Origin of the sequence: Caldifermentibacillus hisashii (genome assembly GCF_039654145.1) — a bacterium.
Classification (GTDB): Bacteria; Bacillota; Bacilli; order Bacillales; family Caldibacillaceae; genus Caldifermentibacillus; species Caldifermentibacillus hisashii.
In genome coordinates, this window is record NZ_CP155467.1 from 1,378,357 (window position 1) to 1,436,027 (window position 57,671).

Annotated in this window: 56 protein-coding genes, 3 pseudogenes and 1 riboswitch (2 of these 60 only partly in view); of the genes and pseudogenes, 48 read left to right on the plus strand and 11 right to left on the minus strand. The window is 36.1% G+C overall.

Annotated elements, in window-relative coordinates; translation table 11 throughout:
- Nucleotides 1-307: the 3' portion of a nitrate reductase molybdenum cofactor assembly chaperone gene (gene narJ, locus NSQ14_RS06500; protein WP_034769269.1), read on the plus strand. Its footprint begins 296 nt before the window's first position; only the last 307 of its 603 coding nucleotides appear in the window; its start codon lies off the left edge, out of view; the stop codon is at nt 305-307.
- Between the two features lie 39 nt (nt 308-346).
- Nucleotides 347-1,042 carry a respiratory nitrate reductase subunit gamma gene (narI, locus tag NSQ14_RS06505; RefSeq protein WP_034769271.1) on the plus strand — a complete coding sequence of 232 codons (696 nt, stop codon included), beginning with the start codon at nt 347-349 and terminating at the stop codon, nt 1,040-1,042.
- 351 nt (nt 1,043-1,393) lie between these two features.
- Here the strand turns inward: narI and NSQ14_RS06510 are convergent.
- Nucleotides 1,394-2,558 (minus strand): annotated as a pseudogene (locus NSQ14_RS06510) (nitrate/nitrite transporter).
- A gap of 374 nt (nt 2,559-2,932) precedes the next feature.
- Between NSQ14_RS06510 and NSQ14_RS06520 the strand changes: the two are divergent.
- Nucleotides 2,933-3,169, plus strand: a complete 237-nt coding sequence (locus tag NSQ14_RS06520; protein ID WP_034769274.1) for a DUF2249 domain-containing protein — start codon at nt 2,933-2,935, stop codon at nt 3,167-3,169.
- 588 nt (nt 3,170-3,757) lie between these two features.
- Here the strand turns inward: NSQ14_RS06520 and NSQ14_RS06525 are convergent.
- The gene (locus NSQ14_RS06525; RefSeq protein ID WP_320061362.1) at nt 3,758-4,246 is read right to left on the minus strand and encodes a flavin reductase family protein; all 489 of its coding nucleotides are present in this window, start codon (nt 4,244-4,246) and stop codon (nt 3,758-3,760) included.
- Nucleotides 4,247-4,550: 304 nt separating this feature from the next.
- On the opposite strand from NSQ14_RS06525, the gene NSQ14_RS06530 reads away from it, so the two are divergent.
- Entirely contained in the window at nt 4,551-4,928 is a 378-nt protein-coding gene (locus NSQ14_RS06530) for a RidA family protein (RefSeq protein WP_034769276.1), read from the plus strand.
- Nucleotides 4,929-5,134: 206 nt separating this feature from the next.
- On the opposite strand, the gene NSQ14_RS06535 is transcribed toward NSQ14_RS06530, so the two are convergent.
- Both NSQ14_RS06535 and NSQ14_RS06540 read right to left on the minus strand, forming a co-directional pair.
- On the minus strand, nt 5,135-5,527 hold the full coding sequence (locus tag NSQ14_RS06535) for a TetR-like C-terminal domain-containing protein (protein ID WP_309240460.1): 393 nt from the start codon (nt 5,525-5,527) through the stop codon (nt 5,135-5,137).
- A 12-nt stretch (nt 5,528-5,539) separates the two neighbouring features.
- Nucleotides 5,540-5,707, minus strand: coding sequence for a TetR/AcrR family transcriptional regulator (locus tag NSQ14_RS06540; protein ID WP_227139952.1), 168 nt, complete (start codon nt 5,705-5,707; stop codon nt 5,540-5,542).
- Between the two features lie 233 nt (nt 5,708-5,940).
- On the opposite strand from NSQ14_RS06540, the gene NSQ14_RS06545 reads away from it, so the two are divergent.
- From NSQ14_RS06545 to NSQ14_RS06595, 11 genes and pseudogenes are all read left to right on the plus strand, one after another.
- Nucleotides 5,941-6,702 carry an SDR family oxidoreductase gene (locus tag NSQ14_RS06545; RefSeq protein ID WP_034769278.1) on the plus strand — a complete coding sequence of 254 codons (762 nt, stop codon included), beginning with the start codon at nt 5,941-5,943 and terminating at the stop codon, nt 6,700-6,702.
- Nucleotides 6,703-7,275: 573 nt separating this feature from the next.
- Nucleotides 7,276-7,485, plus strand: a complete 210-nt coding sequence (locus NSQ14_RS06550; protein ID WP_034769292.1) for a hypothetical protein — start codon at nt 7,276-7,278, stop codon at nt 7,483-7,485.
- 2 nt (nt 7,486-7,487) lie between these two features.
- Nucleotides 7,488-8,594 carry a glutamate 5-kinase gene (proB, locus tag NSQ14_RS06555; RefSeq protein ID WP_034769293.1) on the plus strand — a complete coding sequence of 369 codons (1,107 nt, stop codon included), beginning with the start codon at nt 7,488-7,490 and terminating at the stop codon, nt 8,592-8,594.
- Nucleotides 8,595-8,629: 35 nt separating this feature from the next.
- Nucleotides 8,630-9,895 (plus strand): glutamate-5-semialdehyde dehydrogenase, encoded by a 1,266-nt coding sequence (locus NSQ14_RS06560; RefSeq protein WP_034769294.1) that lies wholly within the window; start codon nt 8,630-8,632, stop codon nt 9,893-9,895.
- A 197-nt stretch (nt 9,896-10,092) separates the two neighbouring features.
- Nucleotides 10,093-10,836, plus strand: coding sequence for an SDR family NAD(P)-dependent oxidoreductase (locus tag NSQ14_RS06565; RefSeq protein ID WP_034769295.1), 744 nt, complete (start codon nt 10,093-10,095; stop codon nt 10,834-10,836).
- A gap of 69 nt (nt 10,837-10,905) precedes the next feature.
- Nucleotides 10,906-11,460: pseudogene (locus NSQ14_RS06570) on the plus strand (DUF4349 domain-containing protein); the annotation flags it as partial.
- Between the two features lie 99 nt (nt 11,461-11,559).
- The gene (locus NSQ14_RS06575) at nt 11,560-12,654 is read left to right on the plus strand and encodes a glycerol dehydrogenase (protein WP_034769297.1); all 1,095 of its coding nucleotides are present in this window, start codon (nt 11,560-11,562) and stop codon (nt 12,652-12,654) included.
- Nucleotides 12,655-13,023: 369 nt separating this feature from the next.
- On the plus strand, nt 13,024-13,416 hold the full coding sequence (locus NSQ14_RS06580; protein ID WP_041902128.1) for a GntR family transcriptional regulator: 393 nt from the start codon (nt 13,024-13,026) through the stop codon (nt 13,414-13,416).
- Nucleotides 13,409-14,098: an ABC transporter ATP-binding protein gene (locus tag NSQ14_RS06585; protein WP_041846534.1), complete on the plus strand. Its 690-nt coding sequence runs from the start codon at nt 13,409-13,411 to the stop codon at nt 14,096-14,098. The genes NSQ14_RS06580 and NSQ14_RS06585 overlap by 8 nt, the downstream gene beginning before the upstream one ends.
- Complete coding sequence (locus tag NSQ14_RS06590) at nt 14,095-14,925, plus strand: hypothetical protein (RefSeq protein WP_227092417.1); 831 nt, start codon at nt 14,095-14,097, stop codon at nt 14,923-14,925. The genes NSQ14_RS06585 and NSQ14_RS06590 overlap by 4 nt, the downstream gene beginning before the upstream one ends.
- Nucleotides 14,926-14,940: 15 nt before the next feature.
- A complete protein-coding gene (locus tag NSQ14_RS06595; protein WP_034769301.1) occupies nt 14,941-16,161 on the plus strand; it encodes a hypothetical protein in 1,221 nt (406 codons plus the stop codon).
- A gap of 98 nt (nt 16,162-16,259) precedes the next feature.
- On the opposite strand, the gene NSQ14_RS06600 is transcribed toward NSQ14_RS06595, so the two are convergent.
- Nucleotides 16,260-17,849 (minus strand): long-chain-fatty-acid--CoA ligase, encoded by a 1,590-nt coding sequence (locus NSQ14_RS06600; RefSeq protein ID WP_346217010.1) that lies wholly within the window; start codon nt 17,847-17,849, stop codon nt 16,260-16,262.
- Between the two features lie 279 nt (nt 17,850-18,128).
- Between NSQ14_RS06600 and NSQ14_RS06605 the strand changes: the two genes are divergently transcribed.
- Together NSQ14_RS06605 and guaC are read left to right on the plus strand one after the other, a co-directional pair.
- A complete protein-coding gene (locus tag NSQ14_RS06605) occupies nt 18,129-18,428 on the plus strand; it encodes a HesB/YadR/YfhF family protein (RefSeq protein WP_034769313.1) in 300 nt (99 codons plus the stop codon).
- A gap of 336 nt (nt 18,429-18,764) precedes the next feature.
- On the plus strand, nt 18,765-19,748 hold the full coding sequence (gene guaC / locus NSQ14_RS06610) for a GMP reductase (RefSeq protein ID WP_041847446.1): 984 nt from the start codon (nt 18,765-18,767) through the stop codon (nt 19,746-19,748).
- 185 nt (nt 19,749-19,933) lie between these two features.
- Here guaC and ald read toward each other — a convergent pair whose 3' ends face one another.
- Complete coding sequence (gene ald, locus NSQ14_RS06615) at nt 19,934-21,061, minus strand: alanine dehydrogenase (RefSeq protein WP_034769321.1); 1,128 nt, start codon at nt 21,059-21,061, stop codon at nt 19,934-19,936.
- A 177-nt stretch (nt 21,062-21,238) separates the two neighbouring features.
- A riboswitch (cyclic di-AMP (ydaO/yuaA leader) is annotated at nt 21,239-21,380 on the plus strand.
- 265 nt (nt 21,381-21,645) lie between these two features.
- On the opposite strand from ald, the gene NSQ14_RS06620 reads away from it, so the two are divergent.
- The 9 genes and pseudogenes from NSQ14_RS06620 (at nt 21,646) to NSQ14_RS06655 (ending at nt 30,773) form a co-directional block, all read left to right on the plus strand.
- On the plus strand, nt 21,646-23,472 hold the full coding sequence (locus tag NSQ14_RS06620) for an APC family permease (RefSeq protein WP_034769323.1): 1,827 nt from the start codon (nt 21,646-21,648) through the stop codon (nt 23,470-23,472).
- A gap of 260 nt (nt 23,473-23,732) precedes the next feature.
- Entirely contained in the window at nt 23,733-23,987 is a 255-nt protein-coding gene (locus NSQ14_RS06625) for a hypothetical protein (RefSeq protein WP_034769325.1), read from the plus strand.
- Between the two features lie 255 nt (nt 23,988-24,242).
- Nucleotides 24,243-24,686, plus strand: coding sequence for a GNAT family N-acetyltransferase (locus tag NSQ14_RS06630; RefSeq protein ID WP_034769327.1), 444 nt, complete (start codon nt 24,243-24,245; stop codon nt 24,684-24,686).
- Between the two features lie 36 nt (nt 24,687-24,722).
- Nucleotides 24,723-25,502: a DUF2268 domain-containing protein gene (locus NSQ14_RS06635; RefSeq protein ID WP_034769328.1), complete on the plus strand. Its 780-nt coding sequence runs from the start codon at nt 24,723-24,725 to the stop codon at nt 25,500-25,502.
- Nucleotides 25,503-26,041: 539 nt separating this feature from the next.
- Nucleotides 26,042-26,254: pseudogene (locus tag NSQ14_RS18885) on the plus strand (alpha-amylase family glycosyl hydrolase); the annotation flags it as partial.
- 75 nt (nt 26,255-26,329) lie between these two features.
- Nucleotides 26,330-26,545, plus strand: a complete 216-nt coding sequence (locus tag NSQ14_RS18890) for an alpha-glucosidase C-terminal domain-containing protein (RefSeq protein WP_419468899.1) — start codon at nt 26,330-26,332, stop codon at nt 26,543-26,545.
- Between the two features lie 291 nt (nt 26,546-26,836).
- Nucleotides 26,837-27,586 carry a Cof-type HAD-IIB family hydrolase gene (locus NSQ14_RS06645; protein WP_034769336.1) on the plus strand — a complete coding sequence of 250 codons (750 nt, stop codon included), beginning with the start codon at nt 26,837-26,839 and terminating at the stop codon, nt 27,584-27,586.
- 276 nt (nt 27,587-27,862) lie between these two features.
- Nucleotides 27,863-28,114, plus strand: coding sequence for a hypothetical protein (locus NSQ14_RS06650; protein WP_041846524.1), 252 nt, complete (start codon nt 27,863-27,865; stop codon nt 28,112-28,114).
- Nucleotides 28,115-28,433: 319 nt separating this feature from the next.
- Nucleotides 28,434-30,773 (plus strand): UvrD-helicase domain-containing protein, encoded by a 2,340-nt coding sequence (locus NSQ14_RS06655; RefSeq protein WP_346217011.1) that lies wholly within the window; start codon nt 28,434-28,436, stop codon nt 30,771-30,773.
- A gap of 160 nt (nt 30,774-30,933) precedes the next feature.
- Here the strand turns inward: NSQ14_RS06655 and NSQ14_RS06660 are convergent, their stop codons facing one another.
- A complete protein-coding gene (locus NSQ14_RS06660) occupies nt 30,934-31,956 on the minus strand; it encodes a diguanylate cyclase (protein WP_346217012.1) in 1,023 nt (340 codons plus the stop codon).
- A gap of 313 nt (nt 31,957-32,269) precedes the next feature.
- On the opposite strand from NSQ14_RS06660, the gene NSQ14_RS06665 reads away from it, so the two are divergent.
- The gene (locus NSQ14_RS06665; protein ID WP_176458924.1) at nt 32,270-32,845 is read left to right on the plus strand and encodes a TetR/AcrR family transcriptional regulator; all 576 of its coding nucleotides are present in this window, start codon (nt 32,270-32,272) and stop codon (nt 32,843-32,845) included.
- Nucleotides 32,846-32,964: 119 nt separating this feature from the next.
- Nucleotides 32,965-35,292, plus strand: coding sequence for a YhgE/Pip domain-containing protein (locus NSQ14_RS06670; protein ID WP_346217013.1), 2,328 nt, complete (start codon nt 32,965-32,967; stop codon nt 35,290-35,292).
- 325 nt (nt 35,293-35,617) lie between these two features.
- Here the strand turns inward: NSQ14_RS06670 and NSQ14_RS06675 are convergent, their stop codons facing one another.
- Nucleotides 35,618-36,421, minus strand: coding sequence for an ABC transporter ATP-binding protein (locus NSQ14_RS06675; RefSeq protein WP_346217014.1), 804 nt, complete (start codon nt 36,419-36,421; stop codon nt 35,618-35,620).
- A gap of 374 nt (nt 36,422-36,795) precedes the next feature.
- Between NSQ14_RS06675 and NSQ14_RS06680 the strand changes: the two genes are divergently transcribed.
- From NSQ14_RS06680 to NSQ14_RS06735, 12 genes are all read left to right on the plus strand, one after another.
- Nucleotides 36,796-37,866 carry a nitronate monooxygenase gene (locus tag NSQ14_RS06680; RefSeq protein ID WP_346217015.1) on the plus strand — a complete coding sequence of 357 codons (1,071 nt, stop codon included), beginning with the start codon at nt 36,796-36,798 and terminating at the stop codon, nt 37,864-37,866.
- A gap of 164 nt (nt 37,867-38,030) precedes the next feature.
- On the plus strand, nt 38,031-38,477 hold the full coding sequence (locus NSQ14_RS06685; RefSeq protein WP_041846522.1) for a GNAT family N-acetyltransferase: 447 nt from the start codon (nt 38,031-38,033) through the stop codon (nt 38,475-38,477).
- A gap of 349 nt (nt 38,478-38,826) precedes the next feature.
- A complete protein-coding gene (locus NSQ14_RS06690) occupies nt 38,827-40,050 on the plus strand; it encodes an MFS transporter (protein ID WP_269919893.1) in 1,224 nt (407 codons plus the stop codon).
- A 234-nt stretch (nt 40,051-40,284) separates the two neighbouring features.
- A complete protein-coding gene (locus NSQ14_RS06695; RefSeq protein ID WP_340496945.1) occupies nt 40,285-40,521 on the plus strand; it encodes a hypothetical protein in 237 nt (78 codons plus the stop codon).
- 376 nt (nt 40,522-40,897) lie between these two features.
- Nucleotides 40,898-41,548 (plus strand): HAD family hydrolase, encoded by a 651-nt coding sequence (locus tag NSQ14_RS06700; RefSeq protein ID WP_269919894.1) that lies wholly within the window; start codon nt 40,898-40,900, stop codon nt 41,546-41,548.
- 187 nt (nt 41,549-41,735) lie between these two features.
- The gene (locus NSQ14_RS06705) at nt 41,736-43,823 is read left to right on the plus strand and encodes a BglG family transcription antiterminator (protein WP_346217016.1); all 2,088 of its coding nucleotides are present in this window, start codon (nt 41,736-41,738) and stop codon (nt 43,821-43,823) included.
- Nucleotides 43,824-43,938: 115 nt separating this feature from the next.
- The gene (locus NSQ14_RS06710; protein WP_346217017.1) at nt 43,939-44,562 is read left to right on the plus strand and encodes a bifunctional 4-hydroxy-2-oxoglutarate aldolase/2-dehydro-3-deoxy-phosphogluconate aldolase; all 624 of its coding nucleotides are present in this window, start codon (nt 43,939-43,941) and stop codon (nt 44,560-44,562) included.
- 28 nt (nt 44,563-44,590) lie between these two features.
- Nucleotides 44,591-45,058, plus strand: coding sequence for a PTS sugar transporter subunit IIA (locus NSQ14_RS06715; RefSeq protein ID WP_340496954.1), 468 nt, complete (start codon nt 44,591-44,593; stop codon nt 45,056-45,058).
- 35 nt (nt 45,059-45,093) lie between these two features.
- A complete protein-coding gene (locus NSQ14_RS06720; protein ID WP_095141968.1) occupies nt 45,094-45,372 on the plus strand; it encodes a PTS sugar transporter subunit IIB in 279 nt (92 codons plus the stop codon).
- Between the two features lie 159 nt (nt 45,373-45,531).
- Nucleotides 45,532-46,893: a PTS galactitol transporter subunit IIC gene (locus NSQ14_RS06725; protein ID WP_095141967.1), complete on the plus strand. Its 1,362-nt coding sequence runs from the start codon at nt 45,532-45,534 to the stop codon at nt 46,891-46,893.
- 254 nt (nt 46,894-47,147) lie between these two features.
- Nucleotides 47,148-48,293: a galactonate dehydratase gene (gene dgoD / locus NSQ14_RS06730; RefSeq protein ID WP_251245585.1), complete on the plus strand. Its 1,146-nt coding sequence runs from the start codon at nt 47,148-47,150 to the stop codon at nt 48,291-48,293.
- Nucleotides 48,294-48,550: 257 nt separating this feature from the next.
- Nucleotides 48,551-48,730 (plus strand): hypothetical protein, encoded by a 180-nt coding sequence (locus NSQ14_RS06735; protein WP_034769352.1) that lies wholly within the window; start codon nt 48,551-48,553, stop codon nt 48,728-48,730.
- Nucleotides 48,731-48,821: 91 nt separating this feature from the next.
- Here the strand turns inward: NSQ14_RS06735 and NSQ14_RS06740 are convergent, their stop codons facing one another.
- Nucleotides 48,822-49,469 (minus strand): SDR family oxidoreductase, encoded by a 648-nt coding sequence (locus NSQ14_RS06740; protein ID WP_034769354.1) that lies wholly within the window; start codon nt 49,467-49,469, stop codon nt 48,822-48,824.
- A gap of 415 nt (nt 49,470-49,884) precedes the next feature.
- Nucleotides 49,885-50,193, minus strand: a complete 309-nt coding sequence (locus tag NSQ14_RS06745) for a hypothetical protein (RefSeq protein ID WP_034769355.1) — start codon at nt 50,191-50,193, stop codon at nt 49,885-49,887.
- A gap of 483 nt (nt 50,194-50,676) precedes the next feature.
- Here NSQ14_RS06745 and NSQ14_RS06750 point away from each other — a divergent pair, with 483 nt between their 5' ends.
- From NSQ14_RS06750 to NSQ14_RS06770, 5 genes are all read left to right on the plus strand, one after another.
- Nucleotides 50,677-50,820: a hypothetical protein gene (locus NSQ14_RS06750; RefSeq protein ID WP_251241896.1), complete on the plus strand. Its 144-nt coding sequence runs from the start codon at nt 50,677-50,679 to the stop codon at nt 50,818-50,820.
- A 53-nt stretch (nt 50,821-50,873) separates the two neighbouring features.
- Nucleotides 50,874-51,665: a hypothetical protein gene (locus NSQ14_RS06755; protein WP_328185934.1), complete on the plus strand. Its 792-nt coding sequence runs from the start codon at nt 50,874-50,876 to the stop codon at nt 51,663-51,665.
- A 402-nt stretch (nt 51,666-52,067) separates the two neighbouring features.
- Nucleotides 52,068-52,388, plus strand: coding sequence for an HAAS domain-containing protein (locus NSQ14_RS06760; RefSeq protein ID WP_346217018.1), 321 nt, complete (start codon nt 52,068-52,070; stop codon nt 52,386-52,388).
- 67 nt (nt 52,389-52,455) lie between these two features.
- On the plus strand, nt 52,456-53,076 hold the full coding sequence (locus tag NSQ14_RS06765) for an alpha/beta hydrolase (protein WP_346217019.1): 621 nt from the start codon (nt 52,456-52,458) through the stop codon (nt 53,074-53,076).
- Between the two features lie 159 nt (nt 53,077-53,235).
- Nucleotides 53,236-53,787, plus strand: a complete 552-nt coding sequence (locus NSQ14_RS06770) for a delta-aminolevulinic acid dehydratase (RefSeq protein WP_227092433.1) — start codon at nt 53,236-53,238, stop codon at nt 53,785-53,787.
- Nucleotides 53,788-54,006: 219 nt separating this feature from the next.
- Here the strand turns inward: NSQ14_RS06770 and NSQ14_RS06775 are convergent, their stop codons facing one another.
- Entirely contained in the window at nt 54,007-55,026 is a 1,020-nt protein-coding gene (locus NSQ14_RS06775; protein WP_346217020.1) for a hypothetical protein, read from the minus strand.
- 235 nt (nt 55,027-55,261) lie between these two features.
- Between NSQ14_RS06775 and NSQ14_RS06780 the strand changes: the two genes are divergently transcribed.
- The 3 genes in view from NSQ14_RS06780 to NSQ14_RS06790 are tightly spaced (at most 4 nt apart) and all read left to right on the plus strand, a layout consistent with a single transcriptional unit that may run on beyond the window.
- Nucleotides 55,262-56,722: a class I SAM-dependent DNA methyltransferase gene (locus tag NSQ14_RS06780; protein ID WP_346207187.1), complete on the plus strand. Its 1,461-nt coding sequence runs from the start codon at nt 55,262-55,264 to the stop codon at nt 56,720-56,722.
- Nucleotides 56,723-56,726: 4 nt separating this feature from the next.
- Nucleotides 56,727-57,119, plus strand: a complete 393-nt coding sequence (locus NSQ14_RS06785; protein WP_346217021.1) for a restriction endonuclease subunit S — start codon at nt 56,727-56,729, stop codon at nt 57,117-57,119.
- Nucleotides 57,113-57,671 carry the 5' portion of a restriction endonuclease subunit S gene (locus NSQ14_RS06790; protein WP_346217022.1) on the plus strand. It continues 233 nt past the right edge of the window, so only the first 559 of its 792 coding nucleotides appear in the window; the start codon lies at nt 57,113-57,115; the stop codon falls past the right edge of the window. Before NSQ14_RS06785 ends, NSQ14_RS06790 begins: the two co-directional genes overlap by 7 nt.

Below are 57,671 nucleotides of genomic sequence, written 5' to 3' on the forward strand. Positions count from 1 at the left end.
AAAAATAATCAACCAGTCCGGATTTGAACGGACCGGTGAGGAATTAGCAGACTATATCCCAATGTTGCTGGAGTTTTTGGCAGTCGCTCCCGAAAATCATGAGACAAATCGTTTACAGAAAAGACTTGGTGTTGTCATCAACTATATGTTGGAAAATGTAAATCAACAAAACCCGTATGGCGGAATCTTTAAAGTGTTAATGAAACATGTCTTCCCAACTCCAACAAAAGAAGAAATAGAGCAACTAGAGTTGGGAAGGGAAGAAGCAGATTTAGAAGAACTGCCATACCCGATCATGTATCAATGATCGGGTATGGTATCACTTGACAGTCAAGGAGGAACAAATATGGTCGATATTTTTTTATGGGTCGTATTCCCATATATCTGCTTAACCATTATGATTTTCGGTCTCCTTTATCGTTTTGCATTCAGACAATTAACTTGGGCGGCCCCTTCAACGAATTTTTTTGAGAAAAAATGGCTAAAAATTGGTTCACCTCTATTTCATTATGGGATTATTTTCGCATTTTTTGGACATGTAATGGGGATTTTGATTCCTTGGGAGTTTTATCAGACACTCGGCATTTCTGATCATATGTATCATTTTGGGGCGATTTACGGTGGGGGTTTGGCAGGTTTAATGGTCGTTTGTGGACTTGTGATTCTGTTAATTCGAAAAATGATCATTGACCCGGTCCGTATTAAAGCAACATTTGCAGATTATTTTTCTGTCCTCGCTGTATTATTTGTTGCTGCGACAGGAACGTATATGACAATCATTTACAATTTGACTGTGGTGGCTTATGAGTACCGTGCGACTATAGGTCCTTGGTTTCGCAGTTTATTTATTTTTCAGCCGAGATTTGATTTGATGACTGATATTCCGTATATATTTAAAATCCATGTTATTACCGCATTTGCACTTTTTGCATCGATTCCGTTTACCAGGCTCGTCCATATCTTTAGTTTTCCAATCCGCTATCCGGCTCGTCCGCCACAACAGTATCGGTCCCGTTCAGGATATCGTAGGCAGAAGGTTTAAAAAACATTTATCTGAGTTCTAACCATATCTCCCAAAAAGTTTGAAAAAGTGGTCTTGAGCCGAGTTCTCAAGAACAAAACTTATGAAAAATATGGAAAAGTGCCTTAATGCCGTTTCCCAAGATCAAAACGGAAGCAAATATTTGAAAAGATGGTCTTGAAACCAAGTTTTCAATTCGAAAATGCACGCAAATGTTTTAAAAAGTGGTTTTGACACCAACCCATTATTTTTCATTTTAAGACTGGAATCGGTCGATACGATCAATTTTGGTGATGTTTTTCACACGATATCTATAATATAAAAAAAGCAACCTGATTCATCCGGGTTGCTCTATTATTTTTATCATTTTTATCATTTCTTCACAGGTGCAAATTTTTCTTGATAGTACAAAAATACAACAATAACAAAGCTGACTAAGGCGAATTCAGACATAAGCATGAAGGCAATCGCATATTGTCCCGTCATGTTATTAACCGCTGTCAATAGCAGTGGCGGGAAAAATCCTCCAAGCCCCCCCATTGCCGAAACAACCCCATTGACTACTCCGGCTTGATTCGAAAAATAGAAGGGGACCAGTTTAAATATCGTCCCATTCCCAATACCTGCAGAAACAGCGACAGATAATGCCCCGACCGTATACCAAGTAATATCCGGCGAAAAGGCTAATAATATCCCTGATAAAGAAACGAAGATGAACACGATCATTAAGATTACAAAGGGATTGAATCGGTCTGCCAAAAATCCACCAATCGGTCGCATAGCAGTTGCCAAAACAATAAAAATTCCTGTTCTGATTCCGGCGTCAACAGGATCCAAACCAAAGAACGTTACTAAAAAATTTGGCAAAAATACAGTAAAGGCAACAAAAGCGCCGAAAGTGATAAAGTAAAACAAACTAAGAAACCAAAGCGTGGCATTTTTATAAACACCTTGGATTTGTTCCACCATTGATTTCTTTACTCTAACTTCTTTCCGATCTCCAAAAATAAACAATAAAACAATGAATGCCAACAATAGAATTAAGTATAGGCGAACGGTATCTTGCCAACCAATTGATTTCGCTAGAATTGGTGCGCCAAATGTCGTGATCGCTGTTCCGGCATTACCGACACCATAGATTCCGTTAATAAAACCTTGCCTCTCTTTCGAATAATATTTAGGTAGAGAGGTCACACCGATGGAAAATGTTGCACCTCCCACACCTAGAAAAAGGACCGCCGATAACAAGATCAATAAAAGTGTTGGCTGTACTGATATAAAATATAGGGAACAAAAGGATAAGAAAACTAATTATGAAGATAATTCTTGCACCGAACCTGTCCGTATAAAATCCGAGGGGTATTCGCAACACGGAACCTAAAATAACCGGGACTGCAGTAACAATCGATACCTGTACGGGTGTGAGCAAAATATCTTCCTTAATAAAGGTCATCAAAGAAGATAATAATACCCAAACCATGAATCCAACAATAAGACTTGTTGTTTGCAGAGATAATTGAATACCGGGTTTCCTCATTTTGAGTTTCCTTTCTATTTTTCATATATTATTTGTAACAAGTATCAAGTTTAAACAGCGTTTTTTATACGTAAGAAAAGATAAATTTTCAGTTAGGAAGTATTCGATTTTTCGCTAAATGAACACAAAAATGGTTCATCTTTTGCCAAGCTTTTAAATAATGGGAAACGCCGTAGTAATTCATTTATTGATGTAGGATTCAAACTGATTTGATTCGAACATACGTTATCATGAGCAAATTCTAATTCTCTTATAGATGTAGGATTCAACCGCCCTGATATAAGTCACATATTCACAGTGAAGTAAATCACACCGCTTTGCTGAAAACTATTTTAAAATAAAGACATATTTCATCAGTAAATGGAGGTTTCTTTATGAATATAGAATTTACTACAAAAATCTTTGCACCGGATATTGAACCAAAATATCGTCACGCAAAAATATTTGAAACGTTTGATGGATTACAATCTGGCCAATACATGGAATTAACCAACGACCATGATCCGAAACCGCTATATTATCAGTTTTTGATTGAACGGGAAGGATGTTTCACATGGGATTACATTGAAGAAGGACCGGAACAATGGCGTGTTGCTATCGGTAAAAAATAAATAACTTAAGTTTCGCATCCCAAAGGCGGGTGGGTGTTTCGTCGTCAAAAAATAGCATTTTTCGCATCAATATGGCGACGAGAATAAGTTTCGTCGTCAAAAAATAGCATTTTTCGCATCAATATGGCGGCGAGAAGAGGCCTCGTCGTCAAAAAATAGCATTTCTCGCCTCAAAATGACGACGAGAAAAGGTCTCGTCGTCAAAAAATAGCATTTCTCGCCTCAAAATGGCGACGAGAATAAGTTTCGTCGCCAAAAAGGAGCAATTTCCGGTTCAAAATGGTGACGAGAAAAGGTCTCGTCGTCAAAAAATAGCATTTCTCGCCTCAAAATGACGACGAGAATATGTTTCGTTGACTAATTGGTTTTTAAGGTGCAAAACTCAAGTAAATAAACATACAATTCCGGTTGTCCCGGATAAACAAAGGAACAATATAGGAAGTTTCAAACAGTGGGGAATCGATATCCCTCACTGTTTGTTGTTAATCAAATCGGATGCATGCGGGCTTTTCTTCTACCACCTATTGTATCGACTCAAATCTTCAAACGGGATTCTTTGACTTTCCGTTAGGAGTGGGATAAAACGTTTTACGCTTGTCCCGGTTTTTCTTTTAATGTCCGATAACCTCCTTCTAAAAAGATAAGTGGCTCTCCTTCAAATATCTGTAAATTAGTGACTTTCCCAACGATTAAAACATGATCTCCTTCTTCGTATTCAGACGAAACCGTACAGATGATTTGTGCCAAAGTATTAGGAATTACAGGCATTCCGTCGAGAAAATCAAATTCGATTTCTTTAGTTGATTTCTTTTTTGAAGCAAAGTGATTTGAAATATTTATTTGATCTTTATTTAAAACATTCACAGTAAATAACCCACGCTGCTTTATTTTATTTAGTGTCTGTGAAGTTTTGTTTAAGGAAATTAATATAAGCATAGGATTTAAAGATACGGACATAAATGCATTTACTGTTGCAGCGAATATTTCCCCATTTAGCTCTGTGACGACAACGGTAACCCCTGTCGCAAATTTTCCCATTGCATCACGAAACAAACGTTCATCCATCGATTCATACACACCCTCTCCAATATTTAAAACGAAATGAAACCAATCACTATTCGACAATTTTATGATGTTTTTTAGTACAAACAACAAGTTGATTGTTCATTTGTATCAAAAAAGTTTTCTCTATTATAACAAACTTGTGACGAATATGTGGCAATAATGCTTCATACTGTTAGTAAAGGGTAAAAAGCAGAATATCAAACTACTGGAATTATAGAACTGTGGAATTAAACACATTTAAAAATGATTTTTATTAAGCAAAATATTTTATTATAATAGGGTTACTATTATTTTTTTTATTTTAGGAGGATGAATTATGTTAAGAAAAATACATACAGAACATGCACCGCAGGCAATTGGTCCGTATTCACAAGGGATAGAAGCGGGAAATTTTATTTTTTTGTCAGGTCAAATTCCAGTTGATCCAGAAACAAATGAAATTATCGAGGGTGATATTGTTGCTCAGACTAACCAGGTGATGCGAAATATTCAGGCGATTTTGGCAAGCATTGGATTAACGCTCAATCATATTGTTAAAACGACTATTTTCTTAAAAAATATGGATGAGTTTACATTAGTTAATGAGGCTTATGCCAAGCATTTCGGCGAACACCGCCCGGCTAGATCAACGGTTGAGGTCAGTCGTCTCCCTAAAAATGTCAGCATTGAAATTGAGGTGATTGCAGCAAAATAAAATGTGATTAGTACAGACTGCAGCCTTGATGTCGATTATGGAGATATCTCCTTCAACCTATTTTACCGGCTCGAAACTTGAGAGGGGATTCCTTCATCAGGTTGCAACATTAGAATCGATAAAGAGTTTATTGTTGATGAATGTTTCAGGTTCAATAAGAAATAAAAGTCAGGCAGGGACAGATTTTCAAAGAATTAATCTGTCCCTCAAGTTATGAAGGTTGTATACGATAAAATTCCGATTAATTGTTCTGACATATATGCCGGAGTATAAGAAAAGTTTCCATTTACCCATTCAACAATCAATCCGAAAATTGCATAGGCAATATAGGAGGAAAAGATTTCTGGATTAATATTTTTTAGTAAACCACTTTTTGTCGTCAAATCCTGAAGAACTAAATTTTTTAAAACTTGACAAATTTTATTTTGAAACCCGGGTAGAACATTTGAATGAATAGTAATTTTATAAAATTTCGCATATAGAAATACATGTTCAAAAATTTTGATTGAGGATGATGAAAGGTCACTAATCCCAAGTATGTCTTTTTGTAAATAAGGCTCCCGGTATGAACGAATGAGATCCTCTAATACTTCTTCAATTAGATCCCCAAGTCATTCTTCTTTTGTTTGGTAGTGTTTGTAAAATGTTCCTCGATTTAAATTAGAAATGTTGACAATGTCTGTAATTGTAATTTTGTTAAAGTCTTTATTCTCCATTAATATTAATAATGCTTCTTTTAAAGCAGTTTTGGACTTATTAATTCGTCGATCAACAGTCATCAACAAAACACCACCTGATTGTCTATTATTTTTCTATATTTATACAAACATTTCAAGCGATGCTCATTATTGAACAAAGCATGGACAATTTGTATATTGATATGTTCATTATAGAACAGTACAATGAAAATGTGTAGGCGACTATGTGAAAAATGTAGAGACTGCTATTAGAAATATTGAAAACGCTTTATTTTCAAGTCGTACTAATATATGAAAAAGGTGGTATGTTTAATATGAAACTCGAAGGAAAAGTTGCAGTGGTGACAGGAGCAGCCTCAGGAATGGGGAAAGCGATTGCCCAAGTTTTTGCAAAAGAAGGTGCAAAGGTAATTGTTGCTGACCTAAATATAGCAGGTGCAGAACAGGTTGTAGAGGAAATTGTCAAAAATGGTGGTACGGCTAAAGCAATCGAAGTGAATGTGGCAAAATTAGCTGATATTGAAAACATGATTGATACGGCAGTCAACGAATTTGGCACATTGGATATACTGGTAAATAATGCAGGAATTATGGATGGTTTTGAACCGGTCGGAGATATTTCAGAAGAAAAATGGGATTTAATATTTGATGTAAATACAAAAGCTGTTATGCGTTCAATGCGTAAAGCAGTTCCAATTTTTCTGGAAAAAGGGAAGGGTATCATCATTAATATTGCTTCAACCGGCGGATTGAACGGAGCACACGCCGGAGCTGCTTATGGTGCTTCGAAACATGCTGTTGTCGGATTAACAAAAAATACCGGCTTTATGTATGCAAAAGAAGGAATCCGCTGTAATGCAATTGCCCCGGGTGCGGTAAATACAAATATTTCTGCTTCAATGACCAATGTGAATCAATTTGGGTTAAGTCGTGCCGGAGTGGCTCATGCTGTTTCTCCGCGTACTGGTGAACCGGAAGAAATTGCCCAAGCTGCATTATTCTTGGCGTCGGATGAATCCAGCTTTGTCAATGGTACTGTATTAGTTGTTGACGGTGGCTGGACAGCAGCATTTTAATTGAACAGGAATCTTTAAGGAATGGATCGGTAGAGTAAAAAATTAGTATATTTTCAAAAGAAAAATAGTTTCCTACCAAACCATTTATTTTTAGAAAAGAACATATGTATTTCAACACATCCATAGTGAGAACATTATGGATGTGTTTTTTACCCTGCTATGCCAGAAGTCCTTATCATTGTCCCAATTTCAAATAATGTCATAAGTCGGACAGATATCCATACTCCGTTTGTAACCATATTACCATAATACATTCACACTATTTCAACCATTAATACAAGAAAACCTATTTGACTTCCAGCATACCTTTAATGAAATCTCTAAGGTATCTTACCAAGTTGCAGAAATGGCAGAGCAGCTAAACTTTCTAAATCATGAACTTTCGAATAAGTTAGAAAAGTAGTTTTTCATTAAAGTTATTTTTCAATCTTTTAAAAAGTAAGGAATAGAAAAAATTTTTCCATACGCATGTATTGACATCCGAAAAGAATCTCTCCATAATAAATATAAAAGTATATGGATCGGTAACGAAGGACTAGTATGCAGAACTTGATATGTTAGAGAGCGGGATTCGTGGCTGCAAAATTCCGTCATATTCAAACTGCAGAACCTGCCTTCCGAGTCTCATGGCAAAACCATGGGCGCAAATTCGCGTTAGAGAAAGAAGCGGAGTACAATATTTTTGTGCTCAATCAAGGTGGTACCGCGGAAGATAAGCTCTTTCGTCCTGAAATTTTCAGGATGATTGGGCTTTTTATTTTAAAAATTTTTAAGAGGGAATGAAAATGTCAAAAGAACGCATTGTTGTAAAAATTGGAAGCAGTTCATTAACCAATCACAAAGGTGAAATTGACCAGGATAAATTGACTGATCATGTTGATGCGATTGCAACTTTGGTGGGAGCCAATCATGAAGTCATTTTAGTGTCATCAGGTGCTGTTGCTGCAGGCTTCAAAAAATTAGGATATCCGAGTCGACCGGTTACGTTGAAAGGGAAACAAGCGGCTGCAAGTGTCGGTCAGAGTCTATTGATTCAAACATATATGGAAAAATTTAGTGAATATAATATTACTGCTGCTCAAATTTTATTAACAAGGTCAGATTTCTCCAATCGTGACCGTTATCGAAATGCCTATGCAACGATTACTGAGCTTTTAGAAAGAGGGATTGTTCCGATCATTAATGAAAACGACACGGTTTCTGTTGATGAATTAACATTCGGTGATAATGATATGTTGTCAAGTTTAGTAAGTGGATTCATTCATGCAGACAGACTGATTATTTTAACGGATATTGACGGAATTTATGATGGGAATCCGCGTACCAATCCGAATGCGAAGAAATTTTACTTTTTAGAAGGTATTCCCGAAGACATGTTGGAGAGAGCTGATTCCACAGGTTCAAAAGTGGGAACCGGCGGAATGAAGTCAAAACTCTTAGCTGCACAAACGGCTCTTTCTCTTGGTGTTTCCGTATTTATCGGTATGGGCAACGGAAAAAATAAGCTGTTGGAAATTATCGACGGAAAAGGAAATGGAACATATATCTTTAATCGCGAACATCATGCCTTGAATACAAAAAAGCAGTGGATTGCTCTTCATTCTGAGTCTTCCGGGAAAATCTATGTTGACCAAGGTGCTGTCGAAGCGATCCTTTATAATGGAAAAAGTCTTCTTGCGCCTGGTGTATTTAAAGTCACTGGTACTTTTGAGAAAGGGGATGTTGTTGAAGTCATCGGGGCGAAAGGTTTTATTGGCAAAGGTGAAGTAAGTTGTTCCTCAGCTGAACTAAAAAATTATCTTGAAGAAAAATATCGACAAGGAAAAGATAATGAGTCCTCATTGGAGGTTATTCATCGCAATAACTGGGTAAAAGCAAAAAAAGTCATATAAGAGGTTTGATAAATTTGATGAATGGGGGAAAAGAAATGGGACAGATTGCACAAAACAATGAAGTACTGTTAAAAGGGAAATTGGCAAAAACAGCCAGCTATAAAATGACCGGGATCACAAGCGAGCAAAAAAACGAAGCGCTGAAAAAAATTGCAGAACAAATATTGGTAGATCAAAATGTCATCTTATCAGCAAATAAAAGAGATTTACAATTAGGAAAAGAGAAAGGGATGTCAGATGCAATTCTTGACCGGATCATGTTAAATGAAGAACGGATAAATGGAATCGTAGAGGGAATCCAACAAGTCGTTGATTTAGCTGATCCGATTGGTGAAGTACTGGAAACGATCAAGAAAGAAAATGGTTTGTTTATTCAAAGAAAAAGGGTTCCTATCGGTGTGATTGGCATGATTTATGAGGCAAGACCAAATGTAACGATTGATGCGGCAACCCTTGCCCTAAAAACGGGAAATGCAATCATCTTGAGGGGGAGTTCCTCGGCGAAGTTTTCTAATCTTGCTTTAGTTGATTCGATTCATCGAGCCCTGGATAAGACCGCAATTCCGAAAGATGCTGTCCAATTTATTGAAGATACTTCCAGAGAAACGGCTAAAGCTTTGTTTCAATTAAATGATTATTTGGATGTGCTAATTCCAAGAGGTGGTAAAGACTTAATACAAACAGTTATAAGAGAGGCAACGGTTCCTGTCATTGAAACCGGTGCCGGAAATTGCCATATCTTTATCGAGAGAACGGCAAACTTTGAGATGGCAAAGGAAATCGTGTTAAATGCGAAATTGCAACGACCTTCCGTTTGTAATGCAGCGGAATCTTTACTGATTGATCAACATTGGTTTGACAAATATGGCGTCGAGCTTTTACAAGTGTTACACGCTCATCAAGTGGAAATTTACGGGGATGAAAAAATATGTCAGGCCTTCCCACCTGCCCGCCCGGCTACGGAGGAAGATTGGTATCAAGAATATTTAGCGTTAAAAATGAGTGCGAAATTAGTGAATAGTCTAGAAGAAGCAGTTGCCCATATTCATAAATACGGCACAAAACATTCTGAAGCGATCATTACAGAAGATGAGGACCAAGCGGCCATATTTTTACAAAATGTTGATGCCGCAGCCGTTTACCATAATGCTTCCACTCGCTTCACCGATGGATTTGAGTTTGGTTACGGAGCAGAAATCGGGATTAGTACGCAAAAGCTTCATGCCCGCGGTCCAATGGGATTAAAAGCATTAACATCCAGCAAATTTATTATCAAGGGCAAGGGACAAGTAAGAGAATAGGACAATATACAGGGGCAAGAGCAGATTGAAAAGGCAAGTCAAGGGCTCCCACCTCAAAATTCGAATGAATAAGGAAGTAGGTGGGAGAGAGACTTTCCTGATCTGGCCGATTTGGTGGACAAGGTATCATTTGTGAATGCGCTAACAATTAGGTATAATAAATTTGTAATAATCATATATTACAAGGAGGTATTTTCATGTTTGATTTAAAGGGCAAAATTGCAATTGTTACAGGTGGTGCTTCCGGAATTGGACTGGCTACTGTAAGAGCATTTTTGGAAAAAGGGGCTAAAGTTGTTTTTGCAGACTATAATGAAGAAGCAGGTCGTAAAGTTGAAAAGGATTTGAAAGATACATATGCTGATGTTGTATTTGAAAATGTGGATGTATCTGATGAAAAATCGGTAGAAAAATTAGTTTCTGGAACCGTTGAGCGCTTTGGACGATTAGATATAATGGTCAATAACGCCGGTGTTGGTATTTTAAAAGCCTCCCACGAATTATCGGATGAAGAGTATAAACGTGTGATTAGTATTAACCAAGATGGAGTATTCTACGGTTGTAAATATGCCATTCAAGAAATGTTAAAAACAGGTGGCGGAGCAATTGTGAATACGGCTTCGATTCTTGGTTCTGTCGGTGAACCGGGTGCTATGGCCTATAATGCCAGTAAAGGTGCAGTTAACTTAATGACCAAATCTCTGGCTGTTGAGTATGGAGACCGTGGTATTCGAGTGAATGCTGTTGCACCGGCCTATGTGGAAACAGGTATGGTAAATAAAGAAGCATTAGGCGATTTTTATGATAGTTTGGTAGCAAGACATCCGATCGGTCGCTTAGGCAGACCTGAAGAAATAGCTCATGCAATTGTTTTCTTGTGTGAAAATGAATTTGTTACAGGTACAACTGTACTTGTGGATGGAGGATATACAGCAAAATAATTTTGCAAAATTCAGAACCGCTCTTGAGAAGAAATTCTTAAGGGCAGTTCTTTTTAAGAGAAGTTTCGTGACTTTATTTCACTAGTTGAAAAAGGCAGCAGGAAAGTTGTGGACAGTTCCATTACCGGTCAAGATGTTACTGAAGAATATATTGACTTAGAATCACGTTTGAAATCGAAACAAGCGGTAGAAAGCAGATTACTTTCATTCATGGAACAAGCGGAAAAAACAGAAGACTTATTAGCTATTTCCAAAGACTTGGCTAAAGTTCAGGAAGAAATAGAAACCATCAAAGGTCGAATGAACTATTTGGAAAATAAAGCTGATTTAGCAACGGTCACGATTTCAATTGAGGAAAATAAAGTTGAAGTGAAAAATTTAGGTGATAGTCAATTAAAAACATGGGAAAAAACAAAGGAGCAATTTAAGAAAAGCATCAATTTTTTAATTAGTGCGTTTTCGAGTCTATTTATTTTTCTTATTGGGTATTTACCACTCTTCTTCTTACTTGGTATTATTGCTTTCATTATAATTATCATCATACGAAAGCGGAAAAAAATGAGAAGGATAACTGCTCCATTTAATCCCCGTCTTAAACGCGGGGATAAAATTTTTTCAAATTGAACAGTTTATAAAAAGAGATTTATTTATGATAATTTGTGATATAATTAATAATGTAAAAAGTTATTTCCCTTTATAGGAAATATAAAAGGAGTGGAAAAAATGGCAAATATTGTTTTTATTTCACCGAGTAAATATGTGCAAGGAAAAGGTGCTTTAAAAAGTATAGGTACATATGCAAAAGATTTTGGTAAAAAACCTTTAATTCTCGCTGATAAAATTGTATGGGGTATAACGAAAGAAACAATCATTGGAAGCTTCAATGAAAGTGGTTTAGATTATCACTATATTGAATTTAACGGTGAAGCGTCAACAAATGAAGTGAAAAGAGTTGCAGGAATGGGTGAAGACAATGGGGTTGATGTTGTCATTGGTGTTGGCGGAGGAAAAACACTTGATACTGCAAAAGCGGTAGCGGATGAGCTGAACCAAAATATAATCATTGTACCGACAACAGCCTCAACTGATGCTCCGACCAGCAGTCTTTCCGTCATTTATTCGGATGAGGGAAGGTTCGAATCTTATCGTTTTTATAAGAAAAATCCGGATCTTGTTCTTGTCGATACTGCAGTTGTGGTTAAAGCGCCTGCTCGTTTGTTCGCTTCCGGAATAGCCGATGCGATGGCCACTTGGATTGAAGCAAGAGCAACGATAAAAAGTAATGGAGAGGCAATGTCCGGCGGCAAACCTAGCATCGCAGCCCGGGCCATTGCTGAAGCTTGTGAAAAAACATTATTTACATATGGTGAGGCTGCATACCAAGCAGTTAAAAAAGGAATCGTTACGAGTCAAGTAGAGGCGGTGGTGGAAGCAAACACATTACTTTCCGGAATTGGTTTTGAAAGCGGCGGATTGGCAGCTGCCCACGCCATTCATAACGGGTTTACCGCATTAAAAGGTGATATTCACCATCTGACTCATGGGGAAAAAGTGGCTTACGGAACATTGACTCAATTAGTATTAGAAAACCAGTCAACTGAAGAGATTTTGAAATATATGAGATTTTATCAAAAACTTGATCTCCCTGTGACGTTAAAAGAATTACATTTGGAAAACGCGACTTATGAAGATTTATTAAAAGTGGGTGCAGGAGCTACTGCTGAAGGGGAAACAATGGGAAATCTTTCTGGTGAAATTACTCCGGAAGATGTGGCGAACGCCATCATAGCCGTAGACCAAATCAGCAAATTATTGTAGAAATCAATCATTTAAATCACTTACCAAAAGAACCGGATAAACAACCGGTTCTTTTATGTTTATTTTTCATCTGAAAAATTAAGAAAATGAGAATTGACATTGTTGTGTATTAGCCATATAATACACATGAAGATGTATTATGGGGTTAGTACAGTATAAAATTTAGATTTACATACATCGTCCATGAAAATTTACGGTGTTATAATAAATTAGGTGTATGAAATAGTTAATACATTAACAAGAACGAGTTGTATTGAAATATTGCAAAATGGTGTGCCTTTCCTGTATTAAGTGATTAATACAGATCTATATTTTACGAAAAGTGGTGCAGATGATTACACACTATGTTTATAGGAGATGGGACTGTCTATGAATGTCAAATTTAATAATCGGGATCCTGTTTACGTTCAAGTGGTTCGCTATTTTAAGGAACAAATTGCAAAAGGCTTTTTTGAACCGGGGCAGGAAATCCCGTCGAGACGTGAACTGGCTCACCGATTAAAAATTAATCCCAATACGGCACAAAGAGCGTATAAGGAAATGGAGGAACAAGGGTTGATTTTTACAGAGGGGAATTTACCAAGTCGGATTACAAAAGATGAAGGGGTTTTGAAAAAAGTGCGTAAAGAGTTGATTATGGAAGCGGTTGAAACATTTGTCCATTCCGTGCGTACAATTAATGTACCACTTGAGGAAGTTCTTTATATAGTCAAGGAATATTATGAAAAGGCTGATTATGTAAGGGGGAATACCCATGATTGAAGTAAAAAATGTAACAAAAAAATTTGGTCGGAAAGAAGTATTAAAGGGAGTTTCATTTACGGCTGAAAAGGGGCAAATTACATGTTTAATCGGGATTAATGGTGTAGGAAAAACAACGATTATGCAAGCAATTATGTCGTTAATCCCAATTAATAGCGGGGAAATTTTCATTGATGGAAGTAAACTTACAAAAGACAGTTATGAAAAAATCACCTTTATTCCAGATACAATAACGATGCCTCCGCAGATGCGAATAGGGGATGCTTTTGCCTTCATGGCCGATTTTTATCAAAGCTGGAATCAAAAACGGGCAGAAGAGCTGCTTGAATTTTTTAAATTAGAAGAAACAGAGCGGATTAGTGAATTATCAAAAGGAAACACTGCTAAAGTGAATATACTGCTTGGTTTGGCTTTAGATGTTGACTATTTATTAATGGATGAACCGTTTTCCGGGATAGATATTTTTAGTCGTGAAGAAATTGCAAATGTGTTTACCAGTCACCTAATTGAAGATAGAGGGGTTATTATTACCACCCATGAAATTAATGATATTGAGCATCTGATTGATAAAGTCGTTCTGATAGACAATGGTGTAGTGTTGAAAGAGTTTCATGTTGAAGAAGTCCGAGAAAAAGAGGGTAAATCAGTCATTGATGTGATGCGGGAGGTGTATGAATCATGAATCGGTATTTGAAACTTGTCAATTTTGAGTTCAATCGTTTTTTCAAATTATACATTGTTCTCGTTATCGTAACGATTATAATGCAAATTTTCGCAGTTATTGTGGAGTCAAGAGGATATATGCGGGAGGCCAAGAATGTTATTTATGGTGATATGATGTCTAAAGCCGATTTTATTAAAAATTACGAAGCGTTTACAATGCAAAGAGTCGTTCAATCCAATTGGTTTTATTGGTCGATTGCATTATGTGTCGTTGTTCTTCTAATCTATGTATTTTTTATTTGGTATCGTGATTGGCTCGGTAAAAATTCGTTTATCTATCGATTGCTAATGCTTCCAACTGCAAGATTGAACCTGTACTTTGCGAAAGCGACGGCAATCCTAATATTTGTTTTTGGATTAGTTGCCCTTCAACTTCTCTTGTTCTTGATTGAAATGCAAATAATGAAATGGATTGTTCCTGCCGAATTTCGGGTGGATCTGCCTATAAAGGAATATACCGATTTTAATTATTTGTCGGTCATTCTTCCAGGTTCCTTAATAGATTTTTTACTATTTTATGGGATGGGGATTGTTGCGGTTTGCGTTACGTTTACGGCAATTTTATTTGAACGCTGCTATCGTCTGAAAGGGATTATTTTTGGTATTTCTTATGGACTCGTTTCTGTCGGATTTTTCTTGATGCCCCTTTTGATTGATACTTTTGTACTTAATTATTATTTTTTCCCGGTGGAGCTGTTTGTTATGGAAGTTATTGCCGGTATCATTGTATTAATTGGAGCAGTATGGATTGGAAATTACCTATTAAAATACAAAATCAGAGTTTGATGGGGGGCTTCTCGGATGAAGAAATATTGGAAAATCATTGTTGTTTTGATCATTACCGTCATTACGGTCGGAACTTACTATATTCGTAGCAGTTTTGCATCACGGACCGTTCCTGAATTTGAGGTAAAAAAAATAAGCGGTGATGAAAAGGAATTGCAAGATTTAGTCATTCATGGTGATTACAATGTAAATGACATTCTCTATTCATTTAAGATTTTGAACGGAAAAACGATGAATATAAACTATGATAGTATTATTAGTGAAATAGTGGAACTACCATCACAGTTTGAAAAAATAATGAAGGAACATAAGAACTTTTTGCGGCAAAAAGTGTTAAATCCGGGAAATTTTTATGAAGATAAAGCTTGGCTGGCCTATGCTGAATATGAAATAGAGAACACGTTTAGCGGTATGACAAATAAAAATGAATTTCTTATAGAAGTATTGGATAAAAAAACAAATGAAACAGTAGCCTTTGAAGTGGCCATACCGGATGGTGAAAATTATTATACGATTAACATAAATGATGTACAGTTGTTGAATGGTAAGGTAAAAGTATTGACAAATAACTTTAGCGAGGACAGTAGTGAGGAGGCACATCTTTATGTTTTTGATTTAAAAGAAAAAAAGCTCATCCGTGACGATGTCATTTTAAAAAATAGTGAAGGAGTAGAAAATGGAAACTGGACGTCATTTTCTATAAATAATGATAGCCTTTCTTTAAAGCCAAGTGAATATGCCTTATTTTTATTGCAAAGGGTTCAAGAAGAGATGAACGAAAATACAAAAGAAGTTGAAGAGAAAATATTAGCAAGTGAGTGTTATGTTTATAATTTTGAAAAGGAAGTCTTGGAAAAAATAAATCATGAGGAATTAGGAATGGTTGAAGCGGCATCATTACATAATTCGACCGTATTTTTGCAAAATCAGATCGATAATCGCCTGGAAGTGGTTCCATATGATATTGAGACTGGGACTTGGCGTGAAAAGATTTTATTTAATGTTCCTCAGACTTCCGAAAATACTGACAATGATGATTTACACGCAGAACCGTTTATTACTGTTTTGAATGGCAAAATTTATATTATTAATGCGATTGATGATGGATATTCTTTATTTATCGGTGATTTATCTACCGGACAATCTTTATATGAAGGCAAAATCGTGGCAAAGCATAAAAAGATTAATCAATATAATGATAAAACATATTTTAAATTAATAGAGCCAAAATCATAAAGTGGTGACAGGAAGGGAGGCGATTTCTAAAAACCGGGCTACATGCCCGGTTTTTATGACTCCTTAAGTGGGATTTTCCCATCTGTATCAATAAACGCTTAGTTAACATTTTTTGAACTTTGCCAATACATTTGTCGCAACCGGTATTTTTGTAATTTACCTGTTGCTGTCTTTGGCAAAGATTCAACAAAATCAACGGATTTCGGTGCTTTGAAATGGGCCATATTGTCGCGACAATAATCAATGATTTCTTGTTCGGTAACGGTTGCTCCGGGTTGAAGAACGATGATAGCTTTCGGAACTTCTCCCCATTTTTCATCGGGCACCGCAATAACAGCAACTTCCAAAACAGCAGGATGCCTGTATAATACACCTTCAACCTCTGTTGATGAAATATTTTCGCCACCGGAGATGATGATATCTTTCGCCCGGTCGCGAATTTCAATATAACCGTCTGGATGGGTTACGGCTAAATCACCGGTATGGAACCAACCATCAACAATTGCCTCCCGTGTTTTATCCGGATCTTTATAATAACCTTCCATTACGACATTCCCGCGGGCAACAATCTCACCGAGTTCGTGACCGTCCCATGCCACTTCTTCACCATTTGGACGGATCACTTTTGTCTCACCGTTAAAGATTAATTCGATTCCTTGACGTGCTTTTATCGTGGACTGTTCTTCCAAATTTTTGTTTTCAAACGACCTTTTCCATTCACAATATAAAATAAATGGAGATGTCTCCGTTAACCCATATACATGGATAATATCCAAATTAAGAATATCTTGAGCTTTTTGGATTAATGCAGCAGCCGGTGGTGAACCTGCCACGGCCATTCGGGGGCTCGTTTCGATATTTATTTCTTTTGCAGCCGGGTGATTTACAAGCATGTTAAGAACAGTCGGCGCCCCGCAGAGTAAAGTTATCTTGAGCTCTTCAAATAAACGCAAAATAACAGGAGGGTCAACCTTTCGTAAACAAACATGTGTAGCTCCTGCCGCGGTAATTGCCCAAACACCTCCCCAACCATTGGCGTGAAACATCGGTAATGTATGTAAATAAACATCATCATGCCCAACATGCAAGTGGTATAAAAAATCAGCTGCGTTTAAATAATTGTTTCGATGAGTTAACATAACGCCCTTAGGCCGGGATGTAGTTCCACTTGTATAATTTATCGTTAACAATTGTCTTTCATCAATTTCCACTTTCGGTAATGGTATGTCGGGAGCGTGATTAATAAAATCCTCATAGTCGACCCCGTTTAAAGACGTTTCAAACCCATCGGTTGCGACGATAATAATTTGATCCAAAACTAATTGATCTTTAATTTTTTCAATTGCCATGGCAAATTCGGCATCAACTATAAGCATTTTCGCATCACTATGATTGATAATATATTCCATATCAGAAGAGGAAATTCGATAGTTTAAAGGAACCATTACGGCACCTAATTGGCTAATTCCGTAAAAACATTCCAGCATATAATGGGTATTCGGCAACATAACTGCAACATGATCTTTTTCCCTGATCCCGGCTTGATATAATGCTTTTGATAGTAAATCCGTCCGTTCTGAAAATTGTTTATACGTAAATTTTTTCTCGCCATCAATAACAGCAACTTTATTTGGGTAGTATTTTACAGCTCGTCTTTTCCAATCCAAAGGTGTTAATGAAGTGAACACGGGCAACAGCTCCTTAATAATGTATTGTTGATAGTTTAAAAGAATCTTTCTAAAGTGTGTTCATATAAAAAAATGTAATCGATTACAATGATTTTACTATTCTTATGCTTTTTATGTCAATAATATTAAAGCAATTATAAATACTTAAAACAAAGCTTTTCCTTAACATCTACTTATCGTTTTGTTATCATGAATGTATCATGACCAATGTCGGAATGAATTTTCCCAGAAAAGATAAATTAAAAATAAACAGATTCTACAGCATCGAGGAGTGGAACTATGGAAATTATAATAAGTCAAAACGCACTTGAATGGTTTAAGGAGTCAATGGGCTTAAAAAAAGGTGATAAAGTTAAGTTTTTTAGTAAAATTTATGGGTCGAGTCCGGTACAAAAAAACTTTGCCCTTGGTTTTACCCAGGATAATGATCCGGTTGATATGGCTGTTTACACCGAAAAGGATGGTATCGATTTTTATGTAGAAACTTCCGATGTTTGGTTTTTTGATGGACATGATCTCCATGTAAATTATGATCCGAACGATGATGAGCTTACATTTGATTATGTAAAGCCGGAATAAGCTAATCATTTTGTTCAGCCCCGAAAAAGGGCATTTTTCTATAGCACACGCCTAAAGCACAATTATTTTGAGTCGTGTTAAATGTAGGGAAAAGAAAAGGCAGATCGAGTAAGTAAAGCGATCTAGTTACCATTTGTTAAAGAGAAGTTACAAAAATAATATGTTTTTTCACGAGTCTTATCTATTTTTAGCTGATAAGGCTTTTTTATTTATAATTTTATTCGGGATTAATTCATTTAAAAATCTTTGACAGAAGTGAAAAAATAAGGTATAGTGCTAATGGCGAACAATAAAATAAAATTTATTTAAGATTATTCGTATATAGAGGTGATTATTTTGCGAAAAGTATTTGATTATGAGGACATTCAACTGATTCCTGCTAAATGTATTGTAAAGAGTCGAAAAGAATGTGATACAACAATTGAATTTGGCGGACGAAGATTCCGTTTACCGGTCGTTCCTGCCAATATGCAAACAATTATTGATGAAAAAATTGCCCTATATTTAGCTGAAAACGGGTATTTCTATATTATGCATCGCTTTAATCCGGAAAAGCGGGTCGATTTTATTAAAGATATGCAGGCCCGTGGGTTATATGCATCGATTAGTGTTGGTGTAAAGAATGGAGAATATGATTTTATCCAACAGCTGGCCGATGAAAATCTCGTTCCGGAATACATTACTATTGATATTGCACACGGTCATTCGGATTCAGTGATTGACATGATTAAACATATTAAAAAATTGCTTCCGGAATCGTTTGTTATTGCCGGAAATGTCGGGACACCGGAAGCGGTAAGAGAATTGGAGCATGCCGGGGCAGATGCGACGAAAGTGGGAATTGGACCCGGGAAAGTATGTATTACGAAAATAAAAACCGGTTTTGGGACAGGTGGTTGGCAATTAGCTGCATTAAGATGGTGTGCAAAAGCCGCAACAAAACCAATCATTGCCGACGGTGGAATCCGGACACACGGCGATATTGCCAAATCGATCCGTTTCGGTGCTTCTATGGTTATGATTGGTTCGTTATTTGCCGGTCACGAAGAATCACCGGGAGAAACAAAAATCGTTGACGGTAAAATTTACAAAGAATACTTTGGTTCGGCTTCCGAGTTTCAAAAAGGGGAAAGACGGAATGTCGAGGGGAAGAAAATGTGGGTGGAATACAAAGGCCGGCTTCAAAACACACTGACGGAAATGGAAGAAGACTTGCAATCATCCATTTCTTATGCCGGTGGAAATAAATTAAGTGCTCTCCGTCAAGTTGATTATGTAATTGTCAAAAATTCAATTTTTAATGGGGATAAAATCTACTAGAGTAAAAAAAGGTTCATTACCTTTTGTAAGCAGAACAAAAAATCATATGATGTTTCTTCTCGTAAATTTAACAAAGCTCTTTTCATTAATTATGTGAAAAGAGCTTTTCGTTTCATCGTTGCTTAATTTTGTCTCGAACTTGCTTTCATCCTTAAATGTATCATTTTCCATTAGTACAGTTTCGTTCAGTAAATTCCTGCGGCTAATGCATCTTCAACCGTCACATAAGTCAATCCTAAATCACGGGCAACTGCCTCATAAGTAACTTTCCCGTTTAATACATTGACAGCTGATTTGATGGCTTCACTTTCGGTAATTGCCTTCACGAGCCCTTTATTGGCAATTTCTACAGCATATGGGATCGTGACATTTGTCAGTCCAATCGTCGAAGTTCGCGGAACAGCGCCAGGAATGTTAGAAACCGCATAGTGGATTACACCATGTTTGACAAAGATTGGGTCATCATGCGTTGTCGGATGATCAACCGTTTCAAAATTGCCGCCTTGGTCAATTGCGACATCCACAATCACTGAACCCGGTTGCATTGTTTTTACCATTTCTTCTGTGACAAGTTTTGGTGCTTTTGCTCCCGGAATCAAGACGGAACCAATCACCAAATCAGAATCCTTTACCGCATCGGCAATATTGTACGAGTTAGATATCAATGTTTGAATACGTGTACCGAATATTTCTTCCAGCTGACGGAGCCGATTTGAATTTAAATCGACAATGGTTACATTAGCACCGAAGCCAAGCGCGATTTTTGCCGCATTTGTACCAACAACTCCCCCACCGATAATGGTTACTTTGCCACGTTTCACACCAGGTATGCCGCTTAGGAGAATCCCTTTACCACCCTCGGATTTTTCTAAATATTGGGCACCGATTTGTACAGCCATTCGACCGGCTACTTCACTCATCGGTGTCAATAATGGTAGTGTTTTATTGACTGATAATGTCTCATAAGCGATTGCTGTCACTTTATTTTCTATCAGTGCTCTGGCTAGTTGAGATTCATTTGCCAAGTGAAGGTAGGTAAAAATGATTAATCCCGGTCGAAAATATGGATACTCTGACGGGAGCGGCTCCTTTACTTTCAATATCATTTGTGCCTTTTCCCAAACTTCCGAGGCGCTATTTATAATTTTTGCACCGGCCTGTTCATATTCTGCATTTGAAAACGAACTGCCTTCCCCTGCATTTTTTTCAATAAGTACTGTGTGTCCTGCACCAATCAATTGGATGACTCCTGATGGTGTAATTGCGACACGATTTTCATTATTTTTAATCTCTTTTGGTACCCCAATAATCATTTTTAACATCCCCCTATTTAAAATGAGAAATATAGTTTTATCGTATATCTTTTACTTCTGAATGACAACTTAAAACATCGGGATATTCGTAATAAAACTTTCGTAAAAAACTACAATTTATTTCACATTTTATCATTTACAAGTGAAAAAAAAGGGAGTAATATATCATCTGTTACCTTGTTTAAGTCGCTGAAACAATATTGTACGGGGGAACCAACGATGGATTTTATATATAAATCCAAGGGGTGAATCCTTTAGGTAGGGATATTCAATGTCCCGAATCCGCCAGCTAACCTCGTAAGCGTTATTGAAAGGGAAGGTGAAATTTTGAATGAAAATATTTGTGTCTACAAAGTCTTGACCGGAGAACTGTAGGCATTTTTTGTTTTCTGTAAAAAAATACTAGTGAACAGCCTGAAGACAAGTTTTTATTTTCTAGATGCGGTCGCAAGCAACTAGCAAACTTCGCAAAGCGGGGGCCATACGCTTTTCTTTATCAAATTTGGTAAGGAAAACCAGCTTTGTTTTGTTTCGAAATGGAAAGTCTAAGTTTACAGATTATTTACTTATAGAAGGTGAAAACTTTGGTAACTGCATTAAAGAGATTGCTTATTGGCAGACCATTAAAATCAACCGAATTAGGTGAACAAAAATTATCCAAAACAAAAGCATTGGCGATTTTATCCTCAGATGCACTTTCTTCCGTCGCCTATGGTCCGGAACAAATTTTGATTGTTTTGGTGACGTTAGGGGCGGCAGCTCTTTGGTACTCACTCCCAATTGCGGTTGGAATTCTAATTTTATTAATCGCACTAATTTTATCTTATCGGCAAATTATTTATGCGTATCCCCGCGGCGGTGGAGCATATATGGTTTCGAGGGTAAATCTCGGTGCAGACTTTGGATTAATTGCCGGTGGTTCCCTATTGGTCGACTATATTTTAACGGTTGCTGTCAGTGTGTCAGCGGGGGCGGATGCGATAACTTCTGCATTTCCAATTTTACACGATCATAAAGTCGCAATTGCTGTCGCCTTTGTCTTACTTATTACTTTATTAAACCTCCGGGGAATTACGGAGTCTGCATCGATACTGGCTTATCCGGTCTATTTATTTGTATTTGCTTTAATTATTATGATCGGTGTTGGACTTTTTAATATTAGCTCAGGTGTGGTCCCTGCAGAAAACCATACATCGATTGGGACACCGGTGGCAGGTATTTCTCTATTTTTATTACTAAAGGCATTTGCTTCAGGAAGTTCAGCTTTAACCGGTGTTGAGGCAATTTCCAATGCGATTCCTAATTTCCGGGATCCGGCTCCGAAAAATGCTGCAAAAACACTAGTTTCAATGGGACTGATTCTTGCTGTTCTTTTTTCTGGGATTACTTTCTTGGCCTATTATTACGGAATTACACCCAGTGCAAGAGAAACCGTTGTTTCGCAGATTGCTTCTCAAACATTTGGTCGAAACTGGATGTATTATTTTATTCAAGGGACAACAGCTTTAATTCTTGTGTTTGCAGCAAATACCGGATACTCAGCTTTTCCACTTTTAGCCGTTAATCTTGCCAGGGATAAGTATTTGCCACGAATGCTTTCAAATCGGGGCGACAGACTTGTGTTTTCTAATGGTATCGTTACTTTAGGTGTAGCAGCCATTATACTGATTTTAATTTTTAAAGGAAATACGGAACATCTTATTCCGTTGTATGCGGTCGGTGTATTTATTCCGTTTACGTTGGCCCAAACAGGGATGATGTTGAAATGGTTACGGGAAAAGCCGGCAAACTGGGTAACAAAATTCATTATCAATACGATTGGTACATTCATTTGCTTTATCGTAACAATGATGTTTTTTATAACGAAATTAACTCAAGTATGGCCGGTGTTTATTTTCTTGCCAATTATTATTATCCTTTTTCATCAAATTCGAAAACACTATGAAGCTGTCGGTGAGCAACTGCGAATTCAAGAAGCAGCTTCTGCCTTACCGATACAAGGTAATATCATTGTTTTACCTGTTTCCGGTATTACGACTGTTGTAGAAAATTCACTAAATTATGCAAAGTCTTTATCACCCGACCAAATTATCGCTGTCTATGTTGGATTTGACCGAGAAAATATTATTAAGCTTGAGGAAAAATGGAAAAAAGTACATCCGGATATAAGAATTGTGACGTTATATTCTTACTATCGTAGTATAATTGGTCCACTTTCCAAATTTATTGATTTTGTTAATAAAAAGGCAAATGAGAATCATTATAATGTGACGGTCATTATTCCGCAATTTATCCCAAAAAAAGGGTGGCATTACTTTTTGCATAACCAATCAAGTTTGATGATTCGTGAATTTTTATTATTGCGTAAAAATGTTGTTGTCAGCACTGTACCATTCCACTTAAAAAAATAATATAACGAAGGAATTAAAAAGGCTGTCTCCACTAAGAGGGACAGTCTTTTTTTCAGTATAAAAAATCTTGAACAATTTTTTTGTTAGCTTCGAAAGCGGAGTTCGCGCATTTCAAGGAATCCTACATCAAAGTTTCCTTGATGGTTGAAGGCTTCCGTATCGTATTTTAAAATCCACACATATCCTAATATAATTGTCCATTTCCGTATTTAAGAAATCCCATATGATAATGTAGCTTGAAAAATAATGGAGGTGTGAATGTGTCAGCTCACATTTATCATTTATGCAATCGATATCGGGGAAAAGCGGTTCATATTAAAACACGTGATGGGAGTGTGCACAGAGGAATTATAGTAGATGTTAACCCGCGAAAAGTATATATTCGACCTCTTGGCGGACCAAGAAATTTCGGCGGCTTTGGTTACGGATATTATGGTTGGGGCTATGGCTTTACCTATGGACTTGCACTGGGAGCTATTGTATCGTTAGCAATCCTTCCGTTTTTCTTTTGGTAACAATGAAGAAAAATTCATTTTTGTTAAAACCTCGATAAACAGTCGAGGTTTTTTATACTTAATGAAAAAATTTAAGCACAGTTGCGAACTCGATGTAGTATAAGCTCAACTATTGCACTGCTCTACCTTAATCGTCGAGTCTTCTTTAAATATGATTCACCGGAGAAAAACTTTTCTTTTGCTTTCAGAAATATTGGATTTATTTTGATGGCAATCATAGGATATTCTAAACGTTAAAAAAGGGGTGTAGATGATTTGCCTATCCAAAAAGCAACGATTCAGCAGACGAAAGAAATATTGAAATGTGCTTTGGACGTGATGGATGAAGCGACAGTTGGCAATGTTGTTCCAAGTTGGCAGAAAGCGAAAGAATTAATTTGGCCATTTTTAAATAATGGCGGGTTCTATCTCGTTTATATGGAAAATAATACGATTCAAGGTTGGATTGGAATTGGTACAAATTATGATTTTTACACGGACCAGGTAATAGGTATTATACCAGAATTATATGTTTTACCTCCTTTCCGTAAAAAAGGCATTGCCAAACAATTATGTGAAGAAGCATGCCGGCAGTTGAATAAAATGGGCTATGACAGAATTCAATTGAATGTATTCGAAGGCAATCATGCAAAACAATTATACCGAAAACTCGGATTTCGTGACATTTATACAACGATGGAGTTAAAAGGGAAAATTTGATGTTCATTACATTTGGCTGATATGAGGAGGTCTCATATGACTGTTATTCCTACTGATCAATGGTTGTTAAACGGATATGAACAGCCATTAACACTTTGTGAAAAATTAAAATCACATTTTGGAGGGGCAGCATCTGAAGAAATATACGAATATTTAACATGGCACGGCATGTATAGAAAACCTTCAACAAATATAAAAAAAGCAATAAATAAATGGCAAAAGCATAATATTTGGAAGCTGGTACAGACGGAAGCGACAAAACTGCAAAAGTTGTGGAACGGTCCGGATATCCCCATTTTTATTTTTCCATCAGAAATGAGTAATCCGAAGATCATGCGTGATCAAAATGGAAAATCAGGATTAGCTTTTAAAGATAAATTATTTCTTTTTTTGTCCGACCAAAATAGCGATAATGAAATCAGAGCATTGTTGGTCCATGAATATAACCATGTCTGCCGGCTGGCAAAGAATGGTAAGCAGGAAGAAAATTATGTATTGTTGGATTCCATTATTTTGGAAGGTCTTGCGGAAAATGCAGTAAGAGAACTGGTTGGTGAAGAATATCTTGCTAAATGGACATCCTATTATACAGAAGGACAGTTGAATCAAATGTGGAAAAAAATCATTTATCCAAACAGAAATATCCCAAAAAGCCATCCAAAACATCAAGAATTTCTTTACGGTTTCCGTTTGCTCCCGAAAATGCTCGGTTATTGTGTTGGATACTATTTAGTAAAAAATTATTTGGAGGAGCATGAGCGAACGTCTAGCGATTTATTCCCACTTGATTCGGCAACCATTGCAAATGTAAAATAAATTTATCCTTTCATACGGAGGAGTGGTTCACTTAAGAGGTACAAAAGAGTAAATAACACGAAAAATTGCAGTACTTATGAAAGTATGATTTTTAAGCAAAAACACTTTCGATTACAATTTAGGGCTTGGAAAAATTTTATTCCTAGCCTCTATTTTTTTATAGATTTTTCTTCTATCAAAGTACTAGTTTGGTTAAAGGTATCACAAGTAGAATTAATTGCCGGCAAATGTAAAAATTTTAAAAGGTTTTTTTCGTTATGGTACAATAATTTATATGATACATAAAAAATTCGGTGGTTAGGTGAGAACAGATCAAGTAGAGCTTAAAAATTTCTTACTAAGTCGAATTTGTATTTTTGCTGGAAATTTATACATTAACCAGGACAGAGATAATTATGTAGTATTCACCAATGATAACGGAATCGCGAACTACACTAAGTATAAACTCCATAAAGAATACTATGAACATAGGAGCATATAAAAATGATTCTAATGATAATAACAGTGATTATTTCTGTAGCATGCGGAACCTTTGAGTACATCAACGCAATCTCAAAATCATTATGGATATAGTACTAAACCATACGTCAACAGAGCATGAGTGGTTCAAAAAATCCGCCTCATCTCGAAACAATCCATATCGTGATTATTATATTTGGAAAGTTCCGGTGGACGGAAAAGAACCGAATAATTGGCAGTCAAAATTTGGTGGCTCGGCATGGCAATTTGATGAAAAAACCGGTCAATATTATTTTAGTGAAATTAATGCGGAAAAATCGATACAGGACCCGGACTCGATTTTTTATCATTATCAAAAATTAATTCGGTTGCGGAAGACTTATGATATTATTAGTAATGGAGATTATCGGTTATTAATTGAGGATGACCCAAATGTTTTTGCTTACATGCAAAATTGGAAAAATGAACATTTGTTGGTTATTAGTAATTTTTATGGAAATATGGTCGATGTGTCACTTCCGGTTGAAGTTGTGAAAAATCCAACTATTATCATATCCAATTACAGAGACTCTCAAACTACTTAGGGCGAGCTTCGATTAAGACCTTATGAATCCATCGTTTATTACTGGAAATCGTGATAAAGTAGTAATGATCAATCTATTTTGATATAAGCTTTCAGAACTAATCAGGATTCATTCGTTTTAATTTGTTTGCGATGTTCAAAATGTCGAGTTTTTTTAAATGTTGTATAAAATTTTCCGTAAAAACCTTTTGGTGGGAATTATTCAGTTGGGGATGTCTGATAAAAGGTCTATTATTAATTCAAATACCGTGTACAGTTTATTCATGTTAGAATGAAAGAGAGAGAAAGGATGATGGCAGTGAAACGGGAAATCCGACTAATCGCTTTAGATATGGATGGAACATTGTTAAATCATAATCAAGAAATAACGGAGGAAAATAAAAAGGCAATTAAAAGAGCAAAAGAATCTGATATTCAAATTGTTATTAGTACCGGGAGACCTTTTCAGCAAATTGAAAGATATATGGATGAACTGAATTTAAGTTCATTTTCTGTTACAATCAATGGAAGTGAAATTTGGGAGGGTCGCGGGAAGCTGATTGAGCAGCATTTATTTAGGAAAGAACAAATTGAACGGTTATGGAAATTGGCAAACATACATAATTTAACTTACTGGGCAATTACGGAAGGGGAAATATTTCATAACAATATTCCCCATCATGTGGATCTCAGTAAATATAAGTGGTTAAAATTCGGCTTTGACATTCATGATACAAACTTAAGAAATATGATTATAGAAGAATTAAGGAAGGATGATTTGGAAGTTACCAATTCCAGTCCGACTAACTTGGAAATCAACCCTCTTGGTATTAATAAAGGGGCAGCTTTGGAAAAAGTGTGTGATAGGCTAGGGTTTACGATGGATCATGTGATGGCTGTTGGTGACAGCTTGAATGATATTTCTATGATTAAGAAAGCAGGTTTTGGGGTTGCCATGGGTAATGCACAAGATACCGTGAAAAACGCAGCCGATTGGACCACAGCAACAAATGAAGAAAACGGTGTTGCAAAAGCGATTTATGAGGTATTGGGAAGCTGTTAATTCAATATGGAAGTAGATTTTTAAAACCCACAGATTTTTGTGGGTTTATTTGCATTTAATGATCTCAGGTTAATTGACTCCGGAAATGAAGAGGAAAAAAGGAGGGGGATCTCGACTTTCTCATTGAATGAAGTTCCACTTTTGAAAAAGGATAATGGCCGCCACCATTTGTAAGTCTCCTTAATATACTAGTAAAAAAAGAAGCTAATTTATTGACGTTCTACCAAACCTTTTTCCACACTTTTTTGAAACCATTATTAATGGAGGGAAGTTTATATGTTTACCTACTATGATGTGGTCATTATTCCCTTAATTTTAGGAGTCGTAGAAGTGTTTAAACGATTAGGAATGCCATCTAAGTTTTCACCACTCGTTTCCCTTGTTCTTGGGATTTTATTTGGTATTTTTTATTTGTCGGCTCCATTGAAAGAAGGGATTCTTGTTGGCATCATGCTTGGGTTATCTGCAAGCGGGTTATACAGTGGGACAAAAAATTTAAGGGAAAAAAAAGAGGAGAACGATTGTTAATATTTCCATTGACGCACTCGTCGACCTGTAGACAATTAAGAATGTCAGGAGAAAATCAACAGTAGACGGACATTATTCAACAGTAGGGATACACAATTCACCAGTGTCTCCTTATAATTCAACAGAAAACAAGAAAATTCAACTGTCGGAACCCGAGATTCACCAGTCCCCCTAATATTCAGCAATAAAACCAAAAAATTAGCAGGAAATATAGTGTACCTAGATTCAAGTTTACAAAAACAGTTTTTGGATGTTAACCAGACAATTAAATGGTATTATGTAAAAGAACATATTGATTTATATTGGAAAGGTGTCTTTCATGGAGGAACGGAAAACGGAATTCACAAAAAAATATGAGGGTAACAACAGTCAAGGAAGCAAATCAAACCAAGAATCGACGTTCTACCCGTTTCCTGCGGGAGCGACAAAAAGAAAGATTCACAAAACAAACTTGGCTGATACAAAAACAACCATTGATTTAGTAAAAAATAGTGAAAAAGATGCATATTATTTTCGGGCACTTGAAAAAAGAGGGATAAAGTTAAATCAATCACAACTTGAGGCTGTTCGGCATTTCACCGGTCCCGCACTTGTCTTAGCCGGTGCCGGTAGCGGAAAAACACGGGTATTAACATCACGTGTAGGATATTTAATCGCTTATCATCAAGTCGCTCCAAGCCAAATTCTGTTACTCACATTTACTAAAAAAGCAGCCGACGAAATGAAGGAAAGACTTTCCACATTACCGGGACTTTCCTGGCAGATGGTGAGACATATTTTAACGGGAACCTACCATTCAATATTTTTACAAATATTACGCGGACAGGGGGATCGCCGGCAAATCCTCAGCAATGAAAAACATAAACATACGATACTAAAAATAATCATGAAGGAAATGAACCTTTCAGATGCATATGAACCGGAAACACTAACAGTCCTTTTATCTCACTATAAAAATAAAATGTTGCAAGTTAGTGACCTGCCTGAAAAGTCACCAGTCGACAAAGAAATAAAATCGATTTTGCAAACTTACGAACAAAGGAAACGAGAAAACAATTATATGGATTTTGACGACATCCTCCTTGACGCCTACCATTTGTTGAAGAATCATCCGGGTCTATTAAATACACTTCAAGGTCGCTTTCAATTTATTTTATGTGATGAATGGCAAGATACGAATCCGATTCAGTATGAACTGATAAAAATGTTAGCAGCGCCCCAAAATAATCTTTTTGTGGTGGGAGACGATGACCAGACGATCTTTGAATTTAATGGGGCAGATTCATCTATCATTTTAAATTTCAGTAAAAACTTTCAAGAAACGAAAACATATTATTTAAATGTTAATTACCGGTCCACAACAAGCATCGTTGGATTAGCAAATACGATTATTTCATTTAATAAAAATCGTTATGAAAAAAAGTTGGACGCAACAATAGAAAGTGAATTAGATCCATCTTTTATTCGTCCAAGTACAGCGGATGAGGAAGCAACGATAATCATTGAAAATATTTTATCAGCAGTTCATCGAGGGCAGAGGAATTTTAAAGATTTTGCGATACTATATCGAAATAACAGTAACAACCGGGCGATTTTTGATGAACTTGTTTTACGTGGCATCCCTTTCGTCACTTTCGGGTCTTCATATACGTTTTATGAACACGGCCTCATTAAACCGGTCCTTGATCATTTGCGGCTGGCTATTGATGGGCGTAATTTGGACGCAGTTAAAGGAATTTTACCGACGCTGTATCTTAATCGCGAAAAGACTGGATTATTTATAGAGGAAAGAGATTTTTTTCATCCGGCAAAAAATTTATTAATCCATGCATTAGAAATCCCGCATCTCAAAGAGTTTCAAAAGAAACAAATCAGGCAGCGGATTCAGTTAATCGAAAAAATAAACCAGAAAAAACCAATGAAAGCCGTTAGGGCAATCAGGCAAGTTTACGACAAATATATGGAAACGGATGAACGAAAACATGTGACTACCCATAAAGAGATCATGCGTGAGATGCTTGCTGAACTCGAATCATCTGCTCGACGTTTTGAAACGGTTTCGGAGTTTTTATGTTTTGTCGATATTATTATTGAACGTAATAAGGAGATGGAAAAATTAAGAAAAGATCCGGAAGCAAATGTCGTGAAATTGATGACGATTCATAAAGCAAAAGGTTTGGAATTTCCGGTTGTTTATTTGCTTGGAGCCTCAGACACGATTTTACCTCATAAATCAGCTATTGAAGCAAATGTGAGAGAAGATATGATTTTTAATGAGAGGAAGAAAAGTGATCCGGCTATTGAAGAAGAACGAAGACTTGTTTATGTGGCAGTTACCAGGGCAAAAGAAGAATTATATATTAGTTCACCGGCTGAGTATCGGGGAGAAAAATTGAAAGTTTCCCGATTCCTTTTAGAAGCATTCACCGACCCGGAAGCCGAACGGGATCAATCGGTTTGGGGACAAACACGATCAAACTCAAAACAACAAAAAGGAGAAAAACGGCTGGTAGAATCTATCTTAGTCTGGGACTGTATAAACCCTAAATGCAATGCCTGGATGCGGATTGATTCTTATGAAGATTCCCTTTTGGAGGAAAAGTCATGTCCACTCTGTAACGAAAAAATGGAGCAAAGTATTAAGGATATATATTGCTAATTTTACAAGAATGTTGTCTTTATTTGTCTTTGCAACCATGAATTCAAGGTATACTTTTTTCTGTGATATTAATATATTGCCTCCCTAAAAAGCGGCACTACTGCTTTTAGGGAGGCTATAACCGTTTCTGTGTCAGGATGTATCCGATTTCAATTTCGATTTATGCATAACTGATTTGATTCCGCCCATTATTTTTTGAACGATACAAACACTTATCCGCTTTTCCGGTCGAATGTGTCAGGTCATTAATGTTCTCGATTGGGCAAACACCAAAAGACAAGGTGAGATTAATCTTTTCTTTTGTGTCTTCCAGATAAAAAGGTGTCTCCCTAACCTTATCTTGAAAAGCGGTTACGACTGATTGAATATCTTTGTCTTCTTCCATCTCAATAAAAAATATAAACTCCTCACCGCCATATCTGCCAATAAGAATATTTACTCCGGTCATTTGGGCTGCCATGTTTTTGAATACATCTGCCAACTGTGTCAGGATGGCATCTCCACTCAAATGACCATATGTGTCATTGATATGTTTGAAATGATCGATATCAGCCATGACAATATAATTTTGTTTTGCTGGGGAGAAATGATTTTTAACATACGTCATAAATGTTCGTAAATTGTATAAACCTGTCAACGGGTCATGTTCTGCATAATATTGCAGTTGCTCTCTCCATTCATTTTCTTTTATCGACTGACGAATAAAAAATGATAACGTGTATCCCGTTAGTATAAAAGAACCATAACGGATAAATATAATCTCTTTAAATATTTCCCAGCCATTTGGCACAATAAAAATAATAGGGACATCACAGAAAAGCCAACAAAGGGTGATTAATGAAAAAACGAAGAACGAGTTTAGCTGATAATGTTTCCCGATTTTCCGGAACAGTAATGCCAAAAGAACCGGAAAGACCATTCCGAAAATGACACCCGGAACACTACCAATTCCCCCCATCCCTAAACGCCAGAGAGATGTAATCAGTAAAGCCGATAATCCATATTTCCATCCCCAACGAACAACCAAAAATACTAATGGGATAAAACGCAGGTCAAACTGAAAACCATCAAACCGAATGGGCAAATAAAAAATGGCGATGACAGAGAAAGAAACGAGACCTACGACAATTATCGGCAAAAGCCAATCAGGTACCCGTCTTTTTTCCCTTACAACATAATCCATACATAAATGCAGCACAAAGATAATTGCCATATTGGAAAGTGTTGACTGTATGATTTTCATCACCTTTTCTATAAAAGATTTAAAAAATAAATAATCGATAAAAGTTCTATTTTAATAATTATTATAGTATATTCATGAATATTCGACAACGAAACAAATACAATTTTCTTCTAAATTCGACAATTTTCTTACATTTACCAACCAGTTAAAAAATAAAAATTTTTGTCTTGACTTTTATGAAAAAGAGGGTTAAATTATATTTTGTACTAAATGACTGAATCGTTCATTTGGTCAATCAGGGTGGTGATTGTTGGTGAAAGTGGATCGAAAAAAGCAGATTGTTGATGCAGCGGGGAAATCATTCGCACTGTTCGGTTATAAAGCAACTTCGATGGAACAAATTGCGAAACTGGCAAATGTCGGGAAAGGTACCATTTATACATTTTTTAATAATAAAGAGGATTTGCTCCATTATATTATGGAAGACTTAATTAATGAAATGCGGGTAGCTGCGGAAGAAACATTTGAAGCAGGTCTGTCCTTTCATGAAAATGTTCATCGTGCCATCTATAAAATGTTGGAATACCGTCTCAAGCATCAATTGGCAATAAAATTATTTGAAGAAGCCAAATTTGGCACACCTGAAGTTGTTGAAGCGTTGAACAATTTTGAAGAGGCGATCATTAATTACATTACCAATATTTTAAAACAAGCGATAGAAGCTGGAGACATTCGCCCATGCAATCCAAGAATAACCGCATTTGTTATTCTAAAAGTTTACGTTGCATTGATTTTTGATTGGGAAAAAAATAATCCTTCCTTGTCAAAAGAAGAACTTGCTGAACTTCTGGATCTTTACATTTTCCAAGGCATATCTGCCAATCATTAAAAGGTAGATTCATGTATGGGAGAAATTTAGGATTGTCATAATCATGATGATCCTATCATTTATTCATAACTTGACCAAATGACTGTTTCGGTCAATTAGTAGTAGAGGAGGTAATTTCCTTGAATGGCATAAAATTATTTGGAAAAGAAATCCAACAAATACTCAAGGATAAAAAAGTTTTGATTCCAATCATTGCAATTCTTTTCGTACCGCTTATTTACGGCGGGATGTTTATTTGGTCTTTTAAAGATCCTTATGCACAAATGAGTGAGCTTCCTGTCGCAGTTGTTAATTTGGATAAAGGCGCCACAATGGATGGAAAAGAAATGCATATTGGTAAAAACCTGGTAGATAACTTAAAAGATAATGATTCCTTTGATTTCCAAATTGTTTCAAAGAAGAAAGCAATGGATGGTCTTGATGATCTGACTTATTATATGATCATCGAAATTCCTGAAGATTTCTCGGAAAATGCAACAACTTTATTGGATGATTCTCCAAAAAAACTTCAGCTGAAATTTATGCCAAATGACAGCTATAATTTTCTTGCCAGCCAAATTGGTGAAACGGCTGTAATAAAAATTCGTGATTCAGTTTCCGCTGAAGTTTCAAAAACATATGCTGAAACAATGTTTGATACCGCAATGAAAATGGCGGATGGTTTCCAATCTGCCAGTGACGGGACAGGGAAACTGAATGAAGGTGCTAATGATTTAAATGAAGGAGCAAAGACGCTAAAGGATAATTTGCAAACTTTAGCAGAAAAATCAGTTGAATTTACGGAAGGCATTCAAACTGCTGGAAATGGAACAAAAAATTTAACTAATGGTGCAGGAAAACTTTCAGGTGGAATTGGTCAATTGAATGATGCCGGGAGTCAACTGTTATCTGCATCAAAAGATTTAAAAGCAGGGACAGATGCATTATACGATGGAATTAATTCAGCAAGTACAGGAATTTCAACAATCAATGGAAAATTACCTGAATTGATTGAAGGAACCGACAAAGTCAAGAATGGGATTACAAGTGTTCAGGCACAACTACCGAATCAATTGGCAAGTGGCTTGAGCAGTCAATTGCCGGCTCTTGTCAAACAATCGAGTATCGCTTCCGCAGATGAGATGGCAAATCAATTGGCAGACTTTATCATTCAATATCAACAACAACAATTGGCCGCACTGCAACCATTGATTCAACAACTCCCGCCCGAACAAAGAGAACAGTTGGCTGGATCCGTTGATCGAACAGCATTAGTGAACCAACTGAAGCAACAAATTATTGCCGGAATTAACAATAACAGTAGTTCAACAAATACGAATGAACTTACCGGGCAATTGGCTGCTCAAATTAAGGCGTCAACAGATCCGGTATTTAATCAGCTAACTGCCGGTCTTCAACAAGTACAGGAAGGTCAAAAAGCATTACAAACCGGTATTAGCCAGCTGGATCAAGGTTCTCAGCAGCTAAAACAAGGTGCTTTGCAATTAAGCAATGGTCAAAATCAATATTTATCAAGTTTTGGTTTATTTACGCAAAAATTAGGTGAGGCCAAAGCAGGTGCTGATCAATTAGCTTCAGGTGCCAATCAATTGAATGCCGGCATGGGTCAATTAGTTGATGGCTCCGGTCAATTAAGTTCTGGTGCAGGTCAATTGGCAGAAGGTTCCGTTCAACTTGCTGACGGTACAAATCAATTGCAAGCCGGTACCGATGAGTTGAATAAAAAATTAAGTGAAGCTGCTGATGAAGCAAGTTCACTGCATGCCAATGATAAAACGTATGATATGATGGCAAGCCCTGCAGAAGTTGACTCGGCGCATATCAATAAAGTACCGAATTACGGTACTGGTTTTGCACCATATTTTATATCATTAGGTTTATTTGTCGGTGCATTATTGTTAACCATTATTTTTCCATTGGTTGACTCGGCAGGAATTCCAAAAAATGGTTGGAGTTGGTTTGTAAGTAAATTGGCAGTAATGGTAACGATAGGAGTCATTCAATCGTTATTCATTGCAACGCTCGTTTTGTATGTCTTGGATATTGATGTACAAAATGTTCCGCTATTTTACTTATTTACGATTTTTACCAGTTTAACGTTTATAACACTAATTCAATTCTTAGTTACTTTGGGAGGCAATCCGGGACGTTTCATTGCAATTTTGATTTTGATTTTACAGTTAACATCAAGTGCAGGTACATTCCCGTTAGAAGTAATACCGAAAGCTGTCCAATTCTTTAATCCGCTTTTACCGATGACTTACAGTGTGAAAGGATTTAAAGCAGTCATTTCAAGCGGAGATTACAGCTTTATGTGGCAAAATGCCGGAATTTTAGCGGTATTTATTATTGGCTCGATGTTGATTTCACTCGGCTATTTCATCTGGAAATTTAATCAAAAATACAAAAACAATGAAGCCGAGCATCATCACAGCTTAGCAGTTTAATAGAAAATAAAGGTCTTTCCTTAAGAGAACTATATTTGTTCTTAAAGAGGAAAGGCCTTTTTTGATACAAGACCGTTAAAGCTAATGGAGAAACACTGATATTCAGCTCTATAAAAAATGATATATCAATTGAAGCGAGTACTAATTGTTTAAACACTCCTCGACAGAGAAACTAAAATAAGTCCAATCGGCTTTATTACACAAAATGAAGATGAAACAAACCCAAACCGTCCAAAAGACACTCCCCGACGCCCTTTATTGAAATCTACCGTTTTATCGTTTTTCATCTATATTTTATACTTTCGCTATACTGAAAAAAGCTGTATTAGACCAGCCTTTCAATCGAGATATTTTCGGTTCGTATTAATGCAATCCATGTACGACCGTCATGTATTTGGATTGAAACCGGTTGTTGAAAGAATGTGGACAAATTTGTTTCCGTCAAAATTTCATCTGTTTGACCGGAAGCGATAACTTCTCCACTTCGTAACAAAAGAGTATGCGTAAATACGGGCAAAATTTCTTCTACATGATGCGTAACATAAATGAGCGTCGGTCCCCCAGGTTCATTTGCTATTTTTTCAATAAATCTTAGAAATTGTTCCCTTGCTTTTATATCTAAAGCGGTACAAGGTTCATCCAAAATTAATAGCTCAGGGGATGCCATCAATGCCCGTGCAATTAGAACCCTTTGCTGTTCACCTTGAGATAATGACTCATAGTTCTGATTCATAAATGTTTCACAAGCTAATAATTTCATTAAATCATGGGCTTTTTCTATATCGCTTTTCTGTACCGTGTCATACAACCCAATCGATCCGAATTTCCCGCTTAATACAATGGATAATACCGAATCACTTGGCCGAAATCGCTGTTGAATGGAAGAACTAACCCAGCCAATTTTCTTCCGTAATTCCGGGATATTTGTTTGCCCAAAAGTTTGATCCAGTACACGGACACGCCCCTCTGTTGGCCAAAGGTATCCGTTAATAATTTTTAATAAAGTTGTTTTTCCCGAACCGTTTAAACCTAAGATACTCCAATGTTCCCCTCGAGTAACTGCCCAAGAAACATTTTTTAAAATTGTTTTTCCTTCTCTTTTAAGCGAAATGTTTTCCAGTGAAATCAATCGTAGTTCCCCCTGACATTTTTTGAAAATGGAAAATAGCAGAACTTATTTGTTTTGAATGTAAATAATTATAACAGAAAAATCGGGCGATAAGGCAATGGGAGATCCTTCGTTTTTGATTTTTTCACATACTGACCTCTAAGTTTTGGAATCACAACTAAAACATAGTTGGAAAGATTAAATGACTATTTTTCTATGTATCTTAAAATTTGGGAAGTCAACCATAATAACAAGTAATTTGACTTTCCAAAAATGGCAAGAAATACTACAATAGGAATAGTTGGACGATAATGAAAATAATGAAACAAAGAAACGAATGAACTGTTTCTCTTGGAGAATTTTAGGGGATTATATTTATCCGAGGGGGAAATGACATGTGGAATAAAACAGAAGTAACCAACAAACTATCAATCAAATTTCCGATTATACAAGCAGGAATGGCCGGGGGGATCACGACTCCTGAACTTGTTGCCGCTGTATCAAATGCTGGTGGTCTTGGGATGATCGGGGCGGGTTATATGACTCCGGAAGAATTAGAGTCGAATATTCAAAAAGTAAGGGACTTGACTTCTAAATCCTTTGGTGTCAATCTGTTTGTCCCTGAAAAACCTGATGTCTTACAGGAGGAAATTGAAAGTGCAAATCAGCTGCTGGAACCTATCCGGCAAATGTTAGGAATCGAAAAAAAGAATGATGTTCCGCAAATCGATACCGCTGTTTTTGATGAACAGATTCAAATCGTCTTAAAATATGAAGTACCTGTTTGCAGTTTTACGTTTGGCATTCCTCAGAGAGAAATTATTGATAAATTAAACAATTATGGCATTATCACAATTGGCACAGCCACAACAGTCAAAGAAGCAATAATGAATGAAGCGGCTGGAATGAATATGATTGTGGTCCAAGGTAGTGAAGCCGGGGGGCACAGGGGTAGTTTTGCAGAATCCTTTGACCATTCAATGATCGGAACAATGGCACTTATTCCGCAAGTAGCGGATCAGGTTTCTATTCCTATTATTGCAGCCGGCGGTATCACGGATGGCAGAGGAGTTTTAGCTTCTCTAGTATTGGGAGCGAAAGCAGTTCAAATGGGGACAGCCTTTGTTACCTGTAAAGAAAGTGGAGCAAATGAACTGCATAAAAAAGCAATATTAAACGCTACCGAAGAACAGGCAGTCATCACTGGGGCATTCAGTGGTAAGCCAGCCAGGGGATTGAACAATGCGTTTATCAAAAAAATGAAAGAGCACGAGACTACTTTGCCAGCCTATCCAATTCAAAACATACTTACACAAGATATCCGGTCAGAAGCCGCAAAACAGAAAAATAAAGAGTTTATGGCGCTTTGGTGCGGGCAAAATCCTCGATTAAGCAAAAATTTGCATGCTGCAGAATTAATCGAAATGATAACAAATCAAGTAGAGACCATTATAAATAAATTTTAATTAATAAATGGGTATTATGGAAGCGGGATTGGTATTTATTTGTTATTAATTGAATATTTCGAAAAGTATAGGTATCAACACGATTGATGCCTAAAGTCAAATGAAAAATTACCAGATTATAAGCTTTTACAAACTAGAAAAAATTCAGGAGGAGGAAGATTTTTTTGAAATACCGTAAAGCTGCCATTCAAGATCTTAATCAATTGGTGGAACTGAGAAAAAAACAATTGGTGGATGAAGGGATCGAACCTAATATTGATATCGACACAGAACTGTACGATTTTTTTCAAAGCAAACTTACTGATGGATCACTTATTCAATGGTTAGTAGAAGATCAGAACGAAATAATCGCATGCGGGGCAATTATCTTTTATGATTTTCCTCCATCGTTTACGAATAAAACCGGAAAACAGGGGTATATCACAAATATGTTTACAAGAGAAGATTATCGTGGGCAAGGAATTGCGACAAAATTGTTGAAAATACTTGTTGATGAAGCGAAGGAATTGAGCGTTTCAAAATTATGGCTAGGCGCTTCGAAATTGGGGAAACCTGTGTACAAAAAATTTGGATTCCAGGAAACAAATGAGTGGATGGAGTTAAATATTTAACTTGAGTTTTGCACCTTGCTTGAAAAACCAATAAATCGGCGAAACCCGTTGTCGTCACCATTTTGAGGAGGGGGAAAGGGAAAGCTCTGTTTTGTCGATGAGACTTATTCTCGTCACCATTATTAGGCGGGAAAATCCTATTCTTGACGACGAACCTCTTGTCGACATATTAAGGCGAGAACCTTTCTTTTTTGTCGACGAAACTGCATCTGTCTTTAGCATCCGAAACTCAAGTGTTTAATATGATATGGTAAGATTTCAAAAAACAAATAACAGTATACTTTTCCCTTTAAACCGATCATGCATCCCATCATATATATAAGGTAAACGAATATGGGAGTCGAATTCATTGGAAAAACGAAATGAGAAATTTAGGTGGGTGATTTTTGCCTCGGTTTTGTTTACGTATTTGTTCATGTCGGCCCAACGTACGGCACCGGGTTTAATTACTGAACAATTGATGCTCGATTTTCATGCATCAGCGGCAACGATTGGATTCATAACAAGTATTCAGTTTTTCGTATATACCGGCTTACAAATTCCAATGGGGCTTATGGCAGATCGGTTTGGACCAAATTTTTTTCTTATTGTCGGGGCACTGCTTACAGGAGTCGGGAATATGATTTACAGTTTGGCACCCAATGAAGCAATTTTATTTTTCGCCCGTATTTTAACCGGGATCGGTGATTCAACTATTTGGGTGAACTTAGTTCTTATATTAGGCATTTGGTTTAGTAAAAAAGAATTTACCCGTTTAATTGGTGTAGCAGGAATGACCGGTAGCCTAGGCTTTCTTTTCGCATCGGTCCCTTTTTCAGCGGTAATTGACTTCCTTGGCTGGAGAGGGACATTCCTCTTATCCGGCATCATCTTAAGTGTTTGTGGCATGTTTCTTTATATTATTCTTACCAAAAAACAGCAACAAGCTTTATTTGTGAAAAAGGAAAGTGAACGGGAAAAATTATCGGTAATCCTCCGTAGAATTTTTACGACTCGACAAGCTTGGATGTTATTTTTTTGCCACTTTGGGATTGTTGGCGGGTTCATTGGATTTATTAGTTCCTGGGCAGTGCCCTATGCGATGAATATATATGGAATGTCGCGAATGGATGCAAGTCAACTCATTATGTTAAGTTTTACCGGGGCGTTAATCGGTGCACCTGTCATTGGATGGATATCAAGTCGACTGGAAGAAATTAAAAGGCCGTACATTTTCTTTTATCTCGTCAATTTATGTTGTTGGTCCACATTTCTTTTCTTTGATGGGCGTCCACCGATAGTAATATTAGTTTTTCTTTTTCTAATCATTGGGTTTTGTTTTGGGGCGAACTCTTTAACTTTTGCTGCTGTTCGCCAATCTTTTTCGGTAAAGGAAGCCGGTTTTGTCACAGGCTTTGCGAATACGGGCGGTTTCTTGAGTGCCGTTTTGTTGCCCGGAATATTTGGAGCAATATTGGACCATATTCAATTGACACCTGGAAATAGTAGCACCGGATATTATTACGGACTCTTTACACCGGTTCTTTTTTGCATCATCGGTTTATTTGGTGTATTGTTTTATGAAGGAAAGTAAAGAAATATCGGATATACTTGTCGATGAAAAATAGGGAAGCAGAAAAAACGATCTTGCTTCTTTCTTTTTATATTCATAATTTGAACACCATTTTTAGTTATAATTCAGTAAGTCATAGGTTGTTTCAAAATAATTTAGTTAAATGAACAAAAATGGTGTGGCAATAAAGCATTCATAAATTTACAATAATAAGAAAAAGGATCGCTATCCAAATTCAAAAAAGAGGACTTGATGATGACTAATAATATGTTGAAATCTCAAATTTTAGGTGTTGTTGATAACCAATTGGCTATGAATAATCCAAAGTGTGTAAAGGAAACATTAAATCGATTAAAGAAACTGGGCTATTCAGAAAAAGAGGCAAAAGAAATGATAGCAAGTGTACTACTTGAAGAAATATATGACTTGCTAAAAAACCACACAATATTTAATGAAAAACGCTATAAAGAGAGATTAAATCGGTTGAGATAATAATTTTATCAAATCACTGGAATGTGACAAAAATGCGTTGAAACATGTACAAGCCTACAGAAAAGAGAAAATCCATAATGTTGGACGAATCCCTTTTCTAAATAAACATATAGAGTATATTTCCAAAAAATCAATATATGTGTTTTTCACTCTTTTTTACCTTATTTATTAAAGATGTTTGGTATTATGCGTTAGGTGGAACTTTTATGGAAGAGATATTTGTAAGCATTTCTTGTGAATGATGTAACAAATACCGGTTAATAACACTAAATCACTCAACTTTTTCCACATTCCTATACAAACACTTTTTATCTCCATTTAATGTCAATTTTGCAAAACAAACACCAATCTCAACATATAATAGGAGGCTTTTTAAATGTATAAAGTAGCTATATTTGATTTAGACGGGACACTTGCGGATACTCTTGAATCCATTGCTTATACTTGTAATGCATGCTTAAAACAGGTTGGACTGGCGCCAATTTCAAGTGAGGCGTACAAGGCTTTTACCGGTGACGGAACAGAAGCGTTAGTAAGAAAGGCAACACGTGCAGCAGGTGATATTGAAGGAAAAACCGTTGCCCAAGTACTCAAATTGTATACCGAAATGTTTGCACAAAACTGTACATATAAAGTCAGGCCATATGAGGGGATCCAAGAAACTCTCCAAATATTAAAAGAAAAAGGTTTAAAATTGGCTGTATTAACAAATAAAAAGCAAGAAAGAGCTGTTATGGTTATTGAGCATCTTTTTGGGAAAAATATGTTTGATTTGATTATTGGTCAGAGTGATCGTTTTCCTGTTAAACCGAATCCGACTAGTGCTGAGTGGATTGCCAAACAATTTAGCTGTAAAACCGGTGAATGTATCTTTGTCGGTGATACAGAAATTGATGTACAAACCGGGCAAAATGCTGGAATGCTTACGGTTGGCGTTCTTTGGGGGTTCCGTGATCGGGAAATACTTGAAGCCGCTAATCCCGATCAAACAATCGAAAAACCGGACGAATTAGTAAATCTGTTATAACAGGACGTGTTCATCCTTGCTAAAGAATTTCCTCAAAAAAACCTGTATTCCGTTCGTTCCTTGAAAAAAACTTTCTCCCATGTATTTATAGTAGAAAAGTTTTCCCTCTTGAAGGAAACCTTTTAATCTGTTTCGAGTCAGGCATACGTGATATGATTTATTTGCAAAGGACAGTGGGTGGTTATGAATGGATAAAAGAAAAAGTGAGATTCTTATAAAGCTGGTTGAACATGCTAACAAGGAACAAGGTATTGCTGAGCTGGCAGAATTGCATGGGGTAACTGAGAAGACGATACGTAATGATATAAAAGAAATCAATCGTTTTCTTGAAAGCCATAGCCACGACCAAATTCAACTGCTTGGAAATGGAAATGTATGCTTTTCCGGTAGTCAAAAAGAAATCACAGCACTGTTAGAAAACAACAATTTCTATTCCTACAAGCTGGAAAAAGCTGAAAGGAAACTTGTTATTTCACTTTTACTTGTTCAAGCTAAAGGGTATGTAACCATTGCTTCCCTTGCTGATCGGTTATATGTTAGTCGGGCAACGTTGCTAAATGATTTAAAGGATGTAAAAGCTTATATCCGGGATCATCATTTAAAGGTCACCTCACATCCGAATAAAGGTTTACTTGTAGAAGGAAGCGAACGGGATAAAAGAAAATTAGCGTTTGAAATTTATTCAACTTGTTATCAAGGTAAAGGTCGGCAAAAGACAAATTTTAATCCTTTTGAAAGTTTCGTTTTAAAATTAATCGAAAATGATGAGATCATAAAAATTATTGAAAAAATCATCATTGAAGTTGAATCTCTTCATCATATCAGTTTAACCGACGAGTCATTCGATAAGCTGCTTATTTATTTACTGATAACAGTTAAACGTATACAAAAAGGGTTTTATGTCTCTAACATTCGGATTGAGGGAGAAAATTGGCTTGAAATTTCGAAAAATATTTTCGAGAGGATTTCACAGTATTGTGATGTCGAAATCACTGAAGACGAAGAGAAGCTACTTAGTAATATTTTCAATGGCCTTAACTACTTGAAAAAAAGCAGTGAAGATACCGAAATTGTTAAGCTACAAATCATCACAAGAAAATTTATTGAAGAAGTATCCCAAGCGTTACAAATTGATCTAAATGGGGACTATATGTTTTTTGAAAATCTTGTCAATCATTTGGAGTCCTTTGCAAACAGAGGCAATACAAGTTTTCAAATTGAGGACGTATTTGATGATAAAAGTATTCCGCACGAAGTCTACCAAGCAGTCAACAATAACATTCATATTATCCAAAAAGCATTGGAGAAACAGATTAACGAGTCCGAGCTTTATTATATTGTGGTACATGTTTGCGCCGCAATTGAGAGAAAAAAATATCGTGCATCAAAAGTCAACGTAATGGTCGTTTGTGGCGGCGGTGTCGGTACATCCCAATTAATTGCAGCGAGATTAAATAATCATTTTAACTTTAAATTTGTTGATATTGTCGCCCGCCATGATTTATTACATGCACTTAACAAGTCAAATCAAAAAGTGGATTTAATTATTTCAACCGTTCCTCTTGAAGACATACCTATAGATTATGTGGTGATTAGTCCAAATCTTACCGGAAATGATATTTTACGTATTTATGAAAAGGTTGAGCGGATTAAAAAGGAAAATATCCATATCGATTTAAACGAACATGGTAAAAAAGACCCGCACCAATTAATGGAACAAATCATTCAAGTGACAGATAAGTATGTGAAGGATTACTCAAGCCAGCTGTTAGATGAATTAATGAGTGTGGTCTACGGATTTTTCAAAGAGGAAAGTCAACAACCAAATTTATACCAACTGTTACAACCTGATCATATTCAACTGGATGTGGAATGTGGTACGTATGAAGAGGCCATTCGAAAGTCCGCACAAAAGTTATTGAAAGAGGGGGCTATTGAAGAACGATATGTTCACGCAATGATTCAAAGTGTGAAAAACTACGGTCCCTATATTGTCATTTCTGAAGGTTTCGCTGTTCCTCATGCAGCAACCGATGATGGAAGCAATCGCGTCGGCATGAACCTGATTCGACTCAAAGATCCGGTTGATTTTTTAGGAAAAGCTGTCCAATATGTATGCTGCTTAAGTGTGGTTGATGCGAAGAAACATTTAAATGCCTTTTTCCATCTTGTTAACCTTTTACAAAATCCGGAGTTTCGAATGCGATTGGATAAGGCAACAACCCCAAATAAAATAGCAATGATCATTAAAGACTTTGAACAGAAATTTCTTTAGTGGAAAATGAAAAAATCAACAATGATGAATTCCATTAATTTCAAAAAATAAATTGGATAATCAATGAGAAAAATAGTAACACGGTTGAAAAACGTTCCTTTTTAGGAGGTTAAACATGGATATTCGTAATTTCCCCAAAGTGACCGTTATCTTAAGGGGATACACCTATGAGCAAGTTCGTTCAGTAGTAAAGGTCCTTGCCGAAAGTGAAATCGAAACAGCAGTTGAAATTACACTAAATTCTCCAGATGTATTTAATACAATCGAAAAAATAAGTCAAGCGTTTGGTCATCGAATGATGGTTGGGGCTGGAACGGTTTTGAATTATGAAGGTGCCGTAAAATCAATTGAAGCAGGTGCAAAGTTTTTACTTTCACCGATCATGATGTCAAAAGAAACTTTACAATATTGTAAAGAGTGGCAAATCATCACGGTTCCCAGTGCTTTTACACCTACAGAAATTTATCAATCGTTTCAAGATGGGGCAGATATCGTAAAAATTTTCCCTGCTGCCAGACTTGGGAGCAAATTCATTTCTGATGTTCAAGCTCCATTAGGTAAATTGCCGCTCATGGTAGTAGGTGGCATTAATGGTGATAATGCTGCAGAGTATTTTAAAGCAGGTGCCTCCTATGTTGGGATAGGATCTGGGATTTTTAATAAGGAAGATATTTTAAATCAAAACGAACTAGGTCTAAAAGAGTCCCTTTCACTATTTCAAAAAAAATTATTAAGTTAGGAGGAGAGGTATACTAAATACCGTGAAAATGAGTAATGTATTACATTTTAATGAATCATTAATATTAAAAATAGATGGACAGCCTGAACAAAATGAATTACTTTCAATTTTGGCTAACCAACTTTATGAACAAGGTTATGTAAAAAATACTTATAAAGATGCAATTTTGGAAAGGGAAGCTGCAACACCAACAGGACTTTATACGGAAAATATCAATGTTGCCATTCCCCATACAGATACAAAACATGTGATTGAAGACGCGATTGTCGTAGCGATCTTGGACAATCCTGTAAAGTTTGCTCGAATGGATGATCCTTCTTCAAAAATCGATGTAAGAATTGTCATCATGCTAGCTTTAAGTCAACCTCATGGTCATATTGAAATGCTCCAAAAAGTCATTTCATTTATTCAGAAACAAGATGTTTTGGAAGACATTTTAACACATTCTGAAAACATGGACCGGGTGAAATCGATTATAACACAGTATCTACTTTAATTCATAATTTTTTTAAAATATAGGAGGAAATTGACATGAAAAAAATCTTAGTTGCTTGTGGGAATGGTGTTGCTACTTCGACAGTAGCGGGTATCAAAATTAGGGAAGCTTGTGAAAACGCTGGTATTCCTGTTGAGATTACTCAATGTAAATTAATGGAAGTTGAATCTAAGGCTGATAACTTCGACTTAGTTGTGACTACAGGTGTGTTCGGTGGGAAAGTAAATACGCCTGTTATTAGCGGAATCACTTTCCTAACCGGGGTTGGTGTTGACAAAACCATTCAAGAAATCATTGATAAATTAAATAATTAATCCGTGAATTAATAAAAAAGCTATAAATGAAAATGCTTTAGTAGAATCATTTTAACATAACTACCAATTATTCTCATATGAATAATTGGTAATTAAAGGCATTATTCTTTTTCTAAAGTATGAATATCGGAAAAAATCTAAATAAAAAGGAGTTTGACTATGGATTTCCTTGTAAACTTTTTTAGAACAATCCAAGATGCCGGTGCAGTTGTTATGTTACCAATTATTATTACAATATTTGGTATGATTTTCAGGTTGAGCTTTGCGAAAGCGTTCCGATCAGGTTTAACCGTTGCTATAGGTTTTGCCGGTATTAACTTAGTTATTAACTTATTAAAAGGAAGCCTTGGAAGCGCATCACAAGCGATGGTTAAAAACTGGGGAATTAAGTTAGACATTCTTGATGTAGGCTGGGGTTCAATTGCAGCGGTTACATGGGCTTCTCCAATTATTGCCATACTAATATTTGCAATATTAGCTGTAAACATTCTTCTTTTAGTGTTAAATCGAACGGATACGCTGGACGTTGATATTTGGAACTATCATCATATGGCAATTGTTGGGATCATGGTCTACTTTGTAACACACAACATATGGTTAGCTCTACTATCAACTATTGTTATGGCTGTTATTACATTTAAATTGTCTGACTGGACAGCACCACTTGTTGAGAAGTTTTTCGGCTTACCGGGGGTTTCTCTACCAACCGTGTCAGCTCTATCATCAGTTATTATTGCAGCACCACTGAATGCGATCATTGACCGTATTCCGGGTCTGAATAAAATTGATTTCTCTTTAAAAGATGCGCAAAAATATCTTGGTATTTTTGGTGAACCAATGATGATTGGTTTGTTTCTTGGTGGGATTATCGGTTTCTTGGCAAAATATCCAGTGGCAGATATTATGCGTATTGCAGTTGAAATGGCGGCGGTACTCGTTTTAATTCCAAAAATGATTTCTTTATTCGCAGAAGGATTAATGCCAATTTCTGAAGCAGCACAAAAATTCACTCAAGAGAAATTTAAAGGGAAGAAGCTTTTAATTGGTTTGGATGCAGCAGTTATTGTTGGTAACTCGTCCGTTATTACGACATCCCTTGTTGTTATTCCGTTAACAATTGTTTTGGCAACATTATTACCCGGAAACCGCGTTCTTCCTTTTGCGGACTTAGCTGTTGTTACCTTCCGTATAGCAATGGTCGTAGCGATTGCAAGAGGGAACTTGTTTAGAAGTATTTTAATTGGATTAGTTGTCATGTCAGCCGTTCTTTATGGAGGGACGATTACTTCTCCAGTCTTAACAGAACTTGCAGCTTCTGTCGGTCTGGATGTAGGTGGCGGTGGTCTAATCACCTCATTTGCCGCAACAAGCTTAACAGTCAGCTTCCTAGTCTTTGAAGCATTTATTCATCATCCAATCATTTGGGTGCCGGTCCTACTTATCGTAATCGGAGCTGTTTGGTTCTATATTGAAAAAGTAAAGAAATTCAGAAATTTTGAGGAAAACAAAAACATAGCTTAACTAGGTATATCAGGGTGGCTTTTCCGCTTGCTTAGTCGATACAAAGATTAAGTAAGCGGCACTCAAATATATGTCACTTATCAGTCGTCCTGTACTTATTTAATAGTAGAGGATGGTTCGAATGAGGAATTTTTGCTAAGCTGGTCTATTCGCTAAAAGAACTGATATCCCATATCATCTGATAAAGCGAATCGACAAATACTAGTGCTCAAATCTTACCTCATAGAAAAAAACAATAGATAGGAGTCATCAACATGAAAATTAGCAGTATTCAAGTATATGAAGTAAAACCAAGATGGATTTTTATAAAAATTTCTACTGATGAAGGGATTGAGGGCTGGGGTGAAATGGTATCCGGTACAAAAACCCGTACAGTAGTAGCCGGTGCCTATGAAATGGCTGATAGAATTATTGGACGCAATCCTTTAGAAATTGAAAAAATTTGGCAAGAACTTTATCGGGTATTTTTCAGAGGCGGCCCAATTAACATGACGATTATTTCCGGTATTGAAATGGCGCTCTGGGATATTAAAGGAAAATACTACAATGCACCAATTTATGAGTTACTTGGCGGATCTGCCAGAGATAGAATTAAAGTATATTCGTGGATCGGCGGGGATCGCCCGGCTGATGTAGTAAAAGATGCACAAGATCGTGTGACCCGAGGCTTTGACTCCATTAAAATGAATGCAACTGAAGAATTACACTATATTGATTCTTTTAAAAAAATTGATGCAGTTGTAGAAAGAGTCGCTTCTTTAAGAGATACATTTGGAAACGACTTAAATATCGGTGTCGACTTCCATGGTCGTGTTCATAAACCAATGGCAAAAATTTTGGCAAAAGAATTGGAACCATATCGCCCGATGTTTCTGGAAGAAGTTGTTCTACCTGAGAACGAAGAAGGTTTTGTCGAAGTGGCAAAACATGTATCCACTCCGCTTGCAACCGGTGAGAGATTATATACACGCTGGGGCTTCAAAAATATCCTAAACAGCGGTGTTATTGATATTATTCAACCTGATGTTGCCTTAGCGGGCGGTATTTTAGAAACTAGAAAAATTATTGCGATGGCCGAAGCGTATGATATTGCCGCGGCACCCCATGCACCATATGGCCCAATTGCATTAGCTGCCACTTTACAAATAGATGTTTGCAGCCCGAACGTATTCATTCAAGAACAATCACTGGGAATTCATTACAATAAAGGCTTTGACTTGCTCGACTTTGTAAAGAACAAAGAGATTTTCCAATACAAAGATGGTTATGTTGATATCCCGACAAAACCAGGTTTGGGACTTGAAATTGATGAAGACAAGGTAAAAGAAGTATCTGCTGAAGGTCTTTATTGGACAAATCCTAACTGGAAAAACTACGATGGTACAAAAGCTGAGTGGTAAGCTCATTTAGGCCTAGAAAAATGATAAAAAGAATTTGAGAGAAAACGAATCCAATAAGGGTTCGTTTTCTTTAGCTAATAGGAAAGTATAAATTTTTCAATTTCTACTTTCCTAACGCATAAGTGCAACTACGGCTCTGCCATCGCCTTAAGGCTCGGCAGTCGCCGAGTTTTCTTTATAAGTTCAATTTTTGCTCAAATATTTTTCCGTAAAACTTATCTCAATTCATTATAATGAATCTTAGGAGGTGTTAATGGATGAAGGTAAATTATCCGCTAAAAAGTTCTGCTGCAAATATAAAAGAAATAAAGGAAATCTTAAAACCATTTGGTGGGAGATGTGCCAAAATTGTAGATAGCACACTTGAATATCAAATAAAAGAAGAAAAGCAAGAAGAAGCATATCGTATGTTAAAAGATAAAGGGTATATCGATTAAAATCAGGAACAATGTTCCTGATTTTAATCCAGTATAAGCGAACAATGCAATATTTTCCAAGTTTTTGAGTAGGATGCTCTCTTTTTCACAGCTACAAATTTTTTAAAGCTTCTTCAATCGTTGTATCTCCTGATATAATATCAAATGAACGGCGGAACGTGCTGTCTTCGTTTAAAACAGCGACTACTGTTTTGGCTACATCTTCTCGGGGGATTGCCCCTCTTTGGAGATTTTCCGCAAGCTGTACCTTCCCTGTACCCGGTTCGTTGAGCAATGCACCCGGGCGTACAATTGTATAATTCAACGAACTTGAAACGAGCATTCGGTCTGCATAGTGTTTGGCAACCATATAGGGTTTAATTGGACTGTCTATCCAACTTTCCCGGTTATGCGCTTGGATGGCACTGACCATTACATAACGATTTGCTCCAACTTTTTCTGCCGCTTCCATCGATTTTACCGCACCATCCAAGTCAACAAGCAATGTTTTATCCGGACCTGTTTTACTGCCGGAACCCGCTGAGAAAATAACAGCATCGCAGCCTTCCATTGCCTTTGCAAGATCATCCACATTGCTTTCTAAATTGGCTACGACGGAATCCACCCCTGATTGTTTAAAGGTTTCAGCCTGCTGTTCATTACGCACCATTGCCTTTATTGAATGTTCATTGCTCATCTGCAATAAATTTACGATATGTCTGCCCACTTGACCGTTGGCACCGATTAAAAATACTTTCATTCATATCTCCAACCTTTCAATAGAGTATAGGCACTTATATTATTTCAAAAGTTGATACCCATAATCAATCATGAGGCTTTATTCCGTCAAGCAGCAGCAAAATCCTCACAAGTTTTTAATATTTCACAAAATTAGGGTGGCAAAAAGACTTCCTTTTTATTCCTCATTTAAGCAATAGAGGCAGAAAGATGTATATAATTATTTCACTTGCTTCGTTCTAGGCCGACTGATTCCACTTCTTATTTTCATCCGGTTAGTTATCTACCTAATTTTTTTTGACATTTTTTCTTAGCTAATAGGAAAGTATAAATTTTTGAATTTCTACTTTCCTAACGCATAAGTGCACTGAAAGACTTCGGTAGCATTACCTCGCAAGCGAAAATGTTTTTTCGCTGAACTACGGCTCTGCACTCACCTAAAGGCTCGGCAGTCGCCGAGTTTTCTTTAAAAAACTTAAAGCAATATTCACTACATTTATGATTACAACTGCGATGAATAAATAAAAACTAATTTCGTCTCCTGCATTTCCAGTTTCATCTGCAATCATACCGGATTGAAATAGTGTAATTCCCGATAAGATAATTGCAAATATTGAGAATGTGACAATATAAAAAGTAATTATTAGATTATGTACTGATTTTTTCTTTATAATAACTGTAAGCATTATTATAATGGAAAATAAGAGAATAACATAAAAGATTGGTCTTAAATGTTCAATAACCATAAAATTCCCCCCCTGGGACATTTTATATAATTATACGATATAAAATGAATGTTTGCATTTGTTTTTATCTTTCTATCTAGTACAAAAAATTAATAGAGATATAAAACTATCCTCACCATTTCATAGATGGTTTTAAATATGACAACCTAAAAAGTTTATATGAAGTAGTGGCGAAATTTTCATTCAATGTAGATAATACACATGAGATCTAGTATAATATAGAAAGATTTCCATTGATTAGTAGATATCTTAAAGAAATAAGTAGGTAAATTGGAATATCATGTAAAAATCAAAAATGCTTTTATGTACCTCAAACAACTGGTAGGAAGAGAAATCGTCCCTGAAGATTAAGACAATAAAAATAGTACAAAGGTGCTTAAAAATAACAAAAAATTCCCTAATAATAGCCCAAATCTGTAACGTTAAATTTAGAAAGAATATGAAATGCAAAGAGATTTTCAAATTATCCTAAGGAGGATACCGGTGCCAAATGTGTATAATGACATAAAACAAACATATTATGCAGAAATTCAAGAAAAGAAGATTAGTTCTTATGGGGCATATGCGAAAAGGGGAAAAGGAGTCAAACATGGAATAGGAAAATCTATTTTGCCAGTGACTTATTAAGAGGGAAAGAAAAAAAGAAATATAAAAAATCAGGAAAGGTAAAGGTGTACAATATGTTTACAAGTTTAATGACCTACGAAGATTTAAAAACTCATCCGAAAGAACGACAAACGGAAATTCTAACGAAATGGAGGGAGACCTATTCAGAGAGTGAAATCATAGAATCATTAGGTGTTGAAGAAGAGGTATACCATCAATTGTTGGCAGACTTAGGACTTGAGAAAAAGGAAATGAAGAAGAAACGGACATTTCCAAACTCAAGACCGGACGCTGACCCAAAACAAGTAATTCCATTTAATGATTTAAAAAAGCTTCCAAAAAAAGATCAATGGTTTCTTATATCCGAATATACAGAAAAGTGGAATGCTCAATCGCTTGCAAAAATTTGGGGGAAACGAGATTCTGCCGTTCATAATTTTAAACACAATCTGAAAAAATTAGCCCTCAAAAACGGGTGGATAGATGAATATAAGAAAGATAAAGCACAAGGGAATATACAAGTTCTTACTCCGGCTGTTGAGGAATCCAAACAAGAACAAGTTGGAAATGCAGGGGATGAACGTGTTGAACAACTGATGAGTGAGTTTAAGGAAATGAAGACGTTGATTAATACACTTTTATCTTCAAATAACCAAGTTGCCGTTGCAGAAACAGAAAAGATATCTGAACCGGATGTATCAGGAAATGGGGAAAATAATGATAAGCCGGAATCCTTTACGATGAATTATGAAAACGAAACAGAAGGATTTGTTATCTTTCAAGACTTAAAACGGTTCATCGCAGTTTTGGAAAAAAATCCGGATCGATTTAAAGTTGAAGTGAAGTTAACAAGAATTGAAGAATAATTTTTCCTTATTATGGTTCAAAATTTAAAAACTTTTAAAAAGAAGGGAGTATAGAGAAATTAAACGAATAGCCGGGATTTAGAAAAACAGGCACTAAAAAATTGCCCTTGAGTATAAAAATGGATATAAACGGTTGGTTTTTACTGCAAAAGTCAGATGATTTTATCTATTAAATTTATATAAAACTACTAGTTAGCACCCAAGATGTTTAAAAGACATACACTAAAAGTACAATATTTTTTATATGGTTATTTCTTTATTTAGTGTAAATCTTTCAAAAAACTTTTTTGGGTGCTAATCATTTGAGAGTGCTTTGGCAATCTTGAGGAATTTTCAGAGGCAAGTATTGAATGATCCTCTAAAATTTAAATTTATACAGATTATATAAATGGGGGAATATTTATGGGAAAAATTAATTATTTTGCTTTGATTGGGGTCATCTTGTTTAATCTTGTCCTATTTCTAGGAATTGCCACAGCATTAGTTGCAGTATGGTTTTCTTTTTGGACTATTGTTGTTTCGTTTGTGTCAGCTCCAATTATTTTGCTGGGAGTAAACTTAATGGGCATACAAAAATTTGATATGATTCAAACAATCCTTAGTTGTCTTCTTTTTGTCATTGGAATTGGGTTAGCACCACTAGCCATTAAAGCTACTCAATATTTGCGTTTCTTTTTTACTAAATATATGGAATATAACAAAAAGGTAATTTATACTAAATAACAAACGTTTATTTCCCGGTTTCCATTTAGGAGGGTTCGCTGATATGAAATTGATTTTTCTTCACTGATTGGGTCAGTCTACTGAGGACTGGCGAGATGTTATAGATGAGCTCCCAACAGCTAATACCTTACCCATTTCATTATTTTCAGGTATTTCTAATACAGATTCAGTTAATTTAAATATCCTAAACAAAAATGTTTCTGCTGTTTTAGATGATTTGAATGAACCCTACATTCTTTGTGGATTATCTCTAGGCAGTGTTCTAGTCCTACAACAAGCAATTCGTAAAAAACCACTATTAAAAGGAATAATCGTTTCAGCTGCACAGTTTGAGTCTCCTAATAAAATTCTTTTAACAATTCAAGATTTGATTTTCCGATTAATGCCAGAAAGAAGTTATCGAAATATGAATATTACAAAAAGACAAATCATTGAATTAGTTCATTCATTAAGATATCTGAAATTGAAAGATGAACTTAGTAAGGTTACGATCCCCTCATTGATTATATGTGGTTCAAAAGATCGGATAAATCTTTCAGCCTCAAAACAACTATCAAAAATAATGAATCAATCAAGCTTAAAAATTATTCCTAATGGGGGTCATGAATTAAATCGTGAACAACCGGGAGAATATGCAAAAGCAATCAATGAGTTTTTAGTTAATAGGAAGTTTCCGGTAAAGATGTGAATTTACTTATTACGGGAAAGTTTCATTATAAAGTTTTGGAATCGCTTTAACTTTGGCAAGTAATATCAAGTATTGAGAGATAATGAGTAGTCAAGTGCTCACTGTCTAGTAGTGAAGAAAATTATAAAAGTAGATAAAATGAAAAAAGGAGTTAGGTTAATGAGTAGACCGGAGTTATATATTACATTAGTTGTTGGACCCAATTGTGATATGGAAGCATTCGCTATCCGTTCAACGCTTGAATATTTTGGGGCAAGGGTTACAGTACATTGGATTGGGAGACCAAATGATTTAGTAGATGTTTTATCCGGTAAAGAGTTGGACCAGAGGTGTGATTATTTAATTTTGGCATTCCATGGTTATGAAGGGAGACTGTGTATGCCTGAACTGGGTGAAGATGTTTATGAGCCTGATGAACCTAGAGGAAAGTTTTTTACTTATCTTGATGTAAAACGACATTCAAATTTAAAAAATATAAAAGTGATTGCAACTGGTTGTACGTTAGGGGAAGAAAAATTAGCAAAAGCATTTCTTAAATGTGGCTGTCATTCTTACATAGCACCAATCGATTATATTGATGGTAATTCAGCATTAATGTTTGTAATTAGATTAATGTACGAGATGATTAACAACAAAAAGCATCAGCAAGAAGCATTTGAAATTGCAAAGTCCATTGATGGAGAGACCTCCGTATATCAACTTTTTGAGTAATAAAAGATTCATATTCGATTTAGTCCCTAGTTAAGTAATGATTGTTCATTTGTTGAAGTGGGAAGGAGCGGGTTATTTCTGTCAAGTTATTTGCAGGGATAGACTGCCTTTGACTATATGCAAGTTTTATTACGGATAGGCAGTCTAGGAAGTTTTTTTAACCGATACGTAAGCAATTCTTAATATGAGGAGATAACCCGAGTTCTTGGCTAAAATCATTCACGAATTTTTTCCTATTTCTTTCACTTCATCAAGGCTTAGCTTCACCATTTTTGCCACTTTTTCAACTGAAAAACCTTCCCGCAACAACTCAGCTGCTAAATTCCTTTTTTCTTCCATTTTCCCTTTTTCGATTCCTTCTTGGATTCCTTTTTCAATTCCCATTTCCAATCCTTTTTCAATTCCTTTTTCAAATCCTTCTTCCCTCACAGTTTTAAAATATTCAGCAAGTGTAGGTGCTTCTTTAATTTTTTCAGAATACAGCATATGTTTTGCCTCCTTTTCAATGTTAATCGATAAGTCTTTCGTTAATTGTTTTGTCAGCTCATGAGGAAGATACAGTAAATAGTCAATGAAGTAGAAAAGAGCTTCCGCATAAATAGATTTAAGATTTGTGTTGGTTAAGATAAAGTCTTTTAATAATTTTTTCTTTACTTCATATCGTTTGTGATAGTTCTTCTCCGTTTGAAGTAGGTAAATGCCTGCCAATACTGCAATGGCGAAAGGGTTCGTAGATTTTTTCAAAGAAGGAATATCCTCTTCATTAAACTTATAAGTATTGAAGCGATACATAAGCTCAGTGCCGTAAAAGGAATATTGGAACGGCTGCGGATTGTTTGATTTAGACAAATCGGTCAAAATGGCAATGGAATAAATATTTTCTTGGAAGCGATCAAACAAACGATAAAAATAAGTAAACATTCGTTTAGAAAAATCTGGATCCTTTTTTCCTTGAATTTCAATGTGAATAAACACATACTTTTCTTCCCCGTTTTTCAAGGAAACCTTTACAATTTTGTCTGCGATTTTCTTCCCTTTTTTATGCTTGATGATGACTTTGTGCAGTTCCTGTTCGAGAAAGACAATTCCTTTTCCAAAATCAATGGCCTCATACAAATCCGGTGCAAAGAATAAAATAAATTCCTCAAACAGTTCACTGATAATTTTCTTCCAAAGTGCGTCATAATCAGTTCCGGGTGAATAGATCACCCTTTTCTCCAGAACAAGTACTTCTCCCATTATTTTACCCCATCCTTTGATAAATTTGAATTATTAATTATATTATACACAATAAGAACGTTTGTTTCCATAAAAATTTTTCGACATTGAAAAAATGAAGACGTCAATTAATTTTGCCGGGCTAGAAAAATTTTTAAAAAATGATATCAATGAAGTGGAACATGATAAAAAATTTTATTGAAAAATGGTACAATAGAATCAAAATTGAACTTTGATAGGGATTTTGGAGGTAGTAATGATTACAGGTGAATTGAAAAATAAAGTTGATAAATTATGGGAAACGTTCTGGACGGGCGGCATTACAAATCCGTTAACCGTCATCGAACAATTTACCTATCTTTTATTTATAAAAGGCTTAGACGAAACAGAAACGACAAAAGAAAAGGAAGCGGAAGTTCTCGGGATTCCTTTTGAGGGAATTTTTCCCGAAGATAAACAGCATTTGCGCTGGCATCGTTTCAAACAGCTTGGTTCACCGGAAGAAATGTATCGGGTTGTATCGGATGAGGTGTTTCCTTTTATTAAAAGCCTACATGGCAAAGAGGATTCAGCTTATTCCAAGTATATGAGTGATGCGATGTTTTTAATTCCAACGGCGAATATGCTGGCAAAAATTGTCGACGGAATTGATAATTTACCCTTGAAAGACCGTGATGTACAAGGAGATTTATACGAGTATCTTCTTTCAAAAATCGCCACAGCCGGCACAAACGGACAATTCCGGACACCAAGACACATTATAAAAATGATGGTGGAACTAATGAAACCAACGCCGGAAGACATCATCATCGACCCGGCCATGGGTTCGGCCGGATTTTTAGTGGCAGCCAGTGAATATTTACGTAAACATCATAATGACTTATTTCTTGTCCAAGGCTTAAAAGAACATTTTCACAATAAGATGTTTTACGGCAATGATATGGATCGGACGATGCTTCGGATTGGTGCGATGAACATGATGCTTCATGGGGTTGACAATCCGAACATTGACTATCGGGATTCACTTTCCGAGATTAATAAAGATAAAGAAAAATATACAATGGTTTTGGCAAATCCGCCATTTAAAGGGTCATTGGATTATGATGCGGTTTCGAATGACTTGTTGAAAATCGCCAAAACAAAGAAAACGGAATTATTATTCTTATCCTTATTTATTCGGATCTTAAAACCGGGTGGTCGGGCAGCGGTTATTGTCCCGGATGGTGTGTTGTTCGGTAGTTCGAATGCACATAAACAAATTCGGAAAGAGATTATTGATAATCATAAACTGGAAGCCATTATTTCCATGCCAAGCGGGGTCTTTAAACCGTATGCAGGTGTATCTACAGCTGTTATGATTTTTACAAAGACCGGTGCAGGTGGGACGGATAATGTTTGGTTCTATGATATGAAAGCAGACGGATTTTCATTGGACGACAAACGCACCCCGATTGAAGACAACGACATACCGGATATCATTGCAAGGTTCAATAATCTTGAAGCGGAAAAAGAACGTAAACGGACCGAACAATCCTTCTTCGTACCGGTAGATGAGTTGCGGGAAAACGACTACGACCTGTCGATTAATAAATATAAAGAAATCGAGTATGAAGAAGTGGAGTATGAAGCTCCGGGAGTTATTCTTAAAAAAATAGAAGAATATGAACAGGAAATTATACTGGGAATAAAAGAATTAAAAGAACTAATTAGGAGTTAGTTAGATGAAAAAGATAAAGTTAAAAGAAATATTTGAGATAAAAAAAGGTAAGAAAGTTGAACCAGTTGATGAATCTTGTCCTAATAAAGTAAGGTATATCCAGATTGAAGATTTGAGGGATGACAGAAGTGTAAAATATTGCTTTCCCGATGATAATTACGTATATGCTAACAGTGAAAGTATAATTATTGCTTGGGATGGGGCAAATGCTGGAACGGTTTCTTACGGTTTAGAAGGAGCTATAGGAAGTACATTGGCAGTTTTGGAAGCAAAAACCAAAAATATTTATATACCTTTTGTAGGGAAATTTTTGCAATCTAAATTCCAATATTTAAGAGATACTTGTACGGGTGCTACTATCCACATATATCAAGAAAGGCACTTGAAAATTTGTTAATTCCTATGCCTTCTTTTGAAGAACAGGTGTTTATTTCAAAAATATTAGATAAAGCACAGTCATTGGTAGAAAGACGCAAAGCCCAAATCGAATCATTAGACCAATTAACACAAAGTGTATTTTTGGAGATGTTTGGGGATCCAATTACAAATCCAAAAGGTTGGAAATTAGCTATTTGTAAAGATGTTACTACCAAGATTGGTTCAGGAGCAACTCCAAAAGGTGGAAATGCAAGTTATAAGCAACAAGGTATTAGTTTGATTAGAAGCATGAATGTTTACAATAATAAATTTAATTACATTGATTTAGCTTTTATAGATGAAGAACAAGCAGAAAAGCTAAAAAATGTTACTGTTAGTAAAGATGACATATTACTTAATATTACTGGTGCTTCAGTGGCAAGAAGTTGTATTGTTCCTGACGATGTTTTACCTGCTAGAGTCAATCAGCATGTATCTATAATTAGAGTAATCAAACATTTGATTAATCCTATTTTTCTAAGCTATATGTTTACAAATAAAATCTATCAAAATTATTTATTAAAAATATCTA

Bases quoted from the DNA above. Each gene is read 5' to 3' on its own strand.
- narI (WP_034769271.1), top strand. From the start codon at position 347: ATGGTCGATATTTTTTTATGGGTCGTATTCCCATATATCTGCTTAACC.
- NSQ14_RS06520 (WP_034769274.1), top strand. From the start codon at position 2,933: ATGAATATAGAATTTACTACAAAAATCTTTGCACCGGATATTGAACCA.
- NSQ14_RS06530 (WP_034769276.1), top strand. From the start codon at position 4,551: ATGTTAAGAAAAATACATACAGAACATGCACCGCAGGCAATTGGTCCG.
- NSQ14_RS06540 (WP_227139952.1), bottom strand. From the start codon at position 5,707: ATGACTGTTGATCGACGAATTAATAAGTCCAAAACTGCTTTAAAAGAA.
- NSQ14_RS06545 (WP_034769278.1), top strand. From the start codon at position 5,941: ATGAAACTCGAAGGAAAAGTTGCAGTGGTGACAGGAGCAGCCTCAGGA.
- proB (WP_034769293.1), top strand. From the start codon at position 7,488: ATGTCAAAAGAACGCATTGTTGTAAAAATTGGAAGCAGTTCATTAACC.
- NSQ14_RS06560 (WP_034769294.1), top strand. From the start codon at position 8,630: ATGGGACAGATTGCACAAAACAATGAAGTACTGTTAAAAGGGAAATTG.
- NSQ14_RS06565 (WP_034769295.1), top strand. From the start codon at position 10,093: ATGTTTGATTTAAAGGGCAAAATTGCAATTGTTACAGGTGGTGCTTCC.
- NSQ14_RS06575 (WP_034769297.1), top strand. From the start codon at position 11,560: ATGGCAAATATTGTTTTTATTTCACCGAGTAAATATGTGCAAGGAAAA.
- NSQ14_RS06580 (WP_041902128.1), top strand. From the start codon at position 13,024: ATGAATGTCAAATTTAATAATCGGGATCCTGTTTACGTTCAAGTGGTT.
- NSQ14_RS06585 (WP_041846534.1), top strand. From the start codon at position 13,409: ATGATTGAAGTAAAAAATGTAACAAAAAAATTTGGTCGGAAAGAAGTA.
- NSQ14_RS06590 (WP_227092417.1), top strand. From the start codon at position 14,095: ATGAATCGGTATTTGAAACTTGTCAATTTTGAGTTCAATCGTTTTTTC.
- NSQ14_RS06595 (WP_034769301.1), top strand. From the start codon at position 14,941: ATGAAGAAATATTGGAAAATCATTGTTGTTTTGATCATTACCGTCATT.
- NSQ14_RS06605 (WP_034769313.1), top strand. From the start codon at position 18,129: ATGGAAATTATAATAAGTCAAAACGCACTTGAATGGTTTAAGGAGTCA.
- ald (WP_034769321.1), bottom strand. From the start codon at position 21,061: ATGATTATTGGGGTACCAAAAGAGATTAAAAATAATGAAAATCGTGTC.
- NSQ14_RS06635 (WP_034769328.1), top strand. From the start codon at position 24,723: ATGACTGTTATTCCTACTGATCAATGGTTGTTAAACGGATATGAACAG.
- NSQ14_RS06645 (WP_034769336.1), top strand. From the start codon at position 26,837: ATGGCAGTGAAACGGGAAATCCGACTAATCGCTTTAGATATGGATGGA.
- NSQ14_RS06650 (WP_041846524.1), top strand. From the start codon at position 27,863: ATGTTTACCTACTATGATGTGGTCATTATTCCCTTAATTTTAGGAGTC.
- NSQ14_RS06655 (WP_346217011.1), top strand. From the start codon at position 28,434: ATGGAGGAACGGAAAACGGAATTCACAAAAAAATATGAGGGTAACAAC.
- NSQ14_RS06660 (WP_346217012.1), bottom strand. From the start codon at position 31,956: ATGGATTATGTTGTAAGGGAAAAAAGACGGGTACCTGATTGGCTTTTG.
- NSQ14_RS06680 (WP_346217015.1), top strand. From the start codon at position 36,796: ATGTGGAATAAAACAGAAGTAACCAACAAACTATCAATCAAATTTCCG.
- NSQ14_RS06695 (WP_340496945.1), top strand. From the start codon at position 40,285: ATGACTAATAATATGTTGAAATCTCAAATTTTAGGTGTTGTTGATAAC.
- NSQ14_RS06700 (WP_269919894.1), top strand. From the start codon at position 40,898: ATGTATAAAGTAGCTATATTTGATTTAGACGGGACACTTGCGGATACT.
- NSQ14_RS06705 (WP_346217016.1), top strand. From the start codon at position 41,736: ATGGATAAAAGAAAAAGTGAGATTCTTATAAAGCTGGTTGAACATGCT.
- NSQ14_RS06710 (WP_346217017.1), top strand. From the start codon at position 43,939: ATGGATATTCGTAATTTCCCCAAAGTGACCGTTATCTTAAGGGGATAC.
- NSQ14_RS06715 (WP_340496954.1), top strand. From the start codon at position 44,591: ATGAGTAATGTATTACATTTTAATGAATCATTAATATTAAAAATAGAT.
- NSQ14_RS06720 (WP_095141968.1), top strand. From the start codon at position 45,094: ATGAAAAAAATCTTAGTTGCTTGTGGGAATGGTGTTGCTACTTCGACA.
- NSQ14_RS06725 (WP_095141967.1), top strand. From the start codon at position 45,532: ATGGATTTCCTTGTAAACTTTTTTAGAACAATCCAAGATGCCGGTGCA.
- dgoD (WP_251245585.1), top strand. From the start codon at position 47,148: ATGAAAATTAGCAGTATTCAAGTATATGAAGTAAAACCAAGATGGATT.
- NSQ14_RS06735 (WP_034769352.1), top strand. From the start codon at position 48,551: ATGAAGGTAAATTATCCGCTAAAAAGTTCTGCTGCAAATATAAAAGAA.
- NSQ14_RS06740 (WP_034769354.1), bottom strand. From the start codon at position 49,469: ATGAAAGTATTTTTAATCGGTGCCAACGGTCAAGTGGGCAGACATATC.
- NSQ14_RS06745 (WP_034769355.1), bottom strand. From the start codon at position 50,193: ATGGTTATTGAACATTTAAGACCAATCTTTTATGTTATTCTCTTATTT.
- NSQ14_RS06755 (WP_328185934.1), top strand. From the start codon at position 50,874: ATGTTTACAAGTTTAATGACCTACGAAGATTTAAAAACTCATCCGAAA.
- NSQ14_RS06760 (WP_346217018.1), top strand. From the start codon at position 52,068: ATGGGAAAAATTAATTATTTTGCTTTGATTGGGGTCATCTTGTTTAAT.
- NSQ14_RS06770 (WP_227092433.1), top strand. From the start codon at position 53,236: ATGAGTAGACCGGAGTTATATATTACATTAGTTGTTGGACCCAATTGT.
- NSQ14_RS06775 (WP_346217020.1), bottom strand. From the start codon at position 55,026: ATGGGAGAAGTACTTGTTCTGGAGAAAAGGGTGATCTATTCACCCGGA.
- NSQ14_RS06780 (WP_346207187.1), top strand. From the start codon at position 55,262: ATGATTACAGGTGAATTGAAAAATAAAGTTGATAAATTATGGGAAACG.
- NSQ14_RS06785 (WP_346217021.1), top strand. From the start codon at position 56,727: ATGAAAAAGATAAAGTTAAAAGAAATATTTGAGATAAAAAAAGGTAAG.